This is a genomic window from Bacillus sp. LR_5 (assembly GCF_042709275.1).
In genome coordinates this window covers 1-57,671 of record NZ_JAVAXX010000015.1, presented here as the reverse complement: position 1 = coordinate 57,671, position 57,671 = coordinate 1, and the positions used below count along the sequence as shown (strand labels likewise).

The window sequence follows — 57,671 nt, the reverse complement described above, 5'->3', positions numbered from 1 at the left end:
ATTACTGTCACTGTATCAGGGTGCTCGATCAAAAGTGAGATGGCGAATGTGCACATATTGGCAATGCTGTGTTCAAAGCCGGAAATAAAGAAGCAGAAAACGAAAAGCATCATGGCAAACAGCTTTGCTCCTTCCCCTTTGAGAGACATCGGAATGAAAAAGGCGAGGCACACAAGCCAATTGCACAGCATTCCTCTGAAAAACAGTTGGGAAGCGGGCGGCTCCATTTTGTGCTCTGCCAGATGAATCAAAAAGGAATGAACAGAAGCCTCCTCAAAAAGTCCTGTCGCGCTGATCAGAATGGCAAATAGAATGGCGCCGATCAAATTGCCGGCATAGCTTGACATCCATAGGTACAGAGTGTCGCGCCAGCGGATTTTTTTTCGGAGCGCGGTATATGTGAAATAAAAGGTGTTGCCGGTAAATAAATCTCCGCCCCCGTAAGCAATCAGCAGAATAGCGGCCCCGAATGTGACGGCGGCTGCCGGAAAAGCAAACGGAGAATCCGCCATAGAGAAATAGCTGCCTGTTTTGCTTGCGGCTGTAATGCCGAATCCGATAAACATGCTGGCCAAAATGGATCTGAGCACATAACGGATTTTGCTAGAAACAAATATGTTTTGTTTGTTCAAAGCGTACTGTTCAACCTTTTGCAATGCTTGAGTTTCCAATTTCTTTTTCCTGCTTTCTCTGATGGTTGAGCATAGTATAACATGATATTGTGAAATGTTTCACAAATAATTTTTACGAATTTTTGTCTAAATGTTTTATCAAACTTTTTAACTAAAAAAATAGTTGACGAAAACGCTGTCATGATTTATGATGAAAGCGTATTCTCAATCTAAATAAGCGGGATTGTGACTGGTAAAGCAGGCAAGACCTAAAATTTGCGTAAATGAAAAAGGATCGCTGTGTCCTTTATTCGTTGGCGAATTTTAGGTCTTTTTTGTTTAAATAAAAGGGGGAGAAACAGATGGATTACAAAGAGACTGCCAAACGCCTCATTGAACTTCTCGGGGGGAAAGATAACATTATCAGCGCGGCTCATTGTGCAACAAGACTGCGTTTAGTGATGAAAGATGAATCAAAGATAGATCAAGCACAAGTAGAAGAGCTTGATGGCGTAAAAGGCGCTTTCAGCAGCTCTGGCCAGTACCAGATCATTTTCGGAACAGGCCTTGTCAATAAGGTGTACGATGCTTTTTCTAAGGAAGCCGTTACTGAGCGTGAAGAACACGTAAATCATCAGGATGCAGCAAAAGAAAAACTGAATCCCGCTGCGAGATTTGCGAAAACGCTTTCTAATATTTTCGTTCCAATCATCCCGGCTATTGTGGCCAGCGGCCTATTAATGGGATTACTGGGTATGATCAATGCGTTTCATTGGATGAGCAAGGATTCTGCACTGCTGCAGCTGCTCGATATGTTCTCAAGTGCGGCATTTATTTTCTTGCCGATTTTAATCGGGGTCAGTGCTTCAAAAGAGTTTGGCAGCAACCCTTACTTGGGAGCGGTCATCGGGGGTATCATGATTCATCCGACGCTTTTGAATCCATGGGGTTTGGCGGAAGCAACACCTGATTATATGCATCTTTTCGGATTTGATATCGCGCTTCTCGGCTACCAGGGAACTGTTATCCCTGTCCTGTTGGCGGTTTATGTGATGAGCAAGGTAGAGAAATGGACAAGAAAAGTGGTTCCGCATGCGGTAGATTTGCTTGTTACACCTTTTGTTACAGTGATTGTCACCGGGTTTGTCGCTTTTATCGCGATTGGTCCTTTGGGCAGAGCACTTGGCTCCGGCATTACGGTTGCTTTAACTTATGTATATGACCATGCCGGTTTTGTTGCGGGTCTGATTTTCGGGGGCACGTATTCACTCATCGTGCTGACAGGTGTTCATCACAGCTTCCATGCGATTGAGGCAGGGCTTATTGCAGATATAGGCAAAAACTACTTGCTGCCGATCTGGTCAATGGCGAATGTCGCACAGGGCGGGGCCGGCCTTGCCGTTTTCTTTATGGCGAAAAAGGCAAAGACAAAAGAAATCGCGCTTCCGGCTGCATTTTCCGCTTTTCTCGGCATTACTGAGCCAGTCATATTCGGAGTCAATCTTCGCTACCGAAAACCGTTTATCGCTGCGATGATTGGAGGTGCATTGGGCGGTGCATATGTCGTCTTTACACATGTTGCTGCAAACGCTTACGGGTTAACGGGTATTCCGATGATCGCTATTGCGGCGCCGTTTGGCTTTGGCAACTTGATCAACTATCTGATTGGAATGGCGATTGCGGCAGTGTCAGCGTTCATTGCAGCGTTTATCATGAAAATTAATGAGGATGAGGGGAGAAAAAAATGACAGCACATGATCAGGAGCTTCGTCGCCGGGCTTATGAAGAAGTGGAGAAAAATGAACCTATTGCTAATAGCGATCCGCACCGCCAGCATTTTCACATTATGCCGCCGGTTGGTCTGCTGAATGACCCGAATGGCGTGATATATTGGAAGGGCAGCTATCATGTGTTTTTCCAGTGGCAGCCGTTTCAGACGGGGCACGGCGCGAAATTCTGGGGACATTATACGAGTCAGGATGTTGTGAATTGGAAGCGGGAAGAGATTGCGCTCGCTCCAAGTGATTGGTTCGATAAAAACGGCTGCTACTCGGGCAGCGCTGTCACGAAAGACGATCAGCTCTATCTGTTTTACACAGGCAATGTCAGGGATCAGGATGGGAATCGGGAAACGTATCAGTGCCTTGCTGTATCTGACGACGGACTGACCTTTGAGAAAAAAGGTGTCGTCGCCCGCCTCCCAGAGGGATACACGGCGCATTTTCGCGATCCGAAGGTATGGGAGCTTGAAGGCACATGGTACATGGTGATTGGTGCGCAAACGGAGAATATGCAAGGACACGCTGTGTTGTTTGCTTCTGATAACCTGACAGAGTGGAGGTTTCTCGGCCCGATAACCGGCGCGGGCTTCAACGGGTTGGACGATTTCGGGTACATGTGGGAATGCCCTGACTTGTTTTCCCTTCAGGGGTCCGACGTGCTGATAGTCTCGCCTCAAGGGCTTGAGGCTGATGGTTTTCGTTATCAGAACGTGTATCAATCAGGTTATTTTGTCGGACGTCTCGATTTTAACAAGCCTGAACTGAAGCATGGTGATTTTACAGAGCTTGATCAAGGCTTTGATTTTTACGCGCCGCAAACACTTGAAGATGATCAGGGAAGGCGGATTTTGTTTGCATGGATGGCTGTGCCTGATCAGGATGAAGGGTCTCATCCGACGATTGACTATCACTGGATCCACTGTATGACGCTGCCGAGACAGCTGACGCTATCAGGGCAGAAGCTGATTCAGCAGCCGCTGCCTGAGCTGAAAGCCATGCGCAGGAATGAGAAGAACATACAAATCAACATGCATGGATCATCTGGTACGCTTCCAGTTGAAAACCCTGAAAGAACTGAGATCTTGATCGAAGACATAGATACACAGTCCGGATTTTCAATCAGTATCCGGGGTACGGCTGCGTTTTCCTTTAAAAAGGAGGAGAGAATTGTTACGCTGGAGCGAACGAGCTTCGACGGAAAACGAACAGAAGCGAGACATTGCCGCATCAAGGATTTGCATACCGTGCATATGTTTATCGACGCGTCATCTATAGAAATCTTTATCAATAATGGAGAAGAGGTCTTTAGTGCAAGATATTTTCCTTTCCCGGGAAATCATGAAGTCACAGCCAGCTCGACCGGAAAATCTAAAATGAACGTCGGAATTTGGACACTTATGTAGAAAATACTTCTATTTTCTTATGTGAAATCTGTGCCATCTGTGCTATTCTTCAACGATAACCTATTATTTTTTTCTGTAAAAGGAGTTGTTTTCTTGAATATACATGAACAGAAGATAACACCGGAATGTTTGGAAAAGGCTGCGGACCAAGTTGAAGATAAGCGGGAAGAATATAAGGATGTGCTGCTGCAGCTGAAAAAAATGCTTGGCGGGACAACACCGCACAGTGAAACGGCGGAAATTCTTTCGCGAGCATATGAGCAAATGAAGGAATATGCACTTTTTGTTCAGTCGATCGAAGCATTTTTGAGGAAATCTGCGAACAATTTAAAAGTCAAATAAACAGGCTGCCGATGGGATCGGCAGTTTTTCTGTGAAAAGTATTCGGTCATATAAAAAAGGCTGCCTTTCTGTAAGGCAGCCTTTTTTGTTTATGATTGTTTATTCAGGCGCAGCGCAGAATGCTTCGTAGGTCCGACATACTGGTTTAGTGGGAAGGATTCTTTAATAGCAGCGGTAATGAATTCTTTCGCTGCGTAAATGGCTTCTTTGACTTCCGCACCTTTGGCGAGCTCCGCTGTCACGGCTGCTGAGAAGGTACAGCCTGCGCCGTGTGTATAAGGCGTATTGATCATTTCGCTTTCAAGGACTTCCGCTGTTTCTCCGTCGTAGAGAACATCAACGGCTTTTTCGTGTTTGAGTTTGCCTCCGCCTGTAATGACAACATATTGGGCGCCGAGTGCGTGAATTTTTTTCGCGGCTTCGATCATATCGTCAACTGTTTTTAGTTCATCCATGCCGCTGAGCTGGCTGGCTTCAAACAGATTCGGCGTAATGACAGTGGCTAGCGGCGCTAATTGTTCACGCAGGGCTTGGGCGTGCTCCGGATAAAGGACTTCATTAGCTCCTTTGCAAACCATGACCGGGTCAATCACCACATTTTTTAATTGTTTTTCTTTGATCGTTTTTGCTGCAAGCCCGATAATGTCAACGGTTGGCAGCATTCCTGTTTTCATGGCGTCCACACCGATGCCGTCCGTAATCGTTGCAAGCTGGGCACGGATTGTATCAGTATCGATCGGAAACACTTGATGGTCCCAGCTGTTATTCGGGTCCATCGCAACGATCACCGTTAAGGCGGTCATCCCGTATACGTTTTTTTCTTGAAATGTTTTTAAATCAGCTTGAATCCCAGCACCGCCGCTGGAATCTGAGCCGGCAATGGTGAGTGCTTTATGCATAGACATGTCTTGAACCTCCATCATGTTTTGTCTTTCATTATAGTTAGATTTTCTCTGTATCACAATATAGAAGAACGATAGGAATCATTTGACAATATCAAGAGGCTTTCGTAAAATGCTACATAAGAATACTAGGTAGGGGTTTTGTGATGTTAAATCGTGAGCTGGTGAAGGGCAGCACTGTTATATTGGTATTGACGCTTCTGAACGAGCGGCCGATGTACGGTTATGAGCTTGTAAAAGAAATGGGAAGCCGCAGCGGAAATGAACTGCAGATGAAAGAAGGGACCTTGTATCCTTCTCTTCACAAGCTTGAACGCCAAGGGTTTATTTCTTCATATTGGGAAAAGCAGGAGAAAGGGCCGGACCGCAAATATTACCGGATTACAGATGAAGGAAAAGAGGTGCTGGCGGAACGTACGAAGGAATGGAGCGTATTTTCCGCTATGATGGACCGATTGCTGAAACGGAGCGGGCAGAATGGATAAAGAAACGTATTTATCTGAAATCAAAAACGGGCTTAAGGAGCTTCCTGAAGGCGAGGCAGTGATAGAAGAGATTGAGAGCCATATTGAACATCATCTGCTTCACTCTCTTCAAGAAGGGAAGAGTGAGGCGGAAGCTATGCAGACTTTATTACTGGCATTCGGGACGCCTGCTGACATTGTTTCTTCGTTTAAAAAAGAACAGCCTGTAACGTTCCGTGCGTTTTTGATGTTCCATCTTTTCTGTAACAGCTCACTATTCGCTGTCGGCATCGCCATTACGATGATGTATGCCTGGCTTGAATCACCCATTGTTCATGCTATATGGAAAGGCATTTCTGTTTCTGTGTGGCTGATCTTAGCTGCATATATTATCTACTGGGTCCTGATTGGGTATCAAGGGGTGAGGGAGTTTGGAAAACGCGGAGAAAAGCTTGTTTTACATACGATTCTGATCTCAATGGTGCCAAACGTCATTTTTATGCTTGTTTTTCTGTTCAATGTAATTCCTGCTGCGCTGTTTCAATCCTTGCTGACACCTTGGTTTGTCGGAACTTGTGCTTGTGCAACGCTGTTATTTCCGTTATTCGGCCGAATGGGCTGTTATATTGGCAGGCGTCAGCTTGCCTGATTTTTTAGGTATATACATAGAAATTCTATGTAAGGGAGGTGTATGTCGTGAGGATTAGCTCTTGTTTATATGGCTTTGTCGCTCATGGGGCAGTATTTTTGTTTACTGGTGGCTGCATGCTCTTGGCTATGTTAGCCAGCTTGCCTTTTGTTTTTCTGCTTGATTGGCTGCCTGATGTTGTCTTTACAGCCGGTGCCATTCTTATGCTGTTATGTTCATATGCTTATGTCTGGTTTTGGGCGGTCCGATTTGCATATAACCAGAAAATGCGCCTGTTCGAGGTTCAATTGGGGTCCTTTGTGTTGCTTGCCTTCATGATATCTTTGTTTTTATTGGATGGATCTAGTATGAAAGACATCGTGATGAATTGGGACGATGCAGGCTGTGCTTTTGTTCCGCCGGCTTTTACTTTTTTGTGTCTTTCTTATGCGCTGGTGCTGCTTCCGGTCTATCAATCTAAGCTGTGGCATCTCATCCTTCCGAATGGCGTCCGCCTGAAAGATCTTTTTCCTGTCTTTGGAGATCTGATACTGATCATGGTGCTTCTGATCGGAGCCACATTACTGTTTCTATCATTCTAGTATCCCGTTTCAGTAGGATATTCCCACTGATCTCCTGTCCAATATATGTTTTAATAGTACATGACTATGAAAATAAGAAGGAGAGCATCATGAAGATTTCTATCGTAATTGTGACCTATAATCGGATTCCGGCTTTGTGTGAGCTTCTGGAGTCGATTTCGCAGCAGACCTTGAAGCCGTATGAAATTATTATTGTGAATGATGCCGGGGAATCGGTCGTGCCGGTCAAAGCACTGTATCCGGAGCTGCCGATTGCTGTCATCAATTTAGAAAAGAACTCGGGGCATGTGGCTGCGAGAAATGCCGGTGTAAAAGAGGCGTCCGGCGATTGTATTATGCTTTGTGATGACGATGATTTCTTTACGCCGGGTCATGTGGAGAGAATGGCGAAGGAAATAGAAACGGCAGATTTTGTTCATGCTGATGCGGAAATCGTCTCGTTTGAAGAGAAAAACGGAACAAGATATCCAGTTTCGCGGAAGCTATTTGCTTATACCGCTGACTACGAGGATATGAGAGTGTTCTCTACATACGTGCCGTCGGGCAGCATGTACAGACGTTTTCTGCATGATGAAATCGGGTATTTCGATGCTGATGTGCACAATTATTGGGACTGGGATTTTTATTTGCGTGCGGCGAAGGAGTACCGGGTGAAGCGTGTCCCTTGTGCGAGTGTGATTTATGCCTTCAGTGACGCGGGAGACAATCAGTCCGCGGACCTTGGCGCCAAGCGGAAACAATATTTGGATCGTTTAAGTGAAAAGCACGGACTCGGGGAACTGCCGACGAAGAACTTTGCCGTCCTGCTTGAAGAGCCTGAGATGAAAAGACGGGAAGCACAAAGTGAGATCGTTTGGGATGGCAAACCTATCTATTCCAGACTTCATCGTTCGTAAGGGAGGCCTGAATCTTGAAACAGCTTTTACAAGACAGCTGGTGGAATCAGCTGAAGGAAGAGTTTGAGAAACCATATTATCAAGAGCTCAGAGAAATGCTGAAGCGGGAATACGCGGAGCAAACGGTTTATCCGGACAGCCGGGATATTTTTAATGCGCTGCATTATACCCCATACGATGATGTCAAGGTCGTCATTCTCGGCCAAGATCCGTATCACGGGCCAGGACAGGCTCAAGGCTTAAGCTTCTCCGTAAAGCCAGGTGTGAAGCAGCCGCCTTCATTAAAAAATATCTTTCTTGAGCTGCAGCAGGACATCGGGTGCAGCATCCCGAATCACGGATCGCTTGTGAGTTGGGCAAAGCAAGGGGTTCTTTTGCTGAATACTGTGCTGACAGTAAGGCGCGGACAGGCGAATTCCCATAAGGGAAAAGGCTGGGAGCGTCTGACGGATCGGGTTATTGACGTGCTGAATGAAAGAGAGCGGCCGATTGTCTTTATTTTGTGGGGGCGGCATGCTCAAATGAAAAAAGAACGGATCGACACGTCCAAGCATTTTATCATTGAATCCACGCATCCCAGCCCGTTCTCTGCAAGAAACGGATTTTTCGGGAGCAGGCCGTTTTCCCGGGCGAATGCGTGCTTGGAGAAAATGGGAGAGGCCCCGATTGATTGGTGTATACCGGATTTGTAAAAAAGAAGCGCAGATATTCTGCGCTTTTTATTTAAGTATTTTCCGAATTATTTGCAGTCCGTTTTTGGAGGAAGGATAACGAAATGCGAAGTCGAAGCGGTTCGTTTGTTTGACGACGCTTTTTTTGTGCGTAAATGTGTTGAAGCTGTCAAATCCGTGATAGCTGCCGATGCCGCTTTCTCCGACGCCGCCGAATGGCAAATACGGTGTCGCGACGTGCATTAATGTATCATTGACACAGCCTCCGCCAAACGACAGGTTTTCTAAAACTGCCCGCTCGATTTCTTTATTTGTGGTGAAGACATACAGAGCGAGCGGCTTTGGGCGCGATTGGACTTTCTCAATGACTTCGCCGATATCGCCGTATGTAAAGAGTGGAAGAATCGGCCCGAAAATCTCCTCCTGCATCACTGGAGAGTCATCTTTCACTTGCTCAAGAATCGTCGGGGCTATTTTGTGGTGATCAGGATCAGACTGTCCGCCTGTGAGCGGAACGCCATCATTCAGAAAGCTGAGCAGCCGCTGATAGTGGCGTTCGCTGACGATTTTGCCGTACTGCGGATTACGTTCGGGCTGAGGGCCGTAAAATTTAATGATTGCACGCTTCATTTCTTCTATGAGCTTCATTTTGACGTCTTCGTGGACAAATAAATAATCTGGTGCGATGCAGGTTTGTCCCGCATTTGTAAATTTCCCGAAGACAATGCGTTTGGCGGCAAGCTGGATGTCAGCATCCTTATGGACAATGCAGGGGCTTTTGCCGCCGAGCTCCAAGGTAACGGGAATTAATTGTTTGGCGGCAGCCTCCATGACGATTTTTCCCACGGCAACGCTGCCGGTAAAGAAAATGTAGTCAAAGGGCTGCTGTAATAATGCTGTGCTGACGTCGGGCCCGCCTTCCGCCATAGCGACATAATCATTCGGAAAAACGCTGCTGATGAGTTTGGAAAGAACAGCGGAAACAGCCGGCGTATATTCTGACGGTTTGAGAACGACCGTGTTTCCGGCGGCAATAGCTCCAATCAAGGGAGAAAGCGCCAGCTGCAGGGGATAATTCCAAGGCGCAATCACCAAAACGGTTCCATACGGCTCAGGGATGATGATGCTCTTGGAGCCTAGATGAGTCAGCGGCGTTTTGACTCGTTTTGGCTTGATCCATCTCCCCAGCCGTTTCATCACAAAGCTGATTTCCTCCAACACAATTCCGATTTCTGTCGTGTACGCCTCCTGTTCAGATTTGTGGAGATCCTGATAGAGAGAGGCTGTTAAATCGGCTTCATGTGTTTTGATGGCTTGTTTCAGCTTCTGCAAAATGTCCAGTCTCGATTCTAGCGGTCTCGTATGCCCCGCCGCAAAATAGGCTTTATGCTTGCTGACGATAGAGGGGATGCTGTTCATTCCGTCGCTCCTTTTTTGTAAGGTATGGTGATTTATTATGTGAAAAATCTCTTCTGCTTGTCAAATGCGCAAGGTTTGTCAGAAAAAATAACAAACTCATATCTGCGTTCGCGGCAGGAATTTGATAAAATGCAGGAAGACGACATTTATTTTTTGGAGGGTTCTTGATGAACATTCATATATCTGCTTTGATTCAAAAGATGGAAGAGGAGCTGAAAAAGGCAAAGACAGCTGAACGGGATGAGGAACTGAAGCGTTACGTAGCAGTTGTCCGTTCGTTGTGTGACGTCGTGCTGGATCAGCCGGAGACCGCAAGCGCGCCCCGCATACAGCCGAGCAGCACGCCGAGTCCTGCCGCACCGCCATCGACAGACCAGCTGATGATGGAAAAAATGATGGGAAGCGCGGGATTAAACAAATATCGAAAGCAGGAAAAAGAGAAGCAGGAAGAGGACGGAAACGGAGAGTCTTTATTTGATTTTTAATGAGAAAGGTTGAGCTACGTGAAATTGGTTCTTGGTGCGCTGCAATGGACAGCGTTTATCATTGCTGCGGCGATTGTTGTTCCGGTGGCGGTTGCCCAGTCGTTTCATCTGGATCACTCAGATTCTGCGAGATTGATCCAAAGCACCTTTTTTGTGCTGGGAATTGCCGCCGTCATTCAGTGTTTGAAAGGCCACAGACTGCCGATCAATGAAAGCCCCGCGGGCTTATGGTGGGGAGTGTATACGATCTACGCCGGGCTGACGGGAACTGTGTTTGCGACATATGGGGACACACTGCGCGGTTTGCAGGGAGCTCTTCTTGTAAGCGCTGTATGTTTCTTTTTGTTAAGTGTCTTCAAGGTCATTGACCGGCTTGCAAAATTGTTTACTCCGGTTGTCACGGGTGTCTATTTATTGCTGCTGGTGATGCAGCTGAGTCAGCCCATTATAAAAGGAATTCTCGGAATCGGCTATCGTAAGGACGGGGTGGACGGTCTTGTATTTGGCCTGGCACTTGTTGTGATCGCTGCCGTCTTTATGATGACAAATTCGAACATCATGTTTTTCAAGCAATATTCTATTTTATTGGCCCTGTTCGGCGGGTGGGTGCTGTTTGCGGCTGCTGGAGCGGCAAAGCCGATTGAAATGCCGGATCGGCTGTTTCAGCTGCCTTCCTTGTTTCCTTTTGGCGCCCCGTTGTTTAACAGCGGCCTGATCATCACCTCAATTTTTATTACCATCTTGCTGATCGTAAATATGCTGGCGAGCATGAAGGTTGTGGACATCGCTGTGAAGAAATTCGGCAAACAGCCGGATGAACAGCATCATGAACGACATGCCGGTTTTGCCGCCTCATTCAGCCATCTGCTGAGCGGTTTGACAGGAGCCATTGCTCCGGTTCCGATTTCGGGAGCCGCAGGTTTTATTGAGACGACGAAAATGTCTTCTAAAAAACCGTTTATGATCGGCAGTATTTTGGTTGTCGTGATCAGCGTGATCCCGTTTTTTATGAATGCGTTTGCGAGCCTGCCATCACCCGTTGGATTTGCGGTAAACTTTGTTGTGTTCTCCGCAATGGGAGGTCTGGCCTTTGCAGAATTTGATTCATATGAGAAAGCAGAATTAAAAAGGGTGCGGTCTGTCATCGGCATCTCGCTGCTGACAGGGGTCGGTATCATGTTTGTTCCTGAAATTGCATTAAAGGGATTGCATCCGGTATTGATTTCTCTGTTAAGCAATGGGCTCGTATTAGGGACACTTGCTGCAATAGCGGCAGACCAGTTTCAGCTTTGGCGCAGGAGAAAATCCGACAATCTCGTGTCATCGGAGAACAAACGTTGAATTTTGGTTCAGGTGCGATAAGATAAATGATATGAGTTTAACGAAAAGGCGGGAGAGATAGATGAAAGTGTTTATCATATTAGGGGCTATTAACGCTCTGCTTGCCGTGGGACTTGGGGCATTTGGCGCTCACGGATTAGAAGGGAAAATTCCTGATAAATATCTTCAGGTGTGGCACACAGGCGTCCAGTATCATATGTATCACGCCCTTGGGCTTTTCGTTGTCGCGTTTCTCGCCGATAAATTATCCGGCATCGGCAGTGTCACGACAGCCGGCTGGTTGATGTTCGCGGGAATTGTGCTGTTTTCCGGAAGCTTATATATTCTCAGTGTGACGCAAGTCTCCATTCTTGGGGCGATTACCCCGCTCGGCGGTGTGGCGTTTATTATTTCTTGGATTATGATCGTTGTCGCAGCCGTCAAATATCTATAAACAAAAAAGCCAATCCTCATGATATGAGTGATTGGCTTTTTCTTTATCTTGGCGAATAGGACGACATGGAGTATGGATACGTATACGCAATTTCTTCATCAAATGTAATGTAATCGAGGTAGATTGTCAGGAGCAGGTAGCGTGTTCCTGATTTCGGGTCGCTGAGGATAATGTGATCCCGGCCCGCAGCCTCGATGACGCCGCGAAAGATCTTCGAGCCCCATTCCTTGCTGTTTTCAAATGTCATATAAATGGTAGCCGTTTTTCCCCGGTTCAGGCGCAAAATATTCTCAATGTAAGATTCCTCAACAGGCAGCATGCCGGGAACGCTTTGGCCCGGCGCTGACGGTGTCGGCCCCGATGGGATTTGAAACCCGCCGCCCTGCTGCTGGCCCGGGAAGCCGAAGCCCTGCTGTCCTTGCTGTCCTTGCTGCCCCTGCTGCATTGGCATCATTGGCTGCATCCCCATCATCTGCATTTGTCCGCCTTGGCCTTGCTGCGGGTACGGATTGGCACCGTACTGAGGCTGATACCCCTGCATATTATCAAATCCCTGCATTTGCTGATATTGATTTTTTTTCGGTTTCATATCGTTCCTCCTTTTTATGAAAACCAATCAAAACATGTTCCGGATGTATAGATGAACGCTCCGCGATGACTCACCTCCGTTGGAAAACGATCTTAGTCGCTGGTGCGATTTTTATCTCTTTCACCTTATGAGGCTGATGCTTGGAATATGCGGAAAAAGAGCAGCAGACGGCACAGATTTTGATCTGGGCAGCTGCTGTTTTTCGTAGACATACACAAACTTTTCGCATATTGGTTTGTATCCCTAGCGCAACTTGCGCATAAGCAACATAAGATAACGTTAGTTTCAGGTGTGAAGTTTCAAGAAGGAGGTGTAGGATTTGCCGAAAGTATCAGTCATTATGACGAGCTATAACAAAAGCGATTATGTGGCAAAGTCCATTTCTAGCATACTTTCACAAACGTTTTCAGATTTTGAATTGTTTATTATGGATGACAACTCCAATGAAGAGACGCTGAATGTAATCCGTCCTTTTTTGAATGATAACCGAGTGCGTTTTTATCAAAGTGATGTATCTGGAGTAAAGGAAAGAACGGAAAAAACGAGGTACGCGGCGCTGATCAATCAGGCGATTGAGATGGCGGAGGGTGAATATATCACCTATGCAACGGATGATAACATCTATATGCCGGACCGGCTCCTGAAAATGGTGCAGGAGCTCGATGCTCATCCTGAAAAGGCTGTGATTTACTCAGCCTCCAAAACCTATCATTTAAACGAGCATCGCGACATCATAAAAGAAACTGTCAGGCCTGCCGCCCAAGTGACGTGGAACGCGCCGTGCGCCATCGACCATTGTTCGGTGATGCACAGGTATTCAGTGCTTGAGAAGGTAAAGGAGGAGTTTGGCTCCTATTGGGATGAAAGCCCGGCGTTTTACCGGATCGGGGATGCCCGGTTCTTTTGGAGAGTCAATCATTTTTATCCGTTTTACCCGCTGGCTGAGGAGCTGGATCTGAATTATATTACCGACCAATCGATTCACTTTCAGCTGTTTGAATCAGAAAAAAATGAATTTGTCAGGAACCTTCCTCCGCAACGCAATTGCCGCGAGCTGCGGGAATCATTAAAAAAGCTTGGAATGGGGTGAGAGCTTGTCGGCCTATTTAAGCAACTATTGGGTGCTGTACCGGAAGTATGTGGAGCTTTTTGACAGACTTCGCTACAAGGGGATTCCGCTTGGGCTTATCAGTAATTTTTATCAATATATCAGCCCTGAGCTAAGGGTGATGATGGAAGAAGAACCGGAGTTATTCGGACCGGCCGATCAGCATATCGATGAAGGGCAGATTCAGCCGTTTTTTGAAGAAAAAATTCAAAATATAGTCAAAACAAACGACGAACCTGTTAAGGGGAAAGTCATTTTGCACTTTGATTACCTGCGTTTTTCAAACGAAAATTACTATCAATTTGACCCTGAAAAAACGGCTGTTTTGGCCAGATGGAGTTTGCCGCATTATTGTGATCTGCCTGTGATTAGCAAGCGTGAGATTGCCGAATCATGCCAAAAAGGCGATCCGAAGCCGTATCTCGAAACAGCCTGTTCGATTCTCGCCCCTTTTGAAGACCACCCGGCATTCGGTGATCAAGCATTTCGCGACCGGCTTTATAAAGATATTCCTTTATTTATGGAAGCCATTGATACGGTTGATACGCTGTTTGAGCAGGAGAAGATTTCGGCCGTTGTCGTCGGAACGGCAGAAGATATTTACAGCAGGGTGCTCGCTCTCATGTGTCGAAGAAAAGGGGCCGTCAGCATTTGCCTTCAGCATGGCGCATTGATGGGAGATGAAGCCTTCATTCCTGTTTTTACAACCTATCAAGCTGTTTTTGGTGCGTATGAAGCGGAGTGGTTCAAACGAAAAGGCTGTAAACCTGAGCAGATTCTCGTAACGGGACATCCCCGCTTCGATCAGATTTTTAACAGAACCCCTATGGACATGTCCACATTCTATCGAAAACTTGCTTTTCATCCATCTAAAAAAATCGTGCTCATTGCGACCCAGCCCTTTTCGGAAGATTTTTATTCAGGTGTGCTAGAAGGGCTTTCTGATCAGAAACAGCTGCAAATTATCATTAAACCTCATCCTTGGGAAATCGGAAAAAACAAGCTGGATCTATATCACGCTGCGGCGAAAAAACATAACGCATGCAGAGTCATCAAAAAGGAGCTGGATCTGTATGATTTGCTGCCGTATGCTGACGCGGCAGTGACGCAAACCTCAACAGTCGGACTTGAAGCCATGCTGTTTCAAAAGCCTGTGCTGATCGGGAAATCATCCGGAAACCGCTCGTATCCGTATTATGAGTCTCTTGGCGATTTTATGTTTGATCAGCCGGATGAACTGGCGCGCACCTTGATTGAGGTTCTTCGAAGTCCCGCCGTGCATCAAAAAGCAGAAGAGGCGCGTATGGCATTCACAGCTGCTAATTATCCGGTAGCAGAATCAACAAACGCTTTATTTTCGGTACTGAAAGCCAAAACAGGGGTTGATTACAGGCGGGAAGATACTGAATAAAATGATAGGAGCGCAAAGAAAATGGTGCAAAAGAGAAATCATTTTCTTCCTTACTCATTGCCGTTAATCGGCAAGGAAGAAATTCAGGAGGTTACAGATACGCTTGAATCGGGATGGCTCTCCAAAGGCCCGAAGGTTCAGCAGTTTGAAAAAGAGTTTGCTGCGTTTGTCGGGGCAAAGCACGCCGTGGCGCTGAATTCATGTACCGCTGCTTTATTTTTGGCTTTGAAAGCAAAAGGGATCGGGCCGGGTGACGAGGTCATTACCTCTCCGCTTACGTTCAGCTCGACCGCCAATACGATTATTCATACAGGAGCGACCCCTGTGTTTGCGGACATTGACAAAAACACGCTCAATATTGACCCGGCAAAGCTTGAGGCGGTCGTCACACCGCAAACGAAAGCAGTTGTACCCGTCCACTTCGGCGGGCAGTCCTGTGATATGGATGCGATATTGGCAATTGCCCAAAAGCATGGTTTATTCGTGCTGGAGGATGCAGCACATGCGGTGTATACGACTTATAAGCAAAGAATGATCGGTTCTATCGGGGACGCGACGGCATTCAGCTTTTATGCCACTAAAAACCTGGCGACAGGCGAAGGCGGCATGCTGACGACAGACGATGAGGAGCTTGCCGATAACATCCGGGTGCTGAGCCTTCACGGCATGAGCAAAGCCGCATGGAACCGTTATTCTTCAAATGGCAGCTGGTATTATGAAGTCGAATCGCCCGGCTATAAGATGAACATGTTTGATTTGCAGGCGGCTCTCGGTCTTCATCAGCTGAAACGGTTAGATGATATGCAGAAACGGAGAGAAGAGATTGCCGGCCGCTACCAAGCCGCTTTTCAGCAGATTCCGGGGCTGATCACGCCGTTTGTTCATGATGACGGAAGGCACGCCTGGCATTTATATGTTTTGCAAGTTGATGAAAAACAGGCCGGTGTCACGCGCGGCGAAATGATTACGGCTTTAAAGGATGAATACAATATCGGCACAAGCGTTCATTTTATCCCGGTACACACCCATCCGTATTATCAAAAGCAATTCGGGTTTAAGGAAGCGGACTTCCCGATCGCCATGAATTACTATAAACGAACCCTGTCACTCCCGCTCTATCCATCAATGTCTGACGAGGATGTACATGATGTCATTGACGCTGTGCGGGATATCGTAAAAGGGGCTGGTTAAAGTGTACACGGTAAAAGAAAATGTCTCCAAAGAAGCGATTGAGAGTTTTCTCCAAAGCAGGCAGCTTACATTGGACGTTCCGTATCAATTCTCCCTCGGCCTTTTTGAAAACAGCAGGCTCCAAGGCGTCTTGCTTTACGAAGATTCTCTGTGGGAAAGCCAGATGCTTCAGAAGAAAGTCATGAACGTCAAACTTCTTGCGGCAAACAGCGCCGGGCAGTTGAAGAGGCTGTTTGAAGCTTTTTATTCTGTACGCCAAATGGATGAAACGGATTTTATCTTTGTTCGTGTTCCGGCTGAAGATATCGGAGCGGCGCATGTGATACAGCAGCAGCCATCCTCTTACTTTGTCGGCAGTTTGCTGAAGCTGGCGAAGCCCCCGTCTTTTTATGACAAAACAGCGCCGTTTTTTGAACTGGGCCCGCCTGAGCCTGGAGACACAGAAGCGATATGTGAGCTGGCCCGAGACTCGTTTACAAAAAGCAGATATTTTCAAGATCCTCATCTCAGCCGTGAAGCAGCAAACAAAATTTTTCAGGAGTGGACACGAAACAACCTGAATGGAAGGGCGGCTATAAATATTGCCGCTAAGCATAAAGGCGAGGTCATCGGCTATCTTCAGGGCTTATCAAGAGACGATGAATGTATTCTCGATTTGATGGCTGTGAAGCCGGGATTTGAAGGAAAACGTATCGCGTTTCATTTATTGGCGAATCTCATAGAACAACCGGAGACACAGAAGCATAAAACGGTAACAGCGGGGACGCAGCTTCACAATGTAAGGGCGATCCGCCTTTATGAAAGAATGGGCTTCACCGCTGAACAATCATACTATTATTATCATATTTGGCCGGGCAAGGAGGCGAAATAATGGCAGAGTTTCAGATCGCGAATAAAACTGTAGGCAAAGACGCGCCTGTATTTATTATCGCCGAGGCAGGAATTAATCATGATGGAAAGCTTGATCAGGCCTTTGCGCTGATTGATGCAGCGGCGGAAGCTGGAGCGGATGCCGTGAAATTTCAAATGTTCCAGGCTGATAAGATGTACCAGAAAGAACCTGGTTTGTACAAAACAGCGGCGGGTAAGGACGTCTCTATTTTTTCTTTGGTTCAATCAATGGAAATGCCAGCTGATTGGATTTCTCCGCTATTGGATTACTGCCGAGAAAAGCAGGTGATCTTTTTAAGCACAGTATGTGACGAAGGGTCAGCCGACCTGCTTCAGTCCACCTCGCCGAGCGCTTTTAAAATCGCATCCTATGAAATTAACCATCTTCCGCTGCTCAAATATGTCGCCCGTATGAACAGGCCGATGATATTTTCAACAGCCGGAGCGGAGATTTCTGATATTCACGAAGCTTGGAGCACCATCAGGACAGAAGGCAACGATCAAATTGCCATTATGCATTGTGTGGCGAAATACCCTGCGCCGCCGGAGTACAGCAACCTCAGCGTCATTCCGATGCTTGCCGCCGCTTTTCCTGATGCGGTGATCGGCTTCTCCGATCATAGTGAGCATCCGACAGAAGCGCCGTGTGCCGCGGTTCAGCTCGGAGCAAGACTGATAGAAAAACATTTTACGATCGATAAAAACCTGCCGGGCGCCGACCACTCGTTTGCGTTAAATCCGGACGAATTGAAAGAAATGGTCGAAAGCATCAGGAAAACCGAGGCTGAGATGAAACAAGGAATCAGGAAGCCGGTCTCTGAAAAACTGCTTGGCAGTTCATACAAAACAACGACCGCCATCGAAGGAGAAATCCGAAATTTTGCATACAGAGGGATTTTTACAACGGCTCCGATTCAAAAAGGTGAAGCTTTTAGTGAAGACAATATCGCAGTGCTTCGCCCCGGGCAAAAGCTGCAGGGGATGCACCCGAGATTTTTTGAGCTGCTGACCGGCGGCGTTCGGGCTGTAAGAGACATTCCGGCCGACACAGGCATTGTCTGGGATGACATTTTAGTGAAGGACAGCCCGTTTCATGAATGACATTCTCTTTATCATTCAAGCCAGAATGGGGTCAACACGGCTTCCGGGAAAAGTGCTGCGTCGGCTCGGTTCCAATCGCTTACTCGATATGATCGTTCACCGCGTCCGGCAAAGCGCGTTTTATCAAAAGGATCGGGATAATCTTGTCATCGCCACGTCTGATAAAGAAACTGACGACATATTAGAGGCGCACTGTGTTAAACATGGCTTTCGCGTTTTTCGCGGCAGTGAGGAACGTGTTCTCGACAGGTTTGTGAAGGTCATTGAGGCTGTCAAACCGACAGTTGTCATCCGGTTAACAGGTGAAAATCCGTTTGTTGATCCAGAGCTGCTCGATATGATGATTCAGGCGCATCTTGATCAAGGAGCGGATTATACGTATATCCTGAATACCCCGTTAGGGATTTGCGGCGAAGCGGTCAGCGCCAAGCTGTTAACAGACATCAGCCGCATTCAGGCGTTGGAGGATCAATATCAGGAGCATGTCACGTTATATGTAAGGGATCATCCAGATCTTTATCACGTTCAGTTTTTAGAGGCGCCGGAACAATTTCGCGGCCCTCAATACCGGCTGACCATTGACACAAAGGAAGACTATGAATCGATAAAGGCTCTTTATCAAAAAGCAGGAGAGCGCCCAGATGTATCCGCCTCAGAGCTCATAAGCCTGCTGAACCGGAACCTTGGTGCGGCAAACGAACGAGAGGCTGAATAGCCATGCATATTGGGATTGTCGCAGACGGGGGTTATGAAAAGGGAATGGGCCATGTTGTCCGGATGAAGAGACTTGCGGATGAACTCAAACAGTGCTGCTTGATTACGTTTTACACGAATCAGGAGTCTCAACCATTTCTTCATGAAGAGCATTGGCATGTCATCGTAAAGCCGGAGCTGCAGCAGCACGAATTTATTCTCCGGGAAATAAAAAGCAAGAAACTTGATCTGGTTTTATTTGATATTCTCGGCGCACCTGTTGAGCTGTTAAAGAAAATAAAGGCGGAAACAGATACAAAAATTGTACTTTTTGAAGAGAAAAACGCCAAAGCAATTCATCAAAGTGACGCAGTCATCAACGGAATTTACGGCGATATCAAAAGCAGGGTGTACGATCAGGGAAACACCCGCATCTATGAAGGGCCGGATTATCTTATTCTTCACCCCGCCTTCCGAGCCGCAAGAAATGATTACACACTTAAGAAAAAATGCCGCAATATCGTTGTTGCATTAGGAGGAAGTGATCCGAAGCAGCTTGTTTTTAAAGTGCTGGCTGCAGCCGACGAAGTCCCCGCCATGAAAGACAAAAACATGATGTTTGTGATGGGGAGCGCTTCACCGCACCAAGAGGCGGTCCGAAGGCAGATTCAAAAGAAGCCGCAGTACACGGTGATCGGGCAAACAAATGATATGGCGGGTATGATGAAACAAGCGGATGCAGCCATTGTCGCCGGCGGCATCTCCCTGTACGAAGCCATTTGCATCGGCGTGCCGTGCCTCGTCCTTTCTCAGGTTGAGCACCAAACGGCAACAGCCAAAACATTCGCTGAGCTAGGCGCCGCTCTTGATCTTGGCTTGGGAGAGCTTGTATCGGATGAAACGCTTATCTATCAGATGTCACGAATCATCAGCAGCTATCCTCTTCGCCTTTCATTGCACAAAGGAGGAAGGCTGCTCGTAGATGGCAAAGGCATCAAACGGGTATCAGCTATTCTTTTAGATTTGTATGATCAAAAGGTATAAAAATGCATGTAAGGAAGTGTTAATGTGAAAGGTGTTATTTTAGCCGGAGGAAACGGCTCACGCCTTATGCCCTTAACGAAAGCCGTCAACAAGCATTTGCTTCCTGTAGGCCCGTATCCGATGATTTACTGGTCGATTATGAAGCTGGAGGAAGCCGGAATAAAAGACATTTTACTCATCAGCCAAAAAGAGCATATGCCGCAATTTTTCAAACTGCTTGGGAACGGGGAAGAGCTTGGCGTCACAATCACTTATCAGGTCCAGCCTGCCGCATCGGGCATTTCGGATGGTCTGTCTTATGCAAAACGCTTTACGAAAAAAGAGCCTTTCATTTTATTATTAGGTGATAATATATTCGAAGATTCATTAAAGCCTTTTACGGAGCGTTTTGAACAGCAGGGAAAAGGAGCAAAGGTGCTGCTGAAAGAAGTTGATGATCCGGAACGCTTCGGGATTGCTGAGATTGATGAGAAAAACAAGCGGATTCGTTCCATTATCGAGAAGCCCGCACATCCGCCGACCAACCTTTGTGTAACCGGCATTTATATGTATGATGCGGAGGTGTTTTCGTATATTGAACAAATATCACCGTCGAAGCGCGGCGAGCTGGAAATTACCGATGTGAATAATCTATACATCGAAAACAGCCAGCTTACGTATGATGTGTTATCAGGCTGGTGGGTCGATGCCGGAACTCACGAATCGCTTCATCTCGCCTCTCAGCTTGTACATCAGGCTTTACAGAAAGGACAGGACGAAAAGTGATGGCAAAATCATATTTAATTACGGGCGGAGCCGGCTTCATCGGGCTCACGTTTACAAAGCTCATGCTGAAGGAAACGGATGCACGCATTACCGTTTTAGATAAACTAACGTACGCCAGCCACCCGGAGGAAATGGAAAAACTAAAGGAAAACAGCCGTTTTCGCTTTGTAAAAGGGGATATCAGCGTTCAGGAGGATATCGACCGGGCGTTTGATGAGACCTATGACGGTGTGATTCATTTTGCTGCGGAATCGCATGTGGACAGAAGCATTTCCCAAGCGGAGCCGTTTATCACCACGAATGTCATGGGGACATACCGATTGGCGGAAGCGGTCTTGCAGGGAAAAGCCAAGAAGCTGATTCATATTTCAACAGATGAGGTGTACGGGGATTTAGAAGCGGATGATCCCGCATTTACTGAAACGACGCCGCTTTCCCCTAATAACCCATACTCAGCCAGCAAAGCAAGCTCTGATTTGCTCGTGTTATCGTACGTAAAAACCCACAAGCTACCAGCCATTATTACACGATGCAGCAACAATTACGGCCCCTACCAGCACAGCGAAAAAATGATTCCGACGATTATCCGACATGCGAAGCAAGGCCTACCGGTTCCGCTGTACGGCGATGGGCTCCAGATCCGAGACTGGCTGTTTGCGGAGGACCATTGCCGCGCCATCAAGCTGATTTTAGAAAAAGGAACCGACGGCGAGGTGTATAACATCGGCGGCGGAAATGAACGCACAAATAAAGAGCTGGCGAGCATCATCATGAAGCATCTGGGCTGTGAGGAATTGTTCGCCCACGTGGAAGACCGAAAAGGGCATGACCGGCGCTATGCGATCAATGCTTCAAAGCTGAAAAACGAACTGGGCTGGCGGCAGGAAGTGCCGTTTGAAGAAGGCATTGCGCGTACGATTCGCTGGTATACAGACAATGACCGATGAGAAGGTGATCCGATTGACAAAGGTATTGGTGACTGGTGCGGGAGGACAGCTTGGCCTGGAACTGTGCCGCCAGCTGAAGCAAGCCGGGTATGAGGTCATTGCGTTAACAAAGAAGATGATGAACATTGCTGACCAGCGCTCAGTACGGCATTCGTTTGGCCATTATCAGCCGGATATCGTGGTCAATACGGCCGCGTTTACATCGGTTGATAAATGCGAGACAGAACTTGATAAAGCGTACTCGATTAACGGAATCGGCGCTTATTATACAGCGCTGGAGGCAACCCGCATCGGCGCTCAATATATTCATATCAGCACGGACTATGTATTTGACGGGAAAGGAACCCAGCCATACAGGGAAGACGATCCCCTCGATCCGAACACCATCTACGGCAAAAGCAAAAAGCTCGGAGAAGAACTGATTCGATTAGCAACAAAAGACAGCACGATTATCAGAACGTCGTGGGTGTACGGACATGGCGGCAGCAATTTCGTTCATACCATGCTGAGGCTTGGTGAAACGAAACAAGAGCTGCGGGTTGTAAGCGACCAAATGGGTTCGCCGACCTATACGAAGGATTTAGCAGAAGCGGTCATCAAGCTGTTCAGCCATCCGCCGGGCATCTACCATGTCAGCAATTCAGGTATATGCAGCTGGTATGAATTCGCGAAGGCCATTATGGAAGAAAGCGGACTGGCCACAGTCATTTTGCCTGTTACGACTGAAGAATACGGAAACAAAACGCCCCGTCCGGCTTACTCTGTGCTAAGCCATCGGGCCATTGAAGAAGCCGGTATTCGCCCTCGCCATTGGCGGGAAGCGCTACGGGAGTATTTGCAGGAGAGGAGCAGTGCGCGTGATTGATGGAGTCAAGGTGAAAAAATTGACGAAGCATAGTGACGACAGGGGCTTTTTTGCTGAGCTGGTTCGGGATGATGAGAACCTTCTTGAGCATTTCGGGCAGGCCTCTTGGTCGAAAAGCTATCCGGGTGTGATTAAAGCATTTCATTATCATGAGAAGCAGGATGATCTCTGGTTCTTCCCAACCGGCCACGCTCAGGTTGTCCTTTACGATCTGCGCGAGGACTCAAAGACAAAAGGAGAAACTGACGTCTATTATATGGGCGAAGACAACCCGATGCTGTTATTGATCCCAAAAGGGGTCGCTCACGGGTACAGAGTGCTGGGAGAAACGCCGCTGACGATTATCTACTTCACCACCATGTCGTATAATCCGGATCAGCCTGATGAAAAAAGAATTCCGTGGAATGATGAGACGATCGGTTTTAATTGGAATACCGAATTTAGATAAAGATAGGAACATGATCAATCGAAGAGCGGAGGCATCTTCGCCTTTTTTTTGTCCTTTTTTCAAAATAGGATAAAAGGTAGAAATCAACAGGTGGATGTGACTAGAAAAAGAGAGTAAATCGTCCATTCGACCCTTGTATATACAGGATGAAATTCTCAAAGAATCCCAAGTGTTTATATTCCTAAAAAAGCATTTACTTCCATGGAAAATGATGATAGATTAATTTTTAAGAAAAAGTAAGATAATTCGCGAATTATGGCAAAACACTTTTTCTGCAGAGGACGCTCTGGCCAATTCCGACAACTAATTGAGGGGGAAATGTCATGTTAAAAAGAACTTCATTTGTATCTTCATTATTCATCAGTTCAGCTGTCTTACTATCAATCTTGCTTCCTTCAGGCCAAGCTCATGCGCAGTCTGCATCAATTGAGGCTAAAACGATCAACAGCACAAAAGAGTGGACCACTTCTGATATTGAGGTAACATATAAACCAAATGCGGTGCTTTCTCTCGGAGCGGTAGAATTTCGTTTTCCTGACGGGTTTCATGCAACGACAAGAGATTCAGTGAATGGAAGAACACTGAAAGAAACACAGATATTAAACGATGGAAAAACAGTCAGACTCCCGCTTACGCTTGATTTGTTAGGCGCAACTGAATTTGACCTCGTCATGGTGCGTAAAACCCTTCCGCGCGCAGGCACTTATACAATTAAAGGCGATGTTGTAAACGGTTTGGGAATCGGCAGTTTTAATGCTGAAACGCAGCTGGTGATTGACCCTCGTTAATAAATAGATGTGATCAGAGACTGAGATGTTTTCAGTCTCTTTTTTTGTTGATTAAAAAAACTGGTACGGATCTTGCATGATAATAAGGGTGAATCCAATGCAGAAAGGAATTGGCCGGTTGAATTTTTAAAGCGCTTACATTTCTGACTGGTCAAAAAAACAATGAGGTGAAAAAAGATGTCAGCAAAGCAAGTCTCGAAAGATAAGGAAAAAGAAGCTCTTAATTTATTTCTGTCTACCCAAACGATCATTAAGGAAGCCCTTCGAAAGCTGGGCTATCCGGGCGATATGTATGAACTTATGAAAGAGCCGCAGAGAATGCTCACTGTCCGCATCCCGGTAAAAATGGATAACGGCAGCGTCAAAGTGTTCACAGGCTACCGGTCGCAGCACAATGATGCGGTCGGTCCGACAAAGGGAGGCGTGCGTTTCCATCCTGAAGTCAATGAAGAGGAAGTCAAGGCATTATCCATATGGATGACGCTCAAGTGCGGGATTGCCAATCTTCCGTACGGCGGCGGAAAGGGCGGTATTATTTGTGATCCGCGGACAATGTCTTTTGGAGAATTGGAAAGGCTGAGCAGAGGATATGTCCGTGCCATCAGCCAGATCGTCGGCCCGACAAAGGATATTCCGGCTCCCGATGTGTACACCAACTCGCAAATTATGGCCTGGATGATGGATGAGTACAGCCGGCTGCGGGAATTCGATTCTCCGGGCTTTATCACAGGAAAACCGCTCGTTTTAGGCGGATCGCAAGGCCGGGAAACAGCAACGGCACAGGGGGTCACGATTTGTATTGAAGAGGCGGTGAAGAAAAAAGGGATTAAGCTGCAAAACGCGCGGATCATCATACAGGGCTTTGGAAATGCGGGAAGCTTTCTGGCCAAATTCATGCATGATGCGGGCGCGAAGGTGGTCGGGATCTCGGATGCCCATGGCGGTCTCTACAACCCGGACGGTCTTGATATCCCTTATTTGCTCGATAAGCGGGACAGCTTCGGCATGGTCACCAACTTATTTACAGACGTCATCACAAATGAGGAGCTGCTTGAAAAGGATTGCGATATCTTAGTGCCTGCGGCAATCGCCAATCAAATCACAGCCAAAAACGCACATAACATTCAGGCGTCAATCGTCGTCGAAGCGGCAAATGGTCCGACAACCATTGATGCCACGAAGATCCTGAATGAAAGAGGCGTGCTCCTCGTGCCTGATATCCTGGCGAGTGCCGGCGGCGTCACGGTTTCTTATTTTGAATGGGTGCAAAACAACCAAGGATATTATTGGCCAGAAGAAGAGGTCGCAGAAAAACTGAGAAACGTCATGGTCAATTCGTTCGAAACAATTTATCAGACAGCGGCAACACATAAAGTCGATATGCGCTTGGCGGCTTACATGACAGGCATCAGAAAATCGGCAGAGGCATCGCGATTCCGCGGGTGGGTATAAATTCGGAAGGGGAGATATCCTCTTCTGATGCAAAGAAATTTTGCGTTTATCCTTTGCAGGAAGAGTGAGACCTGCAAATAAAATTTGCGTTTCATGGTCGGAGAAAGAGAAAGGTGTCGGCTAATAGACAAATTTCCGTTTGATTCAACAAGTTTTTTCAGCAAAAGACAAAAAAATGGCATGGTTCTTGCATTTTTATTCATACGAAAACATATTTCATGACATGAGGGGGACTACATATGACAGTTTCATACGCACACGAACCATTTACTGATTTTACGGAAGCAAAGAATAAAACATCATTTCAAGAGTCATTGGCATTTGTAAACACTCAGCTCGGCAAGCATTATCCGCTTGTCATAAATGGAGAAAAAATAGAAACGGACCGCAAAATTGTTTCCATTAATCCGGCAAATAAAGAAGAGATCATTGGGTACGCGTCTACAGCGGATCAAGAGCTTGCTGAAAAAGCGATGCAAGCTGCACTGCAGGCATTTGAATCTTGGAAAAAACAAAGACCGGAGCACCGCGCGAATATCCTCTTTAAAGCAGCGGCTATTTTGCGCAAAAGAAAGCATGAATTTTCAAGCTATCTTGTAAAGGAAGCAGGAAAACCGTGGAAGGAAGCTGATGCGGATACGGCTGAAGCGATAGACTTTTTAGAGTTCTACGCGCGGCAAATGTTAAGCCTCAAGGAAGGGTCTCAGGTGAAGAGCCGTGCAGGCGAGTTCAATCAATACCATTACGAAGCGCTTGGCGTCGGCATCGTCATTTCTCCATTTAATTTCCCGCTTGCGATTATGGCAGGTACAGCGGCGGCTGCAATTGTGACAGGGAATACGATTCTCTTAAAACCGGCTGACGCAGCCCCAGTAGTAGCTGCAAAATTTGTCGAGGTCATGGAGGAAGCGGGCTTGCCAAACGGCGTTCTGAATTACATCCCGGGAGATGGAGCGGAGATCGGTGATTTCTTAGTGGAGCATCCGAAAACGCGGTTTGTCTCATTTACAGGTTCCCGTGCAGTCGGCTGCCGGATTTATGAGCGTGCCGCCAAAGTGCAGCCTGGCCAAAAATGGCTGAAGCGGGTGATTGCTGAGATGGGCGGAAAAGATACGGTGCTTGTCGACAAGGACGCTGATCTTGACCTTGCTGCCTCCTCTATCGTGTATTCAGCATTCGGATATTCAGGACAGAAGTGTTCAGCAGGCTCCCGCGCGGTCATCCATCCGGATGTTTATGATGAAGTGGTGGAAAAAGCTGTAGCGCTGACGAAAACGCTGGCTGTAGGCAATCCGGAAGATCCTGATACGTATATGGGTCCCGTGATCCATGAAGCGTCCTACAATAAAGTCATGTCATATATTGAAATCGGCAAATCTGAAGGCAAGCTGTTGACCGGCGGTGAAGGCGATGATTCAAAAGGCTACTTTATTCAGCCGACGATCTTTGCAGATGTTGATGAAAACGCGCGCCTGATGCAGGAAGAAATTTTTGGCCCGGTTGTTGCGATCTGCAAAGCGCGTGATTTCAATCATATGCTGGAGATTGCAAATAACACGGAATACGGATTAACAGGCGCTCTGCTGACGAAAAATCGCGCACACATTGAACGGGCGCGTGAGGATTTCCATGTCGGAAACCTATACTTCAACAGAGGCTGTACCGGGGCGATTGTCGGCTATCAGCCGTTCGGCGGTTTTAATATGTCTGGAACAGACTCAAAAGCAGGCGGCCCGGATTATTTAATTCTTCACATGCAGGCCAAAACAACGTCAGAAGCTTTTTGATTTGAGAGAAATAAAATCGTGCGATTCTTGAGCGGATCGCACGATTTCAACTTTTGATCAGGAGGACAATTTATGCTATATACAAAAATCAGTCACATGAAGCCGGCTGAAAGAGTGGAGGCGCTGACAACGTCTCTGGTCAGTCTCAGCAGTGTGAACGGCACTGTCGGAGAGGGGACAAAGGCAAATTTTATCAAAGAAGTGATCATGAGCTATCCTTATTTTCAGGAAAATCCTGAACATGTGTGGGAACAGGCTATTCCTAACGACCCATACAATCGTAAAAATATTTTTGCATTTATTGAAGGACATGGAGAAAGCCGAAATACTGTCATTTACCATGCCCATCTGGATACAGTCGGAATAGAAGATTTCGGCCCTTTAAAGGATATTGCTTTTGATTGCGAGAAATTGGCCGAGTACTTCAGCCGTTATGAATTCGATCAAGATGTTCAGCGGGATGCCGAATCAGGTGAGTGGATGTTCGGAAGAGGATCTGTCGATATGCAAAGCGGCATCGCTGTTCATTTAGCCAACCTTCTGCATTTTTCAGAGAACCTCCATACACTGCCGGGAAACCTATTGTTTATGGCAAATCCGGATGAGGAGAGTCAGCATTCCGGCGTTCTCGCCAGCATTTCAGAGCTGAACCGGCTAAAAAAAGAAAAACAGCTTCATTATCTGGCTGCCATTAATACGGATTTTATTACGCCGCTTTACGATGGTGATAAGACAAGGTATATCTACACCGGAGCCGCGGGGAAACTGCTGCCTTGCTTTTACATCTACGGGCGAGAAGTACATGTTGGCGATACGCTGGCAGGCATTGATCCAAATTTGATTTCATCAGAAATCACACGCCGTCTCCACAATAACATTCAGCTGGCAGAAAAGATCGAAGGAGAGTTGGTACTGCCCCCATCCTGTTTGTATCAGCGCGATAATAAGGAATCCTATAATGTGCAAACGGCTGTCAGCAGCTGCTTGTATTTCAATTATTTTATTTATGAAAGAACAGCAAAGGAAATTATGGATTTGCTTATCGAAGTTACTGAGGAAGCATGCCGGGACACAGAACAAAAATTATCAGATTATTATGAAGAATATGTAAAGAGAACCAATCTGCCGAAGAAACACTTAACATGGGACATTCAAGTGTACAGTCTGGAGCAATACTTAGAAAAGCTGAGAAGCCGCGGCGTAGATCCCGAGCAGTGTATCGAGCAGGCATTCAAAGCCAATGAGCACCTCGAACTTCGTATGAGATGCTTTCAGGCAATCGAAGAGCTTCAAAAGCTTGACCCCGATCAAGGCGCAAAAGTCATTCTATTTTACGCACCTCCTTACCTGCCGCATAACTATTTAAAAGAAGATAGCACAAGAGATCAGCTTTTGGAGCATGTGATTAAAGAAGCGGCTGACAAAACCGCTGAATCGACAGGCGAAACATTTGTCTTCAAAAAGTTTTTCCCCTACTTGGCAGACGGCAGTTTCTTATCGCTGCACGAAACCGATGGCGAAATTGATTCCTTTATCAGAAACTTCCCTGGGTGGAATATGATTGGAACCATTCCGTTCAAAGACATACGCAAGCTGAATATTCCATCCATTAACATGGGCGTCTACGGAAAAGACGGCCATAAGTGGACGGAACGAGTCTATAAACCGTACACATTTCACGTTTTGCCTCACCTCATACAGCAGACCACTGTTCATCTTTTGCAGAGCTACCGGATGACCATCACGGCAAAAGAACCAAAGGGGGAAGGATGATGCAGGATCATCATAATGAATTGCAGCGCAGCATGAAAAGCAGGCATTTGTTTATGATTGCATTAGGAGGGGTGATTGGAACCGGGCTGTTTTTAGGCTCCGGCTTTACCATCAGCCAGGCGGGACCGCTCGGTGCCATTGCCGCGTATATCATCGGCGGATTTTTAATGTATCTTGTCATGCTTTGTTTAGGAGAACTGGCTGTTGCCATGCCTGTGGCCGGATCGTTTCAGGCCTACGCCACTAAATTTCTGGGACCGTCGACAGGCTTTATGATCGGGTGGCTGTATTGGTTCAGCTGGGCGAATACAGTAGGCTTGGAGCTGACGTCAGCAGGCATTTTGATGCAAAGGTGGCTGCCCTCCGTTCCTATTTGGATATGGTGTCTTGTGTTTGGCATCGTCATCTTTTTGATTAATGCGCTGTCTGTCAGAAGCTTTGCCGAAATGGAGTTTTGGTTTTCAAGCATCAAAGTGGCAGCGATCGTATTATTTATCGTGATCGGCGGAGCCGCTGTGTTTGGCTTGATTGACTTTAAAGGCGGACAGGAAACGCCATTTTTGTCTAACTTTATGACTGATAGAGGGCTTTTCCCTAATGGGGTGCTGGCCGTTATGTTTACGCTGGTCATGGTGAATTTCTCCTTTCAGGGGACGGAGCTTGTCGGCATTGCGGCAGGGGAAAGTGAAAATCCGGAAAAAACACTGCCAAAGTCCATTCGAAATGTCATTTGGCGCACACTGTTTTTCTTTGTGCTCGCGATGTTCGTCCTGGTTGCCATTCTTCCCTACAAAACGGCGGGGGTTATTGAAAGCCCGTTTGTAGTGGTGCTCGATCAAATCGGCATCCCATTTGCAGCTGATATCATGAACTTTGTTATCTTAACGGCGATTTTGTCTGTTGCCAATTCAGGATTGTATGCGGCGTCGCGCATGATGTGGTCACTTTCATCAAATAAAATGGGCCCTTCCTTTCTTACCAGGCTGACAAAAAAAGGCGTGCCGATGAATGCCTTGCTGATTACACTTGGCATTTCCGGATGTTCGCTGCTGACAAGTGTCATGGCTGCAGAAACGGTGTATTTATGGTGTATCTCAATCTCCGGTATGGTGACAGTTGTCGCATGGATGTCCATTTGTGCGTCGCAATTTTTCTTTCGCAGACGTTTCCTCGCTGAAGGCGGAAATGTGAATGACCTGGAGTTCAGAACGCCGCTTTATCCGCTAGTCCCGATTCTCGGATTTTGTTTATACGGATGCGTGTTGATCAGCCTCATTTTCATTCCGGATCAAAGAATCGGCTTGTACTGCGGCGTGCCGATCATTATTTTTTGCTATGCGTACTACCATCTGAGCATCAAAAAACGCATAAATCATGAACCGATTGAAAAAGAGCAGGCAGAGGTCCAATAAAAAAGCTCTCCGGAAAACCGGAGAGCTTTTTTACGTGTTGCGTCTGACAAGAAAACAGTTTTTTTAAAATGAAATATATAAATCTATATTGAAATTTAAATGAAAATAATAAAAATGATAAAGATTTCGTTCGTATTGTGAATTGTGAAAAAACAATGCTAAACTATAATTCAACTTTATGATAAGAAGATTATGGAAGAGGTGTTTGATAAAGAATGAACAGCAAACAAAACAATGACATCAAAACAAAACATCATTTTCCGCTATTGTTAGCACTGGCTTTAACGATGGGGGTATTTGCTGCCGGATCTGAAGAACTTGTCATCTCACCGCTGCTGCCGGATTTGGCAAAAGCCTTCAATTCAGATGTCAGTGTCCTTGCGTTATCTATCAGTATTTACGGCGTTATGATTTTTATCGGTGCGCCGCTACTGGTTCCTTTAGGTGATAAATACTCCAGAGAACTAAGTTTAATGGCGGGGCTTATGATCTTTATCATAGGAACAGTGATATGCGCTTTGGCTCAAAATATCTTTTTCTTCTTTTTAGGCCGTGCGCTGTCGGGGTTGGCTGCGGGAGCGTTTGTGCCGACCGCTTATGCAGTTGTAGGAGACCGTGTTCCTTATACATACCGGGGTAAGGTGATGGGACTGATTGTTTCAAGCTGGTCGCTGGCACTGATCTTCGGTGTGCCGATCGGATCATTTATCGGCGGCGTCCTGCATTGGAGATGGACATTTTGGATCTTCGCCTTGATGGGCGTTTTGGTTGTTCTGCTGATCCTGTTTGAAATGCGTCGTCATGCCGAACATAAAAACAGCGGCAAGGAAGAAAAAGAAGAGCCGGCTGGAACATTCCGGGATGCGCTGAAAGTCCCGCGCGTACCCGTTTATATCACGATAACCTTTTGTAATATGATTGGTTTTTACGGTATGTATTCATTTTTAGGCTCCTATCTTCAGGACGTTTTTACCGGAGGAAATACAGCTGCGGGCTTATTTATCATGATTTATGGCATCGGATTTTCCATGAGTGTCATTACAGGAAAGATTGCCGACCGCATCGGAAAAATGCGCTCCCTTTTGATTGCACTGGGGGTCATCAGCGTGCTGCTGGCATGTTTAGCCTATGCGCCGGCTTCAATGATTCTATTAATTGTCAGCCTGTTTATTTGGGGATTAATGCAAAGCTTGACGGTGACACTGCTTAGCACCATTTTGAGTGACTGCTCAGAGCATCATCGCGGGAAAATCATGGTGTTTTACAGCCTCGCCTCGAATCTGGCTGTGACATTAGGATCTGCTTTGATGGGGCCTGTATATGTAGGGTACGGGTATGCAGCCGTCGGATTGATTTGCGCCGCCATCACAGTACTCGGATTTGTGCTCAGTGTATTCGCATATAAAAAGTACGGCAAGTATGAGCAGAAAGCTGATCATTCCTTATCCCAATAAACAAAGTTTCTAAATTCCTATAATAAAAAACCCTTCCTTGAGGGTTTTTTTTGTTTGTATAGGAATAATTATCAATATTTTCAAAAAATGTTGACAGTTCAATTGTCGCTGGATAAAATTTACTTAAAATTTAAAAGATTGGTTGGTGCTCATGATTATATTGGATAATAGCATTCAGACAAAAAAAAGAACTGATTCAATATCCAAACTCATTACAGTCAACACGCTCGGCCCTGAGGGGACAAGCAGTGAGTACGCAGCAAAACATTTCATTTCCAATTTTACTCTTCTTCAGGGGCTGAACAGTAAATTGTCCTTGCATGATACTTTTGAATCATGTATCGAAAGGACGCTTCAAAGCCCGCTAGAATATACCATCGTCCCACACGCTTATGACGGCATTAAGCATTTCTACATGAGGCCGGATTTGCAGCTTTTGCAGATCTTCAGGTGCGATACACCGATGTACGGCCTGGCTGTTCGTCCTAATTTTGAATTCAGCGACGATATGCTTGATTCATCTGTTATCGTTTCACATCCTTCACCCATTAATTTAATCAAATATTTTACCCGCAAAGATGTACGTTTCAAACTGGTCAATTCGACCAGTCAAGCTGCAAGAAAAGTAAAAGAAGGCTTATATGACATTGCCTTAACCAATGAGCTTGCACGGCAAAAGTACGGGCTTACATTTGTGAAAACATTTAAAAGCATTCCTATGAGCTGGTCATTATTCGGAAAAGGAGACGTTGATGATGAAAACTAAAGAAGATATGCAGGAGCTTTATTTCCCGACACCGAAATTAATAGAATGGGAAAATGGAGTGAGACAGTATTCAACCGTGCGCGGCGACACTGAGGTATTAATGTCTTACGTTCCGCCGCATACCAACGTTGAACCCCATCAGCATAAAGAAGTCCAAATCGGCATGGTCATTTCTGGCGAGCTGATGATGACTGTCGGAGATGTGACGAGAAAAATGATGGCCTTGGAATCTGCCTATATTGCGCCGCCTCATGTGCCTCACGGGGCAAGAAACGATACAGACCAAGAAGTCATTGCGATCGATATCAAGCGGCTGAAAGCTGATGAAACATATACAAGTCCTGAGGACTATTTTTTGAATATTTTTAAAACAAGAGACCTATTGCCTGGCATGGAAGTCACGTTCTTTGTTGAGGACTGGGTGGAAATCATGCTGGCCAAAATCCCTGGAAACGGCGGAGAGATGCCTTTCCATAAACATCGGAATGAACAAATCGGCATCTGCATCGGCGGAGGTTACGACATGACGGTCGAAGGCTGCACGGTGGAAATGAAATTCGGAACAGCCTATTTCTGCGAGCCTCGGGAGGATCACGGCGCCATCAACCGTTCCGAAAAAGAATCAAAATCAATTAACATCTTCTTCCCGCCGCGCTACAACAGAGCAAAAGCAAAAAAAATAAAGGCGGATGAGTGATCATGAACCTTATCGATAAAACTGTCCTCATAACAGGAGGCGCATCAGGAATTGGTTATGCGGCGGTTCAGGCTTTTTTGAACCAGCAGGCCAACGTGGTTGTGGCGGATATTGACGAGGCGCAGGGAGAAGCAATGATCCGGAAAGAAAATAATGACAGGCTGCACTTTGTGCAAACAGACATCACAGACGAAGCTGCCTGTCAGCACGCTGTTCAATCGGCGGTCGATACATTTGGAGGGCTGGATGTATTGATTAATAATGCGGGCATTGAAATCGTGGCTCCCATTCACGAGATGGAGCTCAGCGATTGGAACAAGGTGCTGCAAGTCAATTTGACCGGCATGTTTTTAATGAGCAAGCACGCACTCAAGCATATGCTCGCTGCCGGCAAGGGCAACATCATTAATACGTGCTCAGTCGGCGGACTCGTGGCATGGCCTGATATTCCTGCTTATAACGCCAGCAAAGGAGGCGTTTTGCAACTGACGCGGTCAATGGCCGTTGATTATGCGAAACATCAAATTCGTGTCAACTGCGTATGCCCGGGAATTATCGACACACCGCTAAATGAAAAATCATTCCTTGAAAATAATGAAGGCACACTTGAAGAGATCAAAAAAGAAAAGGCAAAGGTAAATCCGCTGCTGAGGCTCGGGAAACCCGAAGAAATTGCAAACGTGATGCTGTTTTTAGCCTCAGATTTATCAAGCTATATGACCGGAAGCGCCATCACCGCAGACGGAGGATACACCGCACAATAAAGAAGGAGTGTTTTACATATGGAGAGAAAAACAGTATTGGTCATCGCTGATCTTGGAGGCTGCCCGCCACACATGTTTTATAAAAGCGCTGCTGAAAAATATAACCTGGTTAGCTTTATTCCAAGACCTTTTGCAATTACAGCCTCCCATGCAGCACTGATTGAAAAATACTCGGTCGCGGTCATAAAAGATAAAGACTATTTTCAGAGCTTAGCTGATTTTGAGCATCCCGATTCAATTTATTGGGCACATGAGGATCATGACAAGCCTGAAGAAGAGGTTGTCGAGCAAATCGTCAAGGTTGCCGAAATGTTTGAGGCGGACGCCATCACAACAAACAATGAATTATTCATTGCTCCGATGGCGAAAGCCTGTGAACGCCTGGGCCTGAGGGGCGCCGGCGTGCAGGCAGCCGAAAATGCCAGAGATAAAAATAAAATGAGGGACGCTTTTAATACGGCCGGAGTCAAATCGATCAAAAACAAACGAGTCACAACTCTTGAGGATTTTCGTGCTGCACTTGAAGAGATCGGCACACCTCTTATTTTGAAGCCTACATACTTAGCGAGTTCAATCGGCGTAACGCTGATAACCGACACGGAGACGGCAGAAGATGAATTTAACAGAGTCAATGACTATCTCAAATCGATTAACGTGCCGAAGGCGGTCACATTTGAAGCGCCGTTTATTGCTGAAGAATTTTTACAGGGTGAGTACGGAGACTGGTATCAAACAGAAGGGTACTCCGACTATATCAGCATAGAAGGCATTATGGCTGATGGTGAGTATTTTCCGATCGCCATTCATGACAAAACGCCGCAAATTGGATTTACAGAAACATCACATATTACGCCGTCCATTTTGGATGAAAAGGCGAAAAAGAAAATTGTCGAAGCGGCTAAAAAGGCAAATGAAGGGCTTGGACTGCAAAATTGCGCAACACATACAGAAATCAAGCTAATGAAAAACAGAGAACCGGGTTTAATAGAGTCGGCAGCCAGATTCGCCGGCTGGAATATGATTCCTAACATTAAAAAGGTTTTCGGCCTTGATATGGCGCAATTATTATTAGATGTTCTCTGTTTCGGAAAAGATGCTGATCTGCCGGACGGGTTATTGGATCAAGAGCCTTACTATGTCGCTGACTGCCATCTGTACCCTCAGCATTTCAAACAAAATGGCCAGATCCCTGAAACTGCTGAGGATTTGGTGATCGAAGCGATCGATATTCCGGACGGGCTATTGAAGGGTGATACAGAAATCGTTTCTTTTTCGGCTGCGGCACCAGGCACATCAGTTGATTTGACGCTGTTTGAAGCCTTCAACTCCATTGCTGCATTTGAACTGAAAGGCAGCAATTCACAGGATGTGGCTGAATCAATCAGACAAATTCAGCAGCATGCGAAGCTGACGGCAAAGTATGTGCTGCCAGTATGAAACAGTTAAAACCCAACTCTAAATACTTGCTTTACGGGCAGGCGCTATCGTTTATGGGAGACTATTGTGTTCTCCCTGCACTGCTCATTTTGTCTACATATTATCACGATTATTGGGTGACGTCGGGGGTCATCGTGGTCAGAAGCATTCCGATGGTGTTCCAGCCATTTTTGGGGGTTCTGGTCGACCGGTTAGACAGAATTAAGATCATGCTGTGGACGGATATCATCAGGGGCATCATCTTTTTGGGGCTCACATTTCTTCCAAAAGGCGAGTATCCGCTGATTTTTCTGGCCTTGCTGTTTATTTCTTATGGAAGCGGCGTGTTTTTTAACCCGGCCCGTCTCGCTGTCATGTCATCATTGGAATCAGATATTAAAAGCATCAACACGTTATTTGCAAAAGCGACGACCATCTCCATCATCGTCGGGGCAGCTGCCGGAGGGCTTTTTCTGTTAGGCGGTTCTGTAGAGCTGGCTGTTGCCTTTAACGGTGTGACATACTTGATTTCGGCCATTTTTATCAGCCGCATTAAGCTGCAATTCGTGCCGATTCAATCTGAAAACATAAAAGAGGCCTTTCAGTCTTTTAAAGAAGGACTCAAGGAAATCAAAACCAATGCTTTCGTATTAAACGCCATGTTTACGATGATTACGATGGCTTTGCTGTGGGGAATTGTGTACAGCTATTTTCCGATTGTCAGCCGCTTTTTGGGTGACGGGGAAATCGGCAACTTTATTCTCACATTCTGCATCGGCTTCGGCGGCTTCATTGGGGCAGCGCTTGTCAGCAAATGGGGCTTTAACAACAATAGAGGCCTGACGTACTTTACCGTTTTATCCATTGTCTCGCTGGCGCTGTTTTTATTCACGCCGATCTTCGCTGTCTCTGTCATCGCCGCAATCCTCTTTTTCATCGCGATGGAATACGGGGAAGTGCTTGCAAAGGTGAAGGTTCAGGAGAACGCGGCGAACCAGATTCAAGGGCGCATTTTTTCGGTGGCGGAAGCGTCGATCGGATTATGCATTTCTGTTGGTTCGATGTTAATCAACGTCTTTAACGCTCCAGTCATTATGGGGCTGATTGTTGTGATCGTAAGCGGATTGTTTCTGCATACGAAGCTCGTCAACAAATCGTTTTTGGAACGGGATAACAAAACGGAGCAAAAAGGAGTCTTTTAGATGGAAATAACACCGTCCGACGTCATCAAGACACTTCCAAAGCAAGAGTTTTCTCTCGTTTTTCAAAAGGTGAAGGAATTGGAAAAAACGGGGGCCCATATCATTAATCTCGGACAGGGAAACCCTGACCTTCCGACTCCGCCGCATATTGTGGAGGCTTTGCGGGAGGCGTCTCTGAATCCTTCATTTCATGGATACGGCCCATTCAGAGGCTATCCTTTTTTGAAGGAAGCGATCGCTGCTTTCTATAAAAGAGAATACGGGGTGTCAATCAATCCTGAAACGGAAGTTGCGCTCTTCGGCGGCGGAAAAGCCGGCTTATATGTGCTGACACAATGCCTGCTTAATCCGGGAGACATCGCTTTGGTCCCGAATCCAGGCTACCCTGAATACCTGTCAGGAATTACGATGGCGCGAGCTGAGCTGCACGAAATGCCGCTGTATGAAGAAAATGGCTATCTGCCGGATTTTGAAAAGATCGATCCCGCTGTGCTGGAAAAAGCAAAGCTCATGTTTTTGAACTATCCGAATAACCCGACGGGAGCTGTGGCCGATGTAGCTTTTTATGCAAAAGCGGCTGCTTTTGCGAAAGAGCACAACATCCACTTGATTCATGATTTTGCGTACGGCGCGTTTGAATTCGATAAAAAGCCGGCCAGCTTTCTTGAGGCAGAGGATGCCATAGCTGTCGGAGCAGAGCTTTATTCATTTTCAAAGACATTTAACATGGCCGGCTGGAGAATGGCGTTTGCCGTCGGGAATGAGAAGATCATTCAGGCCGTCAATGAATTTCAGGATCATGTATTTGTCGGCATGTTCGGCGGATTGCAGCAGGCGGCAAGTGCCGCGCTTTCAGGAGATCCGGAGCAAACGGAATCCTTAAAACGAATCTACGAGGAACGAATTGACTTTTTTACGGAGCTGTGTGAAAAGGAACTGGGCTGGAAGATGGAAAAGCCAAAAGGAACGTTTTACGTATGGGCTGAAATTCCGACAACGTTTGAGACATCTCACCAATTCTCCGATTACTTGCTGGAGCATGCCCATGTCGTTGTCACACCGGGCGAAATATTCGGAAGCAACGGAAAAAGGCATGTCAGAATATCGATGGTGTCGAAGCAGGAGGATTTGCGGGAGTTTGTCATGCGGATTCAAAAGCTGAACCTGCCGTTTGCATCATTACAAGAAGCATCCCGCTAAAAAGCGGGATGTTTTTATATGCTTTTCATGCTTCCGCCATCAGCGGAAATTTGCTGTCCGGTGATATAGGAGGCTTCTTCAGAGGCAAGAAACGCGGCGAGTGCTGCGGTTTCTTCTGCTGATCCGACACGCTTCATCGGAATCCCGGAAGCAATCTGTTCTTCTGCTTCCCGTTTGGATATGCTGTTCTTTTTCATCACATTTTCCACAAATTGATGGTAACGGTCTGTAGCGATAAAACCAGGATTCAGGCAGTTGACAGTAATGTTGTGAGGAGCAAGCTGGCTGGAAATATTTTTACTGGCGTTAATTAAAGCAGCATTCATCATACTGTTTGTGAACATATTGGCGCCGGGTTCTTTCCACAGGTTTCCGACAATGTTGATGATTCTGCCAAACTCGTTTTGTTTCATCAGTGAAGCGGCACGCTTGATAGCGTCAATATAGGCGACGGTTTTCTGTGTAAACGTGGCCGTCATATCCTCTATATTACAATTATCAAATGTGTCAGGCGCGCCGCCCGGGATATTATTAATCAGAACATCAAGCCGTCCGCATTGAGATTCGATTTTTTGAAAAATATCGGCTCTCGTATGCTGGTCAGACATATCACCCTCAAAGACAATGACACTCGCTTCAGGATGCTTGGCCAAAATGTCTTTTTTGACAGATTCAATATTGTCCAAATTTCGCGAATTAATGACGACGGAAAAATGCTGGTCTGCTAGCTTCAGAGCAATTGCTTTTCCAATCCCTTGACTGGCTCCCATAATAAATGCGGTTCGTTTTGACAAATAACAGCACCCCTTTGAAAAAAATGGATTATTAACTACATCGTAAGAAAAAACAGAGAAAATAGCAAATTTTATTTAAATTCTGATAAAGGAGGATCGAAAAACTCCCGCCGGCTTGGGCGGGAGAGATATTATACATATAGGAATTGAGGAAGTGTATCAAGCGAAAGGCGGTTGCCGACAAAGAATGAACCGAATTCGCCGTAGCGAGCGCTGACTTCGTCAAAACGCATTTCATACACAAGCTTTTTGAATTGGAGCACATCATCACTGAACAATGTAACGCCCCACTCGTAATCGTCAAAACCGACGGAGCCGGTGATGATCTGTTTGACTTTGCCCGCATAGCTGCGGCCGATTAAGCCGTGGCTTCTCATCAAGTTTCTGCGTTCTTCCATTGAAAGCATGTACCAGTTGTCATTGCCGGATCTTCTTTTATCCATTGGATAGAAGCATACATATTTTGACTCAGGCAATTCAGGGTAAAGGCGCGCACGCACATGCGGATTTTCGTAAGGGTCGCCGTCGCCGCTTGCCAAGTAGTTGCTCAGCTCTACCACTGATACGTAGGAGTAAGCCGGAATGGTGAACTCAGCAAGTCTTGATTTGTTGAATTCGAGCTCAATTTGATTTAATTCTTCCATTGTAGGGCGAAGAATCATCAGCATAAAATCAGCTTTTTGGCCGACGATGCTGTAAAGGGTCTGCGATCCTTTTCCTTCTTTTTGGGCAACGCCCCATTTTTCAAGCAATCCTGTGAATTCATGTATGATAGATTGGCGCTCATCACTGGACAGCAGCTTCCAGGAAGTCCAGTCCATTGTGCGGAAATCATGAAGCGCATACCAGCCGTCAAGCGTTTTCGCCGCTTCATTGGTCATTTGCTGTTCACTCATTTATCTTCACTCCTATTATCTTTTCATTGTTGCCTTCACTATACCATAGTTTATCCGATTCTACTGTGGAGAAACCTTGAACATCCCTTTCGTATAACTCCATAAAAATAAGAGAAGCTATAAGGAAAGAATGAGTCACTTAAATTAATTAGAAAAATAAGATTTTTTTATGAAAGCGCTATAATGAAAGTTGGCTGTTTGAATTTGATTGGAAGAAGAGTATGCTAGTAAAAGAAAGCGTTTTTGTAACTTTTTGAGGAGGTTTTATTGTGGCAGATTTATTTTCAACAGTGCAAGAAAAAGTAGCTGGAAAAGACGTTAAAATTGTATTTCCTGAAGGCTTAGACGAGCGTATTTTAGAAGCGGTCAGCAAGCTTGCAGGAAACAAAGTGCTGAATCCGATTGTGATCGGCAATGAAAATGAGATCCAAACAAAAGCAAAAGAACTGAACCTGACGCTAGATGGCGTTGAGATTTATGATCCTCATACATATGAAGGCATGGAAGACCTTGTACAAGCATTCGTAGAACGCCGTAAAGGCAAAGCAACAGAAGAACAGGCTCGTAAAGCATTATTAGATGAGAACTACTTCGGTACAATGCTGGTGTACAAAGGCCTTGCACAAGGACTTGTAAGCGGAGCGGCTCATTCAACAGCCGACACTGTCCGCCCGGCTCTTCAAATCATCAAAACAAAAGAAGGCGTGAAAAAGACTTCCGGCGTCTTCATCATGGCTCGCGGAGAAGAGCAATACGTATTCGCAGATTGCGCGATCAACATTGCGCCTGACAGCCAAGATCTTGCCGAGATTGCGATCGAAAGTGCCAATACGGCAAAAATGTTCGACATTGAGCCTCGCGTGGCAATGCTCAGCTTCTCTACAAAAGGCTCAGCAAAATCTGATGAAACAGAAAAAGTAGCGGATGCGGTGAAAATCGCGAAAGAAAAAGCGCCTGAACTGACACTTGACGGCGAATTCCAATTCGATGCTGCATTTGTTCCATCTGTAGCTGAGAAAAAAGCGCCGGATTCCGAGATCAAAGGGGATGCTAACGTATTCGTATTCCCAAGCCTTGAAGCAGGAAACATCGGCTATAAAATCGCTCAGCGTTTGGGCAACTTTGAAGCGGTAGGACCAATCCTGCAAGGTTTAAATATGCCTGTAAACGACCTTTCAAGAGGATGTAACGCTGAAGATGTTTACAATCTTGCATTAATTACAGCGGCGCAAGCACTGTAAGAAAAATGAAGACGATGGCAGCTCTCTTCCGGAGGGCTGTCTTTTTTGCGTCTCCGTATAGCCTTCTTTACCAAGACAGATGATATGAGTACAATAAAGAAAACTGATCATAACCATATATTTCATTAATGACAGGGGTGGGGTTTTTGTATTACGACGTGCTGAAAACGTTTATAGCGGTAGTAGAAGAAAAAAACTTCACAAAAGCGGCGGAAAAGCTGATGATCTCCCAGCCCAGCGTCAGTCTGCATATCAAAAATCTTGAGAAAGAATTTCAAACGGCTCTCCTGAATCGGTCGCCAAAACACTTTACGACAACGCCGACAGGAGACATTTTGTATCAAAGAGCAAAGCAAATGGTATTTCTCTACGAGCAAGCAAAGGCTGAAATCTATGCGCATCATCACTATGTGAAAGGCGAATTGAAAATTGCTGCCAGCTTTACGATCGGAGAGTATATTCTTCCGCCGCTCTTGGCCCAGTTGCAAAAGCTGTATCCAGAGCTGAATCTCGATGTCATGATTGGCAATACGGAGGAGGTTAGCGAGCGTGTGCGGATGCTTCAGGCTGATATCGGACTGATTGAAGGACATACAAACGAGAATGAACTGGAAATTGAACCGTTCATGGAGGATGAAATGTGCATTGCCGCGCCGAATCAGCATCCGCTGGCCGGACGGAGAGATATTTCGATCAGCGATTTGCAAAACGAAGCATGGGTGACAAGAGAGAAAGGCTCCGGGACGAGAGAATATCTCGATCATGTGCTCAGCTCAAACGGGCTGCGGCCGAAGTCGATGTTCACCATCAGCAGCAATCAAGGTGTAAAAGAAGCGGTGATCAACGGCATGGGACTGTCGGTTTTATCCAGAAGCGTGCTGCATAAGGATTTGATTCACCGTGAAATTTCAATTCTCCATATAAAAGATTTCTCGTTAAAGCGCAAGCTGTCTTACATTCATTCTCCTCTCATGGAGAATACAAAAAACAAAGAAATTTTTATTACGATGCTGAAAAGCAATTATCAATCACAGCGGCTGAAATGATATAATAGTATTCGTTTATAAACCTAACATGAAAGGGTTTTACATAGATGGCAAACCAACCGATTGATTTACTGATGCAGCCGACATGGAGAGTCATTGACCAATCCAGTCTCGGCCCTTTATTTGATGCGAAGCAATCCTTCGCAATGGACGATACGCTGTGCATGTCCGTCGGAAAAGGCGTGTCGCCGGCGACAGCGCGCTCATGGGTTCACCACAATACAATTGTCCTTGGAATACAGGATACGCGTCTCCCGTTTTTGCAGGATGGAATCTCCTTGCTGGAAAACGAAGGATACCGTGTGATTGTACGCAATTCCGGCGGTCTTGCCGTCGTTTTGGATGAAGGCGTTTTAAATATTTCTCTCATATTCGAAGACGAAAAGAAAGGCATCGATATAGACAAAGGATATGAAGCGATGGTTGAGCTGATGAGACGGATGCTAAAACCGTACAATGCAAAGATCGAAGCCTATGAAATTGAAGGATCTTATTGTCCCGGCAGCTATGACCTTAGCATAAATGGCAAAAAATTCGCCGGCATTTCTCAAAGACGCGTTCGCGGCGGAGTTGCTGTTCAAATTTATCTCTGCGCAGATAAAAGCGGCAGTGAAAGAGCCGATTTGATCAGACGATTCTACCAAGCGGCGCTGAAGGACAAACGAAACGATAAAAAAGGCGTCTATCCCGAGATACGTCCGGAAACGATGGCGTCCTTAAGCGAGCTACTGCAAACAGACATCTCCGTACAAGACTTAATGTTCGCTTTACTGACAGAATTAAAAGCGTTAAGCACCCATCTATACTCAGCCGGACTGTCCATTGATGAGGAAATGGCATTTGAGAAAAACCTCGTCCGGATGGCTGAGCGGAATGCAAAGGTATTTGGGTGAACGTTCTTCGCATGCCAGCTGTATCGGCCGGCATGCAATTTTTATTTCAAGCGGTATTTTATCCTCAACAATCTTATTTTCAGATAAATCCTTCTTACATTCAGATAACCCTGACAAAAAGAAAAACGATAAAATGACCTCAGCATCCATATACAAAGGGGAGAGGCAGATGAGAGGGAATTTTTACAGCCTGTTTGTGCTGATCGCGGCTTTCTTCTGGGGAACCACGGGAACCGTTCAGGCGATGGCTCCAGAAAGCTCCACACCGCTGGCATTCGGAGCGTTCAGATTATTAATAGGAGGAAGCGCCATGCTGCTTGCGGTTTGGATCAGCCGGGAGCTTCACGTGAAAAATTGGTCATGGCCGCTCGTATTATCAGCTGCAGTTTGTATGGCGTGTTACCAGCCGCTGTTTTTCACAGCCGTTAAAGAAACCGGAATCGCAGTGGGGACAGTGATTGCGATCGGCAGTGCACCTATCATTGCCGGAAGCATGGAATGGGCCGTATTGAAAAAACGTCCGCGAAACTCTTGGTGGATCGCGACTGTACTGGCTTTAGCCGGTTGCTGGCTCCTGTTTTCCGACGGTTCGAATGTTCGGATTGATGTGGCTGGCGTTCTTATGGCGCTCGGAGCGGGTGCTTCTTTTGCGGGCTATACGCTCATCAGTAAAGCGATGATGAAAACCCAGCCTCCGCGAGCGACTTCAGCCGTTGTCTTTATGATCAGTGCCATCCTGCTGACGCCGCTTTTATGGCAGTCAGATATCTCGTGGATATTGACACCGAGAGGATTGGGAACGAGCCTTTACATCGGGTTAATTGCAACATGCGCCGCATACTTTTTGTTTGCGAAAGGGCTTACCGGGGTTCCGGCCTCGGCGGCGGTCACGCTGTCTTTAGCTGAACCGCTGACGGCCTCATTGCTGGGCGTGTTTTTCATAGGGGAAATGCTTTCACTTTCCTCGTGGCTCGGCATTGCACTGATGATGCTAGGGCTTCTGGTCATTTCCGCTGCGCCTCGGAAACAAAAAACGGCCGGGGCAGCTCACATGTCTTGATAGATTCACATAAGCTTGGCCTCATTTTACAAGAATAGCGGAGCCGGCTGCAAAATAATAAAATCCTCTTTTCTCAATGGAAAAGGGGATTTTGTACATGGTGAAAATCCCAAAACCAACAGCTGTTTTGGGATTTTTCTAACTTACTCTGCCATTTTTTCTAAATTGCCGTTTCGGTCCATTTTGAAGGACGGAGAGGCATGTTCATCTTCTTCAAATAAAACTAGCTTTCTGGCTCTATTCATAATTTTCACCAAGGTTTCATAATCTTCTTGGATCGTTTTTTGGTCTTTTTCAAGCTTTTGTACTTCTGCCTCAAGCTGTTCCGTTTTGCTTTGCAATTCCTGATTTTCTTTCTTTAAACGCTCATTTTCCATTTTTAATGCCGATGATTGCTCGTTATTGCCTTCGTAATTCTGCAGGAAGCGGATCACATCATTCATCGTCATCTCTGGCGCGGCTGCAGGTGTTTGGGGAGACAATAAGTGTGATAGACTAGCTAACTCTTCCTTAAAGCTTTCATCCACAAAAGGCATGTGTTCGCCTGACATGAAAGGCTGCTGCTCATTTTCAGCTGATGGTGCGTCTGTTTTAACCGGCTCCTCTGCAGCGGTTTCTTGAACGATTTCAGGATCAACCGCAGGAGGCTGATATAATAGCCTTTTTTTCGCAGGCTGCCCGTTTCCGAGCGCTCTCATCCGCTGTTTTCGCTGTTTTTTCGCAAGCTGAAGCGCTTTTTCATATTGATGGCGGACTACCGCGTTCCATCTGAATCCGCAGGCTGCAGATGTCCGGTTTAATTTATCACCGACTTCTTCAAAGGCGTTCAGCTGAGTGCTGCCCTCCCTCACATGCCGAAGCACTGTTTCGGCTAAAAGCAGATCATTTTCTTCTGACCAAGCGTCTTGTCGCTGTTTTGTCATTTATCTCAACTCCCATTTTTCTTTTCATGGTATTAGAATGTCCAGTTTGGAAAATATTTATACAAGTTGGCTGAAAGAATAGGAGATACGAAGGATGGAGCGGCTTGCAGGAACAGTCGAATCCTTGTAAAATGAAGAGTGATGTGATTTTTTTTGAAAAGCGATTTTAGGTTATTCACATAGATGAACATAGAAATGAAGGGAAGCGTACGTCATGGCTAATGAATTTCGAGTGTGTGATGATTGCCAAGCCACTAATATCAAAACATTGCTGCCGCGATTAAAAGAAGTGGACCCGGACGCAAAAGTTGAGGTAGGATGCCAATCTTATTGCGGACCCGGACGGAAAAAATCATTTGCTTTTGTGAACAATCGCCCGCTGTCAGCTCCGACAGAGGATGAGCTGATTGACAAAGTAAAAAAGAAAATAAAAAAGTAAAAACATATTTTTTATAGCCTCGGCCCTCAGGTCAGGCTTTTTTGCTTCACATAACGTGTTTTTCGTAAAGATGGAACAAATCGCCGGGCAAATTCAAGGATGTTTTCAAAGAATAGAGTCGATATAATAGAAACACGGCTAAAAAAAAGAGGGAATGACGATGGCGTATCCAAATGGAAAATTATCAGAAGAAAAAGTGTTTAAAGATCCGGTGCACCGCTATGTTCATGTTCGGGACAAGCTGATATGGGATTTGATCGGAACCCGCGAATTTCAGCGTCTCCGCAGAATTAAGCAGCTCGGCACGACGTATTTGACGTTCCACGGCGCTGAGCATAGCCGGTTCAACCATTCTCTCGGTGTCTATGAAATTGTCAGGAGAATGGTTGATGACGTCTTTAAAGGCCGCCCTGAATGGGATGACAGTGAGCGCGAACTCTGTTTGGCCGCGGCGCTGCTTCATGATCTCGGGCACGGGCCGTTCTCGCATTCATTTGAAAAAGTCTTTCACCTTGACCACGAAGATTTTACAAGAGATATCATTTTGGGGGACACAGAGGTCAATCAGGTGCTCAGAAAGGTGAGCCCGCGTTTCCCGCAGGATGTTGCTGAAGTCATTGCCAAAACATATAAAAACAAGCAAGTGGTCAGCCTGATTTCGAGTCAGATAGACGCAGACCGCATGGATTACCTGCAGCGCGACGCATATTATACGGGCGTCAGCTACGGCCATTTTGATATGGAGCGGATTCTTCGGGTGATGCGACCGCGCGAGGATCAGATCGTCATTAAAGAAAGCGGGATGCACGCTGTCGAAGACTATATCATGAGCCGCTACCAAATGTACTGGCAGGTGTATTTCCATCCTGTGACAAGAAGCGCAGAGGTTATTTTAACGAAGATTCTTCACAGGGCGAAGCAGCTGCACGATGAAGGCTATGTCTTCACTCACGCTCCGGTTCATTTCTATTCTATTTTTGAAGGGAAATTGACGCTGGAGGATTATTTGAAGCTTGATGAATCTATTATTTTGTATTACTTCCAGGCCTGGGAGGATGAAGAAGACGCGATTTTATCTGATTTGTGCCGAAGATTCATTAACCGCCAGCTGTTCCAATACGTTGAATTCAATCCGAATGAAGAAATGTCGGCTTATTTTGAGCTGACTTCATTGTTCAAAGAGGCGGGAATCGATCCGAGTTACTATTTGGTCGTCGATTCTTCTTCAGATCTGCCATACGATTTTTACCGTCCTGGAGAGGAAGAGGAGCGTCTGCCGATCCATCTCTTGACGCAAAACGGCCAAATTAAAGAGCTGTCCAGACAGTCGGCTATTGTGGAATCCATCTCCGGGAAACGTCGGACGGACCACAAGCTGTACTATCCGAAGGACCTGATTTGTGACGGCTCTGAACATCCGGAAACGAAAATGAAAATCCGGCAGCTGCTGGGACTGACATAGAAATTGGAAAGAAGGAAAAAGGAGATGTCGGGAATTTGTTGAAAGAACATGCAAAACTGATGAAGGTGTTCTCGGATTCTGGAGAAATCATCGGGCGGAAGAAGCTGCAGAAAATGATTTATATCGCAAAGAAAATGCAGTTTCCTTTCTATGAGAAATATGATTTTCACTTTTATGGACCGTATTCAGAGGAACTGACGCTCCAGATTGAAGAGCTGTGCAACCTTGGATTTCTGCATGAGGTGAAGGAAAAAAAGGGCGGCTACTTTCAATACCGTTATTCGCTGACTGAGACAGGCTCTGCATTTTTAGACCATGCTGATCTGGATATGCCGGATATCAAAGGCTATATCGACAGTGTAAACAGCCGTTCATCACGGTTTTTAGAGCTGGTTTCCACGATCCTTTACTTTGACGGGCTTGAGGCTGAGGAAAAGAAAGAAAAAGTCTTTACAATCAAAAGCAAGCAAAAATATACAAATGAAGAATATGACGAAGCGCTTCAATACATAGAAGAACTGAAGCAGATTTGTTAACCATACCAAGCAAAAGAAATGACCCGTTTCTTTTGCTTTTTTTTACAAAACAGATTGCGGTTTCAGAAAATGTATTGTAAAATATATGAAATCATAAACAATCAGTAATGTATACAGGCACTGATAAGGACATGAGATGCTTTTTCGGTTTCCAGAGAGGGAAGGACAGCTGAGATCTTCCTAACGCAGGGGAAGCAGCTTACCGCCTTTGAGCCGTATCGGGGAAATCCAGTAACTGATACCGTCATGCTGCGTTACAGCACCTCAAAGCCGATACACCATGTGTGTTGATCGGGAATTTGGGTGGAACCACGGGTGATAAACACATTCGTCCCTTCTAGAGGGATGGGTGTGTTTTTTTATGAACTAAATACATGCGATGAAAAGGACATGAATGATCATTACGGTTTTCAGAGAGGGAAGGAAAGGTGAGAGCTTCCCAGCTTAGGATGATCATTTACCGCCTTGGAGCAGCATTGGGGAACTGAAGTATCCAATGCCGTCTATGCTGCGTTACAGCACCGAGCCGACAACATAGCGTTTGTCGGGAATTTGGGTGGAACCACGGGTACATCACACACTCGTCCCTTTTAGAGGGATGGGTGTGTTTTTTTATGAATTGAATACATGCGATGAAAAGGACATGAATGATCGTTACGGTTTTCAGAGAGGGAAGGAAAGGTGGGAGCTTCCCAGCTTAGGATGATCATTTACCGCCTTGGAGCAGCATTGGGGAACTGAAGTATCCAATGCCGTCTATGCTGCGTTACAGCACCAAGCCGACAACATAGCGTTTGTCGGGAATTTGGGTGGAACCACGGGTACATCACACACTCGTCCCTAACAGCGGGACGGGTGTGTTTTTTTATATCCAACAATTATGAAGGAGTGTTTAAAAATGAGTAAACAAGTGCACATTCAGCTTCCGGACGGACAGATCAAGGAATATCCGAAAGGCATCACAATCAAAGAAGCGGCTGGTTCTATCAGTTCCAGTCTGCAAAAGAAGGCGGCTGCGGGCCAGGTCAACGGCAAGCTCGTTGATCTCAGCTTTAAGCTGGAGGAGGATGCTGAGCTTTCGATTGTCACACTTGATTCCCAAGAAGGCTTGCAGGTGCTTCGCCACACATCAGCGCACGTACTGGCTCAAGCAGTGAAACGTCTGTACGGAGAAGTGTCATTGGGGATAGGTCCAGTGATTGAAGACGGCTTCTACTATGACATGAAGCTGGAGCAAAGCTTGACATCAGGAGACTTAGAGGCCATCGAAAAAGAAATGAAGAATATTATAAATGAGAACCTTGAAATCAAACGAATTGAGGTTTCTTACGAAGAGGCTGAAGAGCTGTTTGCCAAAAAAGGCGAGCCGTTTAAGCTGGAGATTTTGAAGGATATTCCGCGCGGAGAGGATATCACGCTGTATCAGCAGGGAGAATTCGTTGACCTGTGCCGCGGGCCGCATCTTCCTTCTACAGGAATGATCAAGGCGTTCAAACTGACAAGAGTATCGGGCGCTTATTGGCGCGGAGACAGCGAAAATGAAGTCCTGCAGCGGGTGTACGGGGTTGCGTTTCATAAGAAAAAAGATCTCGATGCACATCTTCATATGCTGGAAGAAGCGGCAAAACGAGACCATCGCAAGCTGGGCAAACAATTAGAGCTGTTTATGTTTTCTGAAGAAGCGCCGGGAATGCCGTTTTATTTGCCGAAAGGGCAGATTATCCGCAATGAGCTGGAATGCTTCTCGCGTGAGCTGCAAACAAAGGCTGGCTACGAGGAGGTCCGTACGCCGTTTATGATGAATCAGCGGTTATGGGAGCAGTCAGGCCACTGGGATCATTATCGCGATAATATGTATTTTTCAGAAGTGGATGATACAAGATTCGCAATGAAGCCGATGAATTGTCCCGGCCATATGCTCATCTTTAAAAACAGCCTGTATTCGTATCGGGATTTGCCGATTCGAATGGCGGAATTCGGCCAGGTGCATCGCCATGAGTACAGCGGTGCTTTAAACGGAATGCTTCGCGTCCGGACGTTCTGCCAGGATGATGCCCATATCTTCGTTCGAGAGGATCAGATTGAGAGTGAGATCAAAGAAGCGATTCGGCTGATTGACGAGGTATATCGTACTTTTGGCTTCGAGTATTCGGTCGAACTCTCGACTCGCCCGGAGGATTCATTAGGTGATGACAGCCTTTGGGAAGCGTCGGAACGTGCCTTAGCATACGTCCTTGAGGAGCTTGGCCTGTCTTATGAGGTTAATGAAGGTGACGGGGCGTTTTACGGGCCGAAAATTGATTTTCACATAAAAGATGCCCTGAAACGAAGCCACCAATGCGCGACAATACAGCTTGATTTTCAAATGCCGGAAAAATTTGATTTATCATATATCAATGAACACAATGAAAAAGTTCGTCCTGTTGTCATACACAGAGCAATATTCGGCTCGATCGACCGGTTCTTCGGCATTTTGATCGAGCATTTCGGCGGGGCATTCCCAGTCTGGCTTGCACCGATCCAGGTTCAAATCATACCGGTTTCGCACGTTCATTTGGACTATTGCAGAAAGGTGCAGGCAGAGCTGAAGCAGCTGGGGATAAGAGCCTGCATAGATGAGCGCAATGAGAAGCTGGGCTACAAAATCAGAGAGTCGCAGGTGCAGAAAATCCCGTACGTGCTGGTGCTTGGGGATCATGAAGAGCAGGAAGGTGCGGTAAACGTCCGCCAATTCGGAGATCAGCAGAATGAACACGTTCCTTTTCAGTCGTTTAAAGATAAACTTGTCAAACAGGTGAAAAATCGCAGTATCTAGGAGAAAAGCTGTGAATTCTCATTTTGCTTTTTTGACTTTCCCTATCCGGAATCAGTAAAATAATAAGTAAATCATATCGTTCGTATGTTATGAATGCATCTCGAAATGGGGAAATCTACATGGACCATGACAAACTGGAAGCAAATTTGCTGGATCACGCACTTACAAAATACTTGAAAAGCACGAAGCAATTAGATGAAGCCACCGTTCCGAAACACGTGAATAATGTAAGAGGATTTATTCTGCGGATTATATACAGACATGGGAGCTGCACCATAAAGGATATTCTGAAGGAGGTCACACTGTCTCCCTCTGCTACAACCACTGCCCTGAATCATTTAGAACAGGAGGGGTTTATTAAGAGATCCAGAAATAACAATGACCGCCGTACTGTATGGATTACGCTTTCTGAATCGGGCCGGGGAACAGCTGAACAAATGATCGAAAACCGCCAGCAACTGATTGACAGCATGTTTGAACGTTTAACAATCGAAGAGAAAAAGACGTTCCTAGCGATTATTGGGAAGCTGGCCCAATAGGGATAGAAAGAGCCGGTGCGCGAAGCGCCGGCTTTATAGAGATTATTCCATATCGCTCAGGCGTTTGCCTGCGACGGCATAATGGTCTTTTCTCATTTCTTCTATAAATACAACAATTTTTTCTTCAGAAGCACCGGTTGTTTCCTTTACGGCTTCTGTTACTTTCTCGACAAGATTGCGTTTTTGCTCGTCTGTACGGCCTTCGAGCATTTTGACGGTTACGTATGGCATGGGTGCTGAATCCTCCTTTATCTCGTTTCCTCTCTTTAGAAAAAGAGGCTTCTTATAGTATACTGAATAAAGTAAATTCTTGCATTTTTAGAAAGAGGGATATCTCACTTGGACCGTTTTTTATATTATCCGTTATCTTTAATGCCATACCTCGTCATCACGTTAATTGTGTCGTTTACGATACATGAGCTTGCCCATGCTTATGTTGCATACAAATTCGGTGACGATACGGCGAAAAGACAAGGAAGACTGACGCTGAATCCGATTAAACACCTTGATCCGTTCGGAACCATTTTGATTTTGGTGGCCGGCTTCGGATGGGCGCGCCCTATTCCCGTCAATCGCCGCTTCTTTAAGAAACCTCGGCTTGCCGGCGTGCTTGTATCTATTGCCGGACCCGTCAGTAACCTGATTCTTGCGTTTATCGGTTTCTTTTTGTTAGTGTTGATGCATGCATACGGAATGGAGCTGCTTGCGGCATTCAGCACGGGACTTGATCAGTTCTTTTCCATTTGGATACAGCTGAATCTTGTTTTGTTTTTATTTAATCTGCTGCCGCTTCCTCCGCTCGATGGCTATCGAATAATCGAAGATCTTGTTCCGCCGGGGGTGCGTGCCAAGATGACGCAGGCGGAGAACTACGGCTTTATCGTCTTTTTGGTTCTGTTTGTGACACCGCTCGGATCTTACGTGCTTTGGCCACTGCTAAATGCCGGAAGAGATCGGATTTTACAGCTGTTTTCAGCGATATTTCAACCGCTTTTGTAGGAGGTAGAACTCATGGAAGAAAAAAAGAAAAAATCAATCGGGTTTAATATTATCAAAAGTGATCCGACAGACGGACACGGCGGTTTCGGCGTAGGGGCACTCAGCCTCGATAACATTTCCCCTGTATTCGTCGATGTAGAGGAAAAAGAAGCGTTCGTTGACATCGGTGCCATGCACGCCCGCAGCACCGTTGAAAAAGGAATTAAATTTCTGCCGAATAAAGAAGAAGTTCCAAACGGCAAACCATACTGGCTTGTGTGGGTGACGATTGACAGAAGAGAAGAGGGGCCTTATTACGCGGGCGTGACAGCTTGTGAACTGACGGTCGACAGAAGCATCAGAAGAGGCTACAAATCGCTGCCTGAGCATGTGAATCTAATGGATAAATCAATGAAACGGAAAATTATCATTGATAAAATGGACGACAGCTCGAAGCGTGTGCTCGGCGAGTTTCTGAAAAATCATGATCAGGGCCTATGGGACCGGTCCTCAGATGAATTAAAAACAGGCCTGCTTCCGGAAGACAATTAATTTGTGAACTTTCTGTGAACTTTTAGAAAATTTGAACTATTTTTCGTAAACATTGAGTAAACTGGTGATACAGAAATAGGACATGGAAAATCCCGAGCCGAAACAAGACTCGGGGTTTTTCATTTTCAAGTGTAAGATGATGTACGAAACCATTCGAGTCGGTGACTGGGAGATTAAAGCCGACGCCAAAGAAATGAGAAATCACCACTTTATCCTCGAAGGATTCCGAAACTGATTGTTCAGCTCGATTGCGTAACATTGCTTCCATCGATTATGAAGGAACCACACGAATAACCCGCCTCCGAGGAGACGGGTTATTTTCAATGATTTCGCCCCAGCCATTTGTCCCACCACTTTTTCGGTGAAGCAGGCTTCTCTTTGACTGGATGCAGGTCTTTTGTTTGTTTTGCTGGTTCTGCCCCATAGCATACGTTTGATGGCTCAGTGCCTTTCACAAAATACGTGTAGTGCTTGGCTGTGCAGCCGGGGCCGGACGTGTAGCCCGTTGCCGGATCAATGTACACGCCGGTTACGCCTTTTGGCGGTTTGAATGCAGTTTCCGGTTCTCCTTTGAGCGCATTCTCCATGAAGTCAGCCCAAATCGTTTTGGCATAGCTTTTTTCTTCGACCGAGTCGATGGTGCTGTTTTTGTCATATCCCGTCCAAACACCTGCAGCCAGCTTTGGATTGAAGCCGATCATCCAGCTGTCTGCGCTTGTGGTTCCTGATTTTCCCGCATACGTTCTTGTCAGGCGGTTGGCGATCGTCCGTCCGGTTACCGACGTATAGCCGTTTAAATCCGTATCAAACATGCCTGTCATCATACTCGCCGTGACAAAAGCGGCTTTTTCATCGAGCACTTGTTTATGCTGATTAGGGCTTTCATACAGCACATGTCCCGCTGCGTCCGTGACCCTCGAAATAAAGGTCGGTTCGATTTGCTTCCCGCCATTTGCAAGCATGGCATAGGCATTGACCATCTCAATCTGGCGCACGGGTTCGGTGCCGAGCGCCAGAGACGGCAGTGCTTGAAGCTGCGCAGTGATGCCGAATTCCTTTGCCGCCTGTACGAGCTTGTTCATGCCGAGAAAGAGATGTGTTTTCACAGCGTAAATGTTGTCGGAAAGCGCCAGCGCCTGCAGAAGCGTTATCGGTTTGTTGGCGTAGTATCCGTTATAGTTGCTTGGAGAATAGGTTTCTCCCTTTGCATCAATTTGAAACTCGGTTTCTTCGCTTTTCATCAAAGTGACTGGCGTAAATCCGCTCTGAATCGCTTTATAGTACAGCAGCGGCTTGATCGTCGAAGCGGGCTGGCGCTTCGCCTGTGTCGTCCGGTCAAACGGGCTTTTTTGATAATCCCTGCCGCCGACAAGAGCGAGAACGTTTCCTGTGCGGGGATCAATAGCTGAAAATCCGACTTGAATGTCAGAGCCGGCGTTAACCGTTTCGGTAATGGTCTCCTCGGCGATGCGCTGCATCCGTTTATCTACTGTCGTATAGACGTTTAACCCGCTTGTTTCAATTTGCTCCCTCGTCAGGCCGAGCTTTTTCTCCAGCTCTCTCATCGCATTGTCATAGAAATAAGGGGCCTTTCTCTTGGAAACTTGTTTATTCAAAGGCTGATAGGAAAGAGGTTCTTTCATCAGTTCATCCGCTTTCTTATGGCTGATCATCCGCTGCTTTTCCATCATCCGCACAATCGTTTTCTGGCGCTCCTTGGCCTTTGTTTCATTGACATACGGCGAATAGCCGGAAGGGCCTTTTGGGATACCCGCCAAAAGCGCCGCCTCCGCATCTGTCAGATTTTTCGCATGCTTGCCGAAATACAGGCGGGAAGCGGCTTCAATGCCGTAGGCGCCATGGCCGTAGTAAATCGTATTTAAATAGCCTTCCAATATCTCGTCCTTAGAATAGTTTTGTTCCAGACGGATCGTGTAGAACGCTTCATTCCATTTTCGTTTCCACGTTTTATCGTGTTCAAGATATAAGTTTCTCGCATATTGCTGGGTGATGGTGCTTGCGCCTTGAACCTTGGCAAATGCTTTCAGGTCAGCAAGCGCCGCACCGGCCATGCGTTTATAATCAAAGCCGTGATGATCGTAGAAATTCTGGTCTTCAACCGCCACTGTCGCTTTTACAATCGTCGGATTCATGTCCTTTAAGGGGACCCAATAGCGCTTTTCACCGTAATTCGTTTCCCCGAGCTTTGAGCCGTCACTCGCATACAAAATCGTGGATTGCGGCACTTGCACGGAGGGAGCGCCCTGGTATTTGGCTATCAAAATGACAGTCATAAACACAGCAGCTGCCGCTAAGGCCGCCAAAGCCCCTAAAAAGATAAAGGCGCGAACGGTTTTCAGCGTCAGTCTCAGCCGTTTATTTGTCATTGCATCCACAACGGGTTCCCCCTTTTTTTATGTTTCTACTATTATGAGAAAAAAAGATCATTTTTAAACATCGCAGAACAGGACGTATCTTTACTTTTTCCCCGCCATCCTCTATACTTTTTCCTTAGGTGAAAATGAGATTTCAACCGAGAATAAAAGCTGATAAGACGCTTACAATAAATAAATACAGCCTTGAAAGGGAGATGACAATTGAGCGAACTTTGGTACACAGAAAAGCAGACGAAAAACTTTGGCATTACAATGAAGGTTAACAAAACGTTACATACAGAACAAACGGAGTTTCAGCATTTAGAAATGGTGGAAACAGAAGAGTTCGGCAACATGCTGTTTTTGGACGGCATGGTGATGACATCTGAAAAAGACGAATTCGTTTATCACGAAATGGTAGCGCATGTCCCATTATTTACGCATCCTAATCCGGAGCACGTTCTTGTAGTCGGCGGCGGTGACGGCGGCGTCATCAGAGAAATCCTGAAGCATCCGAGCGTGAAAAAAGCGACACTAGTTGATATTGACGGCAAGGTCATCGAATACTCTAAAAAGTTCCTTCCTTCTATCGCAGGAAAACTGGATGATCCGCGCGTTGACGTGCAGGTGGATGACGGATTTATGCACATTGCGAAATCTGAAAATCAATATGACGTGATCATGGTAGATTCAACTGAACCTGTCGGACCAGCTGTAAATCTGTTTACAAAAGGATTCTACGCGGGAATCGCGAAGGCGCTGAAAGAAGACGGTATTTTCGTCGCTCAGACGGACAACCCATGGTTTACACCGGAATTAATCACAAATGTACAGCGAGACGTGAAGGAAATCTTCCCGATTACGAAGCTGTATACGGCGAACATTCCGACATACCCAAGCGGTTTGTGGACATTTACGATCGGTTCGAAAAAATATGATCCACTTGCAGTAGAAGATAGCCGTTTCTTTGAAATCGATACGAAATATTACACAAAAGATATTCATAAAGCGGCCTTTGTTCTGCCGAAATTTGTGAGTGACCTGATTAAATAATGTTGGTATGGCGCAGGAGCGAATCTTGCGCTTTTTTACAGGAAAGCGAGGGTATTATAGATGAGATTTGATGAAGCTTATTCAGGAAAAGTATTTATTGCGAGCCGTCCCGAGTGGGAGGAGGCGGACGCCATCCTTTACGGCATGCCGATGGACTGGACGGTCAGCTATCGCCCGGGCTCACGCTTTGGCCCAAGCAGAATCCGCGAGGTGTCAATCGGCCTTGAAGAGTACAGCCCGTATTTAGACCGTGATCTGGCCGATCTGAACTTCTTTGATGCCGGCGACATTCCGCTGCCGTTCGGAAATCCGCAGCGAAGCCTTGATATGATTGAGGAATATGTGGACAGTATTTTAGAAAAAGGGAAGTTCCCAATGGGCATGGGCGGGGAGCACCTCGTATCATGGCCTGTCATTAAAGCAATGCACAAGAAATACCCAGACCTTGCGATTATCCATTTTGATGCACATACAGATCTTCGCGTTGACTATGAGGGAGAACCGCTTTCTCACTCCACGCCGATCCGCAAAGCGGCAGAATTGATCGGACCGCAAAATGTGTATTCATTCGGAATCCGTTCCGGCATGAAAGAAGAGTTTGAATGGGCGAAGGAAAACGGCATGCACATCTCAAAATTTGAAGTGCTTGAACCGCTGAAAGAAGTGCTTCCGAAGCTTGCGGGCCGTCCGGTATATGTCACAATCGACATTGACGTATTAGACCCTGCACACGCACCGGGAACGGGCACCGTTGACGCCGGGGGCATCACGTCTAAAGAACTGCTTGCGTCCGTTCATGAAATCGCGCGTTCAGAAGTAAACGTGAAGGGCGCTGATTTAGTGGAAGTCGCACCGGTGTATGACCACTCAGAACAAACGGCAAACACAGCCAGCAAAATCATCCGTGAAATGCTGCTTGGGTTTGTGAAATAAGAAGGTAGGCCCGTGTTGACTGGTATAAGCCATTCAGTACGGGCTTGTTTTATTTTTTTCAATCTTAATAGGTGCTTAAAGTGGAATGAATTAAGGAGATAAGAGGTTTTGAATTATTATGATTTTCAATGAAAATTATTGAAGCGGTGTTGGCAATCATCATATCAATATAGATGAAAATTAAATTGAAAGATATTGAATTCTATAATTTAACTTTTCAGGAGAGAAGGAAGAGAATATAAAAATACAATTCAGGAAATATGAATTGATTTCCTGAATTGTAATACAAGATTAATTAAGTGGGAATTTATATGTTATCCTTTTATTTGATTTGTTTATCAAGGAATAATAAACAAATAATTTAGAGGTTGTGGGATCAAAATTTTTATAGTTAAAGTTTACGTCTTTGCCTTTTGTCATTTTCAAACCGACATAGCCTCGTATAGTTTTCCCAGCAGGAATTGAAGTATTGAATTGATACTTTTCTGGAAGATCTAAATTATACGCCATTAAATTGTAATAGTGATCAAAGCCACCAAAAAAAAGATATTTCATTCCATCAGGTGAGAGCTGTTCCAGCGTTATTTCGTGCTTGGATGTATTTGTTATATCCAGCGGCAAAATGTATAACAATCTTTTCATATTAAGATCCTCATCCATAAATTCAATTGGTTTTAATGGTTTGAGAACATGATAAGTAATCCCGGCACCCGTATCGATCATACGATTTTTCGGAAGGTTTGTGATATGAGGAGAGTAATTATCATTATGATTATTCAGTTTATAATAACGAAAACTACTACCAGCAACAATAATTAAAAAAATGGTTATTAACAATATTGCTCGTTTATTCATTATCCTCACCCAGTCTACCATTGCTAATATGTATAACTCTGTCTACAATATTATTTTCAGTCAGGGTTTCATCATGACTTGCAACGACTATTGTAGTTCCCTTTTCTTTTTCTTTTTTCAATAAATCAGTGATTAGCTGAATTCCTTTTTTGTCGAGTGCGTTAGTCGGTTCATCTAAAAGCAGCAGTGATGGAGACTCCATTAGTGCTTGTGCTAGGCCTAAACGTTGCTTCATTCCTAAGGAATAACGTTTTACCTTACGTTTGTCTTCAGGATCTAATCCTACTTGCTCTATCATTTTTCGGATCTCTTGGTCTGAAACTTTCTTATTAATTGAAGCTAAGAATTTCAAGTTTTGATAACCGGTATAGACAGGTATAAAACTGGGATATTCAATTAATATCCCAGTATTTCTAGAAAAATCTGTATCTTTTCCTATAACGAGATTATTGACAATAATTTGCCCTTTGGTTAATTTTAAAAGCCCTGCGATTGCTCTTAAAATCATTGTTTTTCCAGAGCCATTATGTCCTTTTAAT

Annotated in this window: 58 protein-coding genes, 1 pseudogene and 2 other annotated features (1 of these 61 running past the window's edge); of the genes and pseudogenes, 48 read left to right on the top strand and 11 right to left on the bottom strand. The window is 45.8% G+C overall.

All coding sequences use genetic code 11. The features are described 5' to 3' along the window. Nucleotides 1-671, bottom strand: partial view of a formate/nitrite transporter family protein gene (locus tag RAC86_RS05675; RefSeq protein ID WP_072565463.1) — the 5' portion only. Its footprint begins 100 nt before the window's first position; 671 of the gene's 771 nt are visible here — the first part of the coding sequence; the start codon lies at nt 669-671; its stop codon lies beyond the left edge, outside the window. A 302-nt stretch (nt 672-973) separates the two neighbouring features. Here RAC86_RS05675 and scrA point away from each other — a divergent pair, with 302 nt between their 5' ends. The 3 genes from scrA (at nt 974) to RAC86_RS05660 (ending at nt 4,137) form a co-directional block, all read left to right on the top strand. After that, a complete protein-coding gene (scrA, locus tag RAC86_RS05670) occupies nt 974-2,359 on the top strand; it encodes a PTS system sucrose transporter subunit IIBC (RefSeq protein ID WP_072565462.1) in 1,386 nt (461 codons plus the stop codon). Beyond that, nucleotides 2,356-3,795 carry a sucrose-6-phosphate hydrolase gene (sacA, locus tag RAC86_RS05665; protein ID WP_072565461.1) on the top strand — a complete coding sequence of 480 codons (1,440 nt, stop codon included), beginning with the start codon at nt 2,356-2,358 and terminating at the stop codon, nt 3,793-3,795. The genes scrA and sacA overlap by 4 nt, the downstream gene beginning before the upstream one ends. A gap of 93 nt (nt 3,796-3,888) precedes the next feature. Then, complete coding sequence (locus RAC86_RS05660) at nt 3,889-4,137, top strand: hypothetical protein (protein WP_014115608.1); 249 nt, start codon at nt 3,889-3,891, stop codon at nt 4,135-4,137. Nucleotides 4,138-4,226: 89 nt separating this feature from the next. On the opposite strand, the gene RAC86_RS05655 is transcribed toward RAC86_RS05660, so the two are convergent. Then, entirely contained in the window at nt 4,227-5,042 is an 816-nt protein-coding gene (locus RAC86_RS05655) for a bifunctional hydroxymethylpyrimidine kinase/phosphomethylpyrimidine kinase (RefSeq protein WP_072565460.1), read from the bottom strand. Nucleotides 5,043-5,185: 143 nt separating this feature from the next. On the opposite strand from RAC86_RS05655, the gene RAC86_RS05650 reads away from it, so the two are divergent. The 5 genes from RAC86_RS05650 to RAC86_RS05630 all read left to right on the top strand — a co-directional run bounded on the left by RAC86_RS05650 (nt 5,186) and on the right by RAC86_RS05630 (nt 8,321). Beyond that, the gene (locus tag RAC86_RS05650) at nt 5,186-5,524 is read left to right on the top strand and encodes a PadR family transcriptional regulator (protein ID WP_014115606.1); all 339 of its coding nucleotides are present in this window, start codon (nt 5,186-5,188) and stop codon (nt 5,522-5,524) included. Next, on the top strand, nt 5,517-6,152 hold the full coding sequence (locus RAC86_RS05645) for a permease prefix domain 1-containing protein (RefSeq protein WP_072565459.1): 636 nt from the start codon (nt 5,517-5,519) through the stop codon (nt 6,150-6,152). The genes RAC86_RS05650 and RAC86_RS05645 overlap by 8 nt, the downstream gene beginning before the upstream one ends. Before the next feature lie 47 nt (nt 6,153-6,199). Further along, on the top strand, nt 6,200-6,733 hold the full coding sequence (locus RAC86_RS05640) for a hypothetical protein (protein ID WP_041521100.1): 534 nt from the start codon (nt 6,200-6,202) through the stop codon (nt 6,731-6,733). Nucleotides 6,734-6,822: 89 nt separating this feature from the next. Beyond that, entirely contained in the window at nt 6,823-7,629 is an 807-nt protein-coding gene (locus RAC86_RS05635) for a glycosyltransferase family 2 protein (protein ID WP_072565458.1), read from the top strand. A 14-nt stretch (nt 7,630-7,643) separates the two neighbouring features. After that, nucleotides 7,644-8,321, top strand: a complete 678-nt coding sequence (locus RAC86_RS05630; RefSeq protein WP_014115602.1) for a uracil-DNA glycosylase — start codon at nt 7,644-7,646, stop codon at nt 8,319-8,321. A gap of 27 nt (nt 8,322-8,348) precedes the next feature. Here the strand turns inward: RAC86_RS05630 and RAC86_RS05625 are convergent, their stop codons facing one another. Then, on the bottom strand, nt 8,349-9,719 hold the full coding sequence (locus RAC86_RS05625; protein WP_072565457.1) for an aldehyde dehydrogenase: 1,371 nt from the start codon (nt 9,717-9,719) through the stop codon (nt 8,349-8,351). Nucleotides 9,720-9,886: 167 nt separating this feature from the next. Between RAC86_RS05625 and RAC86_RS05620 the strand changes: the two genes are divergently transcribed. From RAC86_RS05620 to RAC86_RS05610, 3 genes are all read left to right on the top strand, one after another. After that, the gene (locus RAC86_RS05620; protein WP_024713123.1) at nt 9,887-10,204 is read left to right on the top strand and encodes a YwdI family protein; all 318 of its coding nucleotides are present in this window, start codon (nt 9,887-9,889) and stop codon (nt 10,202-10,204) included. Between the two features lie 18 nt (nt 10,205-10,222). After that, on the top strand, nt 10,223-11,545 hold the full coding sequence (locus RAC86_RS05615) for a purine/pyrimidine permease (protein WP_072565456.1): 1,323 nt from the start codon (nt 10,223-10,225) through the stop codon (nt 11,543-11,545). 61 nt (nt 11,546-11,606) lie between these two features. Then, a complete protein-coding gene (locus tag RAC86_RS05610) occupies nt 11,607-11,978 on the top strand; it encodes a DUF423 domain-containing protein (protein ID WP_003222123.1) in 372 nt (123 codons plus the stop codon). 43 nt (nt 11,979-12,021) lie between these two features. Here the strand turns inward: RAC86_RS05610 and gerQ are convergent, their stop codons facing one another. After that, nucleotides 12,022-12,567, bottom strand: a complete 546-nt coding sequence (gene gerQ, locus RAC86_RS05605) for a spore coat protein GerQ (protein ID WP_072565455.1) — start codon at nt 12,565-12,567, stop codon at nt 12,022-12,024. A 319-nt stretch (nt 12,568-12,886) separates the two neighbouring features. Between gerQ and spsA the strand changes: the two genes are divergently transcribed. The 23 genes from spsA to bacF all read left to right on the top strand — a co-directional run bounded on the left by spsA (nt 12,887) and on the right by bacF (nt 37,742). Beyond that, a complete protein-coding gene (spsA, locus tag RAC86_RS05600; RefSeq protein WP_014115596.1) occupies nt 12,887-13,657 on the top strand; it encodes a spore coat dTDP-glycosyltransferase SpsA in 771 nt (256 codons plus the stop codon). A gap of 4 nt (nt 13,658-13,661) precedes the next feature. Continuing rightward, nucleotides 13,662-15,086, top strand: coding sequence for a CDP-glycerol glycerophosphotransferase family protein (locus tag RAC86_RS05595; protein WP_072565454.1), 1,425 nt, complete (start codon nt 13,662-13,664; stop codon nt 15,084-15,086). Nucleotides 15,087-15,107: 21 nt separating this feature from the next. After that, nucleotides 15,108-16,277, top strand: a complete 1,170-nt coding sequence (locus RAC86_RS05590; RefSeq protein ID WP_072565453.1) for a DegT/DnrJ/EryC1/StrS family aminotransferase — start codon at nt 15,108-15,110, stop codon at nt 16,275-16,277. A 1-nt stretch (nt 16,278) separates the two neighbouring features. Then, complete coding sequence (locus tag RAC86_RS05585) at nt 16,279-17,148, top strand: GNAT family N-acetyltransferase (protein ID WP_072565452.1); 870 nt, start codon at nt 16,279-16,281, stop codon at nt 17,146-17,148. Beyond that, entirely contained in the window at nt 17,148-18,269 is a 1,122-nt protein-coding gene (locus tag RAC86_RS05580) for an N-acetylneuraminate synthase family protein (RefSeq protein ID WP_072565451.1), read from the top strand. The genes RAC86_RS05585 and RAC86_RS05580 overlap by 1 nt, the downstream gene beginning before the upstream one ends. After that, a complete protein-coding gene (locus tag RAC86_RS05575) occupies nt 18,262-18,984 on the top strand; it encodes a glycosyltransferase family protein (RefSeq protein WP_072565450.1) in 723 nt (240 codons plus the stop codon). The genes RAC86_RS05580 and RAC86_RS05575 overlap by 8 nt, the downstream gene beginning before the upstream one ends. Before the next feature lie 2 nt (nt 18,985-18,986). Further along, the gene (locus tag RAC86_RS05570) at nt 18,987-20,006 is read left to right on the top strand and encodes a PseG/SpsG family protein (protein WP_072565449.1); all 1,020 of its coding nucleotides are present in this window, start codon (nt 18,987-18,989) and stop codon (nt 20,004-20,006) included. 24 nt (nt 20,007-20,030) lie between these two features. Continuing rightward, nucleotides 20,031-20,771: a sugar phosphate nucleotidyltransferase gene (locus RAC86_RS05565; RefSeq protein WP_014115590.1), complete on the top strand. Its 741-nt coding sequence runs from the start codon at nt 20,031-20,033 to the stop codon at nt 20,769-20,771. Then, a complete protein-coding gene (rfbB, locus tag RAC86_RS05560; protein WP_041906295.1) occupies nt 20,771-21,718 on the top strand; it encodes a dTDP-glucose 4,6-dehydratase in 948 nt (315 codons plus the stop codon). Before RAC86_RS05565 ends, rfbB begins: the two co-directional genes overlap by 1 nt. Nucleotides 21,719-21,731: 13 nt before the next feature. Further along, nucleotides 21,732-22,583 (top strand): dTDP-4-dehydrorhamnose reductase, encoded by an 852-nt coding sequence (gene rfbD, locus RAC86_RS05555; protein WP_061186533.1) that lies wholly within the window; start codon nt 21,732-21,734, stop codon nt 22,581-22,583. Beyond that, on the top strand, nt 22,576-23,031 hold the full coding sequence (locus RAC86_RS05550; protein WP_003222100.1) for a dTDP-4-dehydrorhamnose 3,5-epimerase family protein: 456 nt from the start codon (nt 22,576-22,578) through the stop codon (nt 23,029-23,031). Before rfbD ends, RAC86_RS05550 begins: the two co-directional genes overlap by 8 nt. Before the next feature lie 323 nt (nt 23,032-23,354). Continuing rightward, nucleotides 23,355-23,819 carry a biofilm surface layer hydrophobin BslB gene (bslB, locus tag RAC86_RS05545; protein ID WP_061186532.1) on the top strand — a complete coding sequence of 155 codons (465 nt, stop codon included), beginning with the start codon at nt 23,355-23,357 and terminating at the stop codon, nt 23,817-23,819. Nucleotides 23,820-23,996: 177 nt separating this feature from the next. Continuing rightward, the gene (rocG, locus tag RAC86_RS05540) at nt 23,997-25,271 is read left to right on the top strand and encodes a glutamate dehydrogenase (RefSeq protein ID WP_072565448.1); all 1,275 of its coding nucleotides are present in this window, start codon (nt 23,997-23,999) and stop codon (nt 25,269-25,271) included. 239 nt (nt 25,272-25,510) lie between these two features. After that, a complete protein-coding gene (pruA, locus tag RAC86_RS05535) occupies nt 25,511-27,058 on the top strand; it encodes an L-glutamate gamma-semialdehyde dehydrogenase (RefSeq protein WP_072565447.1) in 1,548 nt (515 codons plus the stop codon). A gap of 72 nt (nt 27,059-27,130) precedes the next feature. Beyond that, nucleotides 27,131-28,831, top strand: coding sequence for a M20 family metallopeptidase (locus tag RAC86_RS05530; RefSeq protein ID WP_061186530.1), 1,701 nt, complete (start codon nt 27,131-27,133; stop codon nt 28,829-28,831). Next, on the top strand, nt 28,831-30,243 hold the full coding sequence (locus tag RAC86_RS05525; RefSeq protein WP_072565446.1) for an amino acid permease: 1,413 nt from the start codon (nt 28,831-28,833) through the stop codon (nt 30,241-30,243). Before RAC86_RS05530 ends, RAC86_RS05525 begins: the two co-directional genes overlap by 1 nt. A gap of 215 nt (nt 30,244-30,458) precedes the next feature. Next, nucleotides 30,459-31,697, top strand: a complete 1,239-nt coding sequence (locus RAC86_RS05520) for an MFS transporter (protein ID WP_061186529.1) — start codon at nt 30,459-30,461, stop codon at nt 31,695-31,697. A gap of 151 nt (nt 31,698-31,848) precedes the next feature. Beyond that, nucleotides 31,849-32,463: a prephenate decarboxylase gene (gene bacA, locus RAC86_RS05515; protein ID WP_061186528.1), complete on the top strand. Its 615-nt coding sequence runs from the start codon at nt 31,849-31,851 to the stop codon at nt 32,461-32,463. Next, nucleotides 32,453-33,160 (top strand): 3-((4R)-4-hydroxycyclohexa-1,5-dien-1-yl)-2-oxopropanoate isomerase, encoded by a 708-nt coding sequence (gene bacB / locus RAC86_RS05510; RefSeq protein ID WP_072565445.1) that lies wholly within the window; start codon nt 32,453-32,455, stop codon nt 33,158-33,160. The genes bacA and bacB overlap by 11 nt, the downstream gene beginning before the upstream one ends. Before the next feature lie 2 nt (nt 33,161-33,162). Continuing rightward, nucleotides 33,163-33,924, top strand: a complete 762-nt coding sequence (gene bacC / locus RAC86_RS05505; protein ID WP_072565444.1) for a dihydroanticapsin 7-dehydrogenase — start codon at nt 33,163-33,165, stop codon at nt 33,922-33,924. 18 nt (nt 33,925-33,942) lie between these two features. Beyond that, nucleotides 33,943-35,361 carry an alanine--anticapsin ligase gene (gene bacD / locus RAC86_RS05500; protein WP_072565443.1) on the top strand — a complete coding sequence of 473 codons (1,419 nt, stop codon included), beginning with the start codon at nt 33,943-33,945 and terminating at the stop codon, nt 35,359-35,361. Beyond that, nucleotides 35,358-36,542 carry a bacilysin exporter BacE gene (gene bacE / locus RAC86_RS05495; RefSeq protein ID WP_061186525.1) on the top strand — a complete coding sequence of 395 codons (1,185 nt, stop codon included), beginning with the start codon at nt 35,358-35,360 and terminating at the stop codon, nt 36,540-36,542. Before bacD ends, bacE begins: the two co-directional genes overlap by 4 nt. Next, entirely contained in the window at nt 36,543-37,742 is a 1,200-nt protein-coding gene (gene bacF, locus RAC86_RS05490; RefSeq protein ID WP_014115579.1) for a transaminase BacF, read from the top strand. It begins immediately after the preceding gene. Between the two features lie 14 nt (nt 37,743-37,756). Here bacF and bacG read toward each other — a convergent pair whose 3' ends face one another. Together bacG and hemQ are read right to left on the bottom strand one after the other, a co-directional pair. Further along, nucleotides 37,757-38,536, bottom strand: a complete 780-nt coding sequence (gene bacG, locus RAC86_RS05485) for an NADPH-dependent reductase BacG (RefSeq protein ID WP_061186523.1) — start codon at nt 38,534-38,536, stop codon at nt 37,757-37,759. Nucleotides 38,537-38,667: 131 nt separating this feature from the next. After that, nucleotides 38,668-39,432 carry a hydrogen peroxide-dependent heme synthase gene (hemQ, locus tag RAC86_RS05480; RefSeq protein WP_014115577.1) on the bottom strand — a complete coding sequence of 255 codons (765 nt, stop codon included), beginning with the start codon at nt 39,430-39,432 and terminating at the stop codon, nt 38,668-38,670. Between the two features lie 269 nt (nt 39,433-39,701). Here hemQ and pta point away from each other — a divergent pair, with 269 nt between their 5' ends. The 4 genes from pta to RAC86_RS05460 all read left to right on the top strand — a co-directional run bounded on the left by pta (nt 39,702) and on the right by RAC86_RS05460 (nt 43,672). After that, nucleotides 39,702-40,673, top strand: a complete 972-nt coding sequence (gene pta, locus RAC86_RS05475) for a phosphate acetyltransferase (RefSeq protein WP_014115576.1) — start codon at nt 39,702-39,704, stop codon at nt 40,671-40,673. A gap of 146 nt (nt 40,674-40,819) precedes the next feature. Continuing rightward, nucleotides 40,820-41,719, top strand: a complete 900-nt coding sequence (cysL, locus tag RAC86_RS05470; protein ID WP_014115575.1) for a cysJI operon transcriptional regulator CysL — start codon at nt 40,820-40,822, stop codon at nt 41,717-41,719. Between the two features lie 47 nt (nt 41,720-41,766). Next, nucleotides 41,767-42,612, top strand: coding sequence for an octanoyl-[GcvH]:protein N-octanoyltransferase (ywfL, locus tag RAC86_RS05465; RefSeq protein ID WP_014115574.1), 846 nt, complete (start codon nt 41,767-41,769; stop codon nt 42,610-42,612). Between the two features lie 169 nt (nt 42,613-42,781). Next, nucleotides 42,782-43,672, top strand: coding sequence for a carboxylate/amino acid/amine transporter (locus RAC86_RS05460; protein WP_072565442.1), 891 nt, complete (start codon nt 42,782-42,784; stop codon nt 43,670-43,672). Nucleotides 43,673-43,815: 143 nt separating this feature from the next. Here the strand turns inward: RAC86_RS05460 and rsfA are convergent, their stop codons facing one another. Beyond that, nucleotides 43,816-44,595, bottom strand: coding sequence for a prespore-specific transcription regulator RsfA (gene rsfA / locus RAC86_RS05455; RefSeq protein ID WP_014115572.1), 780 nt, complete (start codon nt 44,593-44,595; stop codon nt 43,816-43,818). A gap of 214 nt (nt 44,596-44,809) precedes the next feature. Between rsfA and RAC86_RS05450 the strand changes: the two genes are divergently transcribed. The 6 genes and pseudogenes from RAC86_RS05450 (at nt 44,810) to RAC86_RS05425 (ending at nt 50,386) form a co-directional block, all read left to right on the top strand. Next, the gene (locus tag RAC86_RS05450) at nt 44,810-45,034 is read left to right on the top strand and encodes a YuzB family protein (protein ID WP_003222050.1); all 225 of its coding nucleotides are present in this window, start codon (nt 44,810-44,812) and stop codon (nt 45,032-45,034) included. A 160-nt stretch (nt 45,035-45,194) separates the two neighbouring features. After that, nucleotides 45,195-46,496 (top strand): HD domain-containing protein, encoded by a 1,302-nt coding sequence (locus RAC86_RS05445; RefSeq protein WP_014115571.1) that lies wholly within the window; start codon nt 45,195-45,197, stop codon nt 46,494-46,496. Nucleotides 46,497-46,531: 35 nt separating this feature from the next. Then, nucleotides 46,532-47,032, top strand: a complete 501-nt coding sequence (locus RAC86_RS05440; protein WP_003222046.1) for a YwgA family protein — start codon at nt 46,532-46,534, stop codon at nt 47,030-47,032. Between the two features lie 141 nt (nt 47,033-47,173). Further along, a pseudogene (locus RAC86_RS05435) lies at nt 47,174-47,323 on the top strand (hypothetical protein); the annotation flags it as partial. A gap of 79 nt (nt 47,324-47,402) precedes the next feature. Beyond that, nucleotides 47,403-47,624: a binding site (T-box leader), on the top strand. A gap of 31 nt (nt 47,625-47,655) precedes the next feature. Further along, nucleotides 47,656-47,877: a binding site (T-box leader), on the top strand. Between the two features lie 53 nt (nt 47,878-47,930). Continuing rightward, nucleotides 47,931-49,847, top strand: a complete 1,917-nt coding sequence (thrS, locus tag RAC86_RS05430) for a threonine--tRNA ligase (RefSeq protein WP_072565441.1) — start codon at nt 47,931-47,933, stop codon at nt 49,845-49,847. A 119-nt stretch (nt 49,848-49,966) separates the two neighbouring features. Next, nucleotides 49,967-50,386 carry a MarR family transcriptional regulator gene (locus tag RAC86_RS05425; protein ID WP_014115567.1) on the top strand — a complete coding sequence of 140 codons (420 nt, stop codon included), beginning with the start codon at nt 49,967-49,969 and terminating at the stop codon, nt 50,384-50,386. Between the two features lie 42 nt (nt 50,387-50,428). On the opposite strand, the gene RAC86_RS05420 is transcribed toward RAC86_RS05425, so the two are convergent. After that, nucleotides 50,429-50,617, bottom strand: a complete 189-nt coding sequence (locus RAC86_RS05420; RefSeq protein WP_003222038.1) for a 2-hydroxymuconate tautomerase — start codon at nt 50,615-50,617, stop codon at nt 50,429-50,431. 108 nt (nt 50,618-50,725) lie between these two features. Here RAC86_RS05420 and RAC86_RS05415 point away from each other — a divergent pair, with 108 nt between their 5' ends. Together RAC86_RS05415 and RAC86_RS05410 are read left to right on the top strand one after the other, a co-directional pair. Continuing rightward, nucleotides 50,726-51,385, top strand: a complete 660-nt coding sequence (locus RAC86_RS05415) for a site-2 protease family protein (protein ID WP_072182346.1) — start codon at nt 50,726-50,728, stop codon at nt 51,383-51,385. Nucleotides 51,386-51,397: 12 nt separating this feature from the next. Next, nucleotides 51,398-51,916: a YwhD family protein gene (locus RAC86_RS05410; protein ID WP_003222033.1), complete on the top strand. Its 519-nt coding sequence runs from the start codon at nt 51,398-51,400 to the stop codon at nt 51,914-51,916. A 320-nt stretch (nt 51,917-52,236) separates the two neighbouring features. Here RAC86_RS05410 and RAC86_RS05405 read toward each other — a convergent pair whose 3' ends face one another. Continuing rightward, nucleotides 52,237-54,312 (bottom strand): transglycosylase domain-containing protein, encoded by a 2,076-nt coding sequence (locus tag RAC86_RS05405; protein WP_072565440.1) that lies wholly within the window; start codon nt 54,310-54,312, stop codon nt 52,237-52,239. A 201-nt stretch (nt 54,313-54,513) separates the two neighbouring features. On the opposite strand from RAC86_RS05405, the gene speE reads away from it, so the two are divergent. Further along, entirely contained in the window at nt 54,514-55,344 is an 831-nt protein-coding gene (speE, locus tag RAC86_RS05400; RefSeq protein WP_003222027.1) for a spermidine synthase, read from the top strand. Nucleotides 55,345-55,404: 60 nt separating this feature from the next. Further along, nucleotides 55,405-56,277: an agmatinase gene (gene speB, locus RAC86_RS05395; RefSeq protein WP_014115562.1), complete on the top strand. Its 873-nt coding sequence runs from the start codon at nt 55,405-55,407 to the stop codon at nt 56,275-56,277. 291 nt (nt 56,278-56,568) lie between these two features. On the opposite strand, the gene RAC86_RS05390 is transcribed toward speB, so the two are convergent. Further along, complete coding sequence (locus RAC86_RS05390; protein ID WP_015483840.1) at nt 56,569-57,132, bottom strand: hypothetical protein; 564 nt, start codon at nt 57,130-57,132, stop codon at nt 56,569-56,571. Beyond that, nucleotides 57,125-57,671 (bottom strand): ATP-binding cassette domain-containing protein (locus RAC86_RS05385; protein ID WP_377885427.1); only part of this gene is annotated, 547 nt, incomplete at its 5' end. The genes RAC86_RS05390 and RAC86_RS05385, both read right to left, overlap by 8 nt.

What these genes read in the sequence shown, in the direction of transcription:
- scrA (WP_072565462.1), top strand. Translation starts at nt 974, where the DNA reads ATGGATTACAAAGAGACTGCCAAACGCCTCATTGAACTTCTCGGGGGG.
- sacA (WP_072565461.1), top strand. Translation starts at nt 2,356, where the DNA reads ATGACAGCACATGATCAGGAGCTTCGTCGCCGGGCTTATGAAGAAGTG.
- RAC86_RS05655 (WP_072565460.1), bottom strand. Translation starts at nt 5,042, where the DNA reads ATGTCTATGCATAAAGCACTCACCATTGCCGGCTCAGATTCCAGCGGC.
- RAC86_RS05650 (WP_014115606.1), top strand. Translation starts at nt 5,186, where the DNA reads ATGTTAAATCGTGAGCTGGTGAAGGGCAGCACTGTTATATTGGTATTG.
- RAC86_RS05645 (WP_072565459.1), top strand. Translation starts at nt 5,517, where the DNA reads ATGGATAAAGAAACGTATTTATCTGAAATCAAAAACGGGCTTAAGGAG.
- RAC86_RS05635 (WP_072565458.1), top strand. Translation starts at nt 6,823, where the DNA reads ATGAAGATTTCTATCGTAATTGTGACCTATAATCGGATTCCGGCTTTG.
- RAC86_RS05625 (WP_072565457.1), bottom strand. Translation starts at nt 9,719, where the DNA reads ATGAACAGCATCCCCTCTATCGTCAGCAAGCATAAAGCCTATTTTGCG.
- RAC86_RS05620 (WP_024713123.1), top strand. Translation starts at nt 9,887, where the DNA reads ATGAACATTCATATATCTGCTTTGATTCAAAAGATGGAAGAGGAGCTG.
- RAC86_RS05610 (WP_003222123.1), top strand. Translation starts at nt 11,607, where the DNA reads ATGAAAGTGTTTATCATATTAGGGGCTATTAACGCTCTGCTTGCCGTG.
- gerQ (WP_072565455.1), bottom strand. Translation starts at nt 12,567, where the DNA reads ATGAAACCGAAAAAAAATCAATATCAGCAAATGCAGGGATTTGATAAT.
- RAC86_RS05590 (WP_072565453.1), top strand. Translation starts at nt 15,108, where the DNA reads ATGGTGCAAAAGAGAAATCATTTTCTTCCTTACTCATTGCCGTTAATC.
- RAC86_RS05580 (WP_072565451.1), top strand. Translation starts at nt 17,148, where the DNA reads ATGGCAGAGTTTCAGATCGCGAATAAAACTGTAGGCAAAGACGCGCCT.
- RAC86_RS05575 (WP_072565450.1), top strand. Translation starts at nt 18,262, where the DNA reads ATGAATGACATTCTCTTTATCATTCAAGCCAGAATGGGGTCAACACGG.
- RAC86_RS05570 (WP_072565449.1), top strand. Translation starts at nt 18,987, where the DNA reads ATGCATATTGGGATTGTCGCAGACGGGGGTTATGAAAAGGGAATGGGC.
- rfbB (WP_041906295.1), top strand. Translation starts at nt 20,771, where the DNA reads ATGGCAAAATCATATTTAATTACGGGCGGAGCCGGCTTCATCGGGCTC.
- bslB (WP_061186532.1), top strand. Translation starts at nt 23,355, where the DNA reads ATGTTAAAAAGAACTTCATTTGTATCTTCATTATTCATCAGTTCAGCT.
- rocG (WP_072565448.1), top strand. Translation starts at nt 23,997, where the DNA reads ATGTCAGCAAAGCAAGTCTCGAAAGATAAGGAAAAAGAAGCTCTTAAT.
- pruA (WP_072565447.1), top strand. Translation starts at nt 25,511, where the DNA reads ATGACAGTTTCATACGCACACGAACCATTTACTGATTTTACGGAAGCA.
- RAC86_RS05530 (WP_061186530.1), top strand. Translation starts at nt 27,131, where the DNA reads ATGCTATATACAAAAATCAGTCACATGAAGCCGGCTGAAAGAGTGGAG.
- RAC86_RS05525 (WP_072565446.1), top strand. Translation starts at nt 28,831, where the DNA reads ATGCAGGATCATCATAATGAATTGCAGCGCAGCATGAAAAGCAGGCAT.
- RAC86_RS05520 (WP_061186529.1), top strand. Translation starts at nt 30,459, where the DNA reads ATGAACAGCAAACAAAACAATGACATCAAAACAAAACATCATTTTCCG.
- bacA (WP_061186528.1), top strand. Translation starts at nt 31,849, where the DNA reads ATGATTATATTGGATAATAGCATTCAGACAAAAAAAAGAACTGATTCA.
- bacB (WP_072565445.1), top strand. Translation starts at nt 32,453, where the DNA reads ATGAAAACTAAAGAAGATATGCAGGAGCTTTATTTCCCGACACCGAAA.
- bacC (WP_072565444.1), top strand. Translation starts at nt 33,163, where the DNA reads ATGAACCTTATCGATAAAACTGTCCTCATAACAGGAGGCGCATCAGGA.
- bacD (WP_072565443.1), top strand. Translation starts at nt 33,943, where the DNA reads ATGGAGAGAAAAACAGTATTGGTCATCGCTGATCTTGGAGGCTGCCCG.
- bacE (WP_061186525.1), top strand. Translation starts at nt 35,358, where the DNA reads ATGAAACAGTTAAAACCCAACTCTAAATACTTGCTTTACGGGCAGGCG.
- bacF (WP_014115579.1), top strand. Translation starts at nt 36,543, where the DNA reads ATGGAAATAACACCGTCCGACGTCATCAAGACACTTCCAAAGCAAGAG.
- hemQ (WP_014115577.1), bottom strand. Translation starts at nt 39,432, where the DNA reads ATGAGTGAACAGCAAATGACCAATGAAGCGGCGAAAACGCTTGACGGC.
- ywfL (WP_014115574.1), top strand. Translation starts at nt 41,767, where the DNA reads ATGGCAAACCAACCGATTGATTTACTGATGCAGCCGACATGGAGAGTC.
- RAC86_RS05460 (WP_072565442.1), top strand. Translation starts at nt 42,782, where the DNA reads ATGAGAGGGAATTTTTACAGCCTGTTTGTGCTGATCGCGGCTTTCTTC.
- rsfA (WP_014115572.1), bottom strand. Translation starts at nt 44,595, where the DNA reads ATGACAAAACAGCGACAAGACGCTTGGTCAGAAGAAAATGATCTGCTT.
- RAC86_RS05450 (WP_003222050.1), top strand. Translation starts at nt 44,810, where the DNA reads ATGGCTAATGAATTTCGAGTGTGTGATGATTGCCAAGCCACTAATATC.
- RAC86_RS05445 (WP_014115571.1), top strand. Translation starts at nt 45,195, where the DNA reads ATGGCGTATCCAAATGGAAAATTATCAGAAGAAAAAGTGTTTAAAGAT.
- thrS (WP_072565441.1), top strand. Translation starts at nt 47,931, where the DNA reads ATGAGTAAACAAGTGCACATTCAGCTTCCGGACGGACAGATCAAGGAA.
- RAC86_RS05425 (WP_014115567.1), top strand. Translation starts at nt 49,967, where the DNA reads ATGGACCATGACAAACTGGAAGCAAATTTGCTGGATCACGCACTTACA.
- RAC86_RS05420 (WP_003222038.1), bottom strand. Translation starts at nt 50,617, where the DNA reads ATGCCATACGTAACCGTCAAAATGCTCGAAGGCCGTACAGACGAGCAA.
- RAC86_RS05410 (WP_003222033.1), top strand. Translation starts at nt 51,398, where the DNA reads ATGGAAGAAAAAAAGAAAAAATCAATCGGGTTTAATATTATCAAAAGT.
- speB (WP_014115562.1), top strand. Translation starts at nt 55,405, where the DNA reads ATGAGATTTGATGAAGCTTATTCAGGAAAAGTATTTATTGCGAGCCGT.
- RAC86_RS05390 (WP_015483840.1), bottom strand. Translation starts at nt 57,132, where the DNA reads ATGAATAAACGAGCAATATTGTTAATAACCATTTTTTTAATTATTGTT.